This is a genomic window from Pseudoclavibacter sp. CFCC 11306, assembly GCF_008831235.1.
Taxonomy (GTDB): Bacteria; Actinomycetota; Actinomycetes; order Actinomycetales; family Microbacteriaceae; genus Pseudoclavibacter_A.
The window spans coordinates 113,753-171,423 of sequence record NZ_WBKF01000002.1 but is presented as its reverse complement, the minus strand read 5'-3'; the positions used below and the strand labels follow the sequence as shown (position 1 = coordinate 171,423).

At 66.8% G+C, this 57,671-nt stretch carries 44 protein-coding genes, 2 tRNA genes and 1 riboswitch (2 of these 47 running past the window's edge); of the genes, 17 read left to right on the top strand and 29 right to left on the bottom strand.

Going from position 1 to position 57,671, the window contains the following annotated elements; genetic code table 11:
* From F8O09_RS07580 to F8O09_RS07555, 6 genes are all read right to left on the bottom strand, one after another.
* Positions 1-5,540 carry the 5' portion of an Ig-like domain-containing protein gene (locus F8O09_RS07580; RefSeq protein WP_158054694.1) on the bottom strand. 457 nt of this gene lie to the left of the window's left edge, so only the first 5,540 of its 5,997 coding nucleotides appear in the window; its start codon is at positions 5,538-5,540; its stop codon lies beyond the left edge, outside the window.
* Entirely contained in the window at positions 5,471-6,595 is a 1,125-nt protein-coding gene (locus F8O09_RS07575) for a serine/threonine-protein kinase (RefSeq protein WP_158054693.1), read from the bottom strand. The genes F8O09_RS07580 and F8O09_RS07575 overlap by 70 nt, the downstream gene beginning before the upstream one ends.
* Before the next feature lie 64 nt (positions 6,596-6,659).
* On the bottom strand, positions 6,660-7,835 hold the full coding sequence (locus F8O09_RS07570) for a PP2C family protein-serine/threonine phosphatase (protein WP_158054691.1): 1,176 nt from the start codon (positions 7,833-7,835) through the stop codon (positions 6,660-6,662).
* 113 nt (positions 7,836-7,948) lie between these two features.
* The gene (locus F8O09_RS07565) at positions 7,949-9,952 is read right to left on the bottom strand and encodes an ABC transporter ATP-binding protein (protein ID WP_158054690.1); all 2,004 of its coding nucleotides are present in this window, start codon (positions 9,950-9,952) and stop codon (positions 7,949-7,951) included.
* The gene (locus F8O09_RS07560) at positions 9,952-11,685 is read right to left on the bottom strand and encodes an ABC transporter ATP-binding protein (protein WP_158054688.1); all 1,734 of its coding nucleotides are present in this window, start codon (positions 11,683-11,685) and stop codon (positions 9,952-9,954) included. Before F8O09_RS07560 ends, F8O09_RS07565 begins: the two co-directional genes overlap by 1 nt.
* 432 nt (positions 11,686-12,117) lie before the next feature.
* Entirely contained in the window at positions 12,118-14,223 is a 2,106-nt protein-coding gene (locus tag F8O09_RS07555; protein ID WP_158054686.1) for a trypsin-like serine protease, read from the bottom strand.
* Between the two features lie 247 nt (positions 14,224-14,470).
* Between F8O09_RS07555 and F8O09_RS07550 the strand changes: the two genes are divergently transcribed.
* The gene (locus F8O09_RS07550; protein ID WP_192497616.1) at positions 14,471-14,872 is read left to right on the top strand and encodes an META domain-containing protein; all 402 of its coding nucleotides are present in this window, start codon (positions 14,471-14,473) and stop codon (positions 14,870-14,872) included.
* Between the two features lie 4 nt (positions 14,873-14,876).
* Here F8O09_RS07550 and F8O09_RS07545 read toward each other — a convergent pair whose 3' ends face one another.
* The 3 genes from F8O09_RS07545 to F8O09_RS07535 form a co-directional block, all read right to left on the bottom strand.
* On the bottom strand, positions 14,877-17,504 hold the full coding sequence (locus F8O09_RS07545; RefSeq protein ID WP_158054682.1) for an MMPL family transporter: 2,628 nt from the start codon (positions 17,502-17,504) through the stop codon (positions 14,877-14,879).
* Between the two features lie 59 nt (positions 17,505-17,563).
* The gene (locus F8O09_RS07540; protein ID WP_158054681.1) at positions 17,564-18,277 is read right to left on the bottom strand and encodes a TetR family transcriptional regulator; all 714 of its coding nucleotides are present in this window, start codon (positions 18,275-18,277) and stop codon (positions 17,564-17,566) included.
* A 73-nt stretch (positions 18,278-18,350) separates the two neighbouring features.
* A complete protein-coding gene (locus tag F8O09_RS07535) occupies positions 18,351-19,706 on the bottom strand; it encodes an HNH endonuclease signature motif containing protein (protein WP_158054679.1) in 1,356 nt (451 codons plus the stop codon).
* Between the two features lie 116 nt (positions 19,707-19,822).
* On the opposite strand from F8O09_RS07535, the gene F8O09_RS07530 reads away from it, so the two are divergent.
* Entirely contained in the window at positions 19,823-20,167 is a 345-nt protein-coding gene (locus F8O09_RS07530) for a hypothetical protein (protein WP_158054677.1), read from the top strand.
* Here F8O09_RS07530 and F8O09_RS07525 read toward each other — a convergent pair.
* The 5 genes from F8O09_RS07525 to F8O09_RS07505 form a co-directional block, all read right to left on the bottom strand.
* Positions 20,157-20,516 (bottom strand): DMT family transporter, encoded by a 360-nt coding sequence (locus F8O09_RS07525; RefSeq protein ID WP_158054676.1) that lies wholly within the window; start codon positions 20,514-20,516, stop codon positions 20,157-20,159. The genes F8O09_RS07530 and F8O09_RS07525 overlap by 11 nt on opposite strands.
* Positions 20,516-20,830 carry a DMT family transporter gene (locus F8O09_RS07520; RefSeq protein ID WP_158054674.1) on the bottom strand — a complete coding sequence of 105 codons (315 nt, stop codon included), beginning with the start codon at positions 20,828-20,830 and terminating at the stop codon, positions 20,516-20,518. The genes F8O09_RS07525 and F8O09_RS07520 overlap by 1 nt, the downstream gene beginning before the upstream one ends.
* A 13-nt stretch (positions 20,831-20,843) precedes the next feature.
* Positions 20,844-20,908, bottom strand: a riboswitch (guanidine-III (ykkC-III) riboswitch).
* Positions 20,909-21,778: 870 nt separating this feature from the next.
* Positions 21,779-23,152, bottom strand: coding sequence for a tyrosine-type recombinase/integrase (locus tag F8O09_RS07515; protein ID WP_192497615.1), 1,374 nt, complete (start codon positions 23,150-23,152; stop codon positions 21,779-21,781).
* Between the two features lie 106 nt (positions 23,153-23,258).
* Positions 23,259-23,348, bottom strand: a tRNA-Ser gene (locus F8O09_RS07510).
* 73 nt (positions 23,349-23,421) lie between these two features.
* Positions 23,422-24,747, bottom strand: a complete 1,326-nt coding sequence (locus tag F8O09_RS07505; RefSeq protein WP_158054670.1) for an LCP family protein — start codon at positions 24,745-24,747, stop codon at positions 23,422-23,424.
* Positions 24,748-24,842: 95 nt separating this feature from the next.
* Between F8O09_RS07505 and nucS the strand changes: the two genes are divergently transcribed.
* The gene (gene nucS, locus F8O09_RS07500; protein ID WP_158030370.1) at positions 24,843-25,538 is read left to right on the top strand and encodes an endonuclease NucS; all 696 of its coding nucleotides are present in this window, start codon (positions 24,843-24,845) and stop codon (positions 25,536-25,538) included.
* Here the strand turns inward: nucS and F8O09_RS07495 are convergent.
* Positions 25,535-26,923, bottom strand: a complete 1,389-nt coding sequence (locus F8O09_RS07495) for an MATE family efflux transporter (RefSeq protein ID WP_158054668.1) — start codon at positions 26,921-26,923, stop codon at positions 25,535-25,537. The genes nucS and F8O09_RS07495 overlap by 4 nt on opposite strands.
* Positions 26,924-26,978: 55 nt before the next feature.
* Positions 26,979-27,503: a YbhB/YbcL family Raf kinase inhibitor-like protein gene (locus tag F8O09_RS07490; RefSeq protein ID WP_158037003.1), complete on the bottom strand. Its 525-nt coding sequence runs from the start codon at positions 27,501-27,503 to the stop codon at positions 26,979-26,981.
* Positions 27,504-27,601: 98 nt separating this feature from the next.
* Between F8O09_RS07490 and F8O09_RS07485 the strand changes: the two genes are divergently transcribed.
* Complete coding sequence (locus F8O09_RS07485) at positions 27,602-29,650, top strand: M13 family metallopeptidase (RefSeq protein WP_158054666.1); 2,049 nt, start codon at positions 27,602-27,604, stop codon at positions 29,648-29,650.
* 25 nt (positions 29,651-29,675) lie between these two features.
* Here the strand turns inward: F8O09_RS07485 and F8O09_RS07480 are convergent, their stop codons facing one another.
* From F8O09_RS07480 to F8O09_RS07470, 3 genes are read right to left on the bottom strand one after another with little or no spacing between them, the layout of a single operon-like run.
* Entirely contained in the window at positions 29,676-31,079 is a 1,404-nt protein-coding gene (locus F8O09_RS07480; RefSeq protein WP_158054664.1) for a D-alanyl-D-alanine carboxypeptidase family protein, read from the bottom strand.
* A complete protein-coding gene (locus F8O09_RS07475) occupies positions 31,076-31,588 on the bottom strand; it encodes a hypothetical protein (RefSeq protein ID WP_158054662.1) in 513 nt (170 codons plus the stop codon). Before F8O09_RS07475 ends, F8O09_RS07480 begins: the two co-directional genes overlap by 4 nt.
* Complete coding sequence (locus tag F8O09_RS07470; protein WP_192497614.1) at positions 31,585-32,262, bottom strand: EndoU domain-containing protein; 678 nt, start codon at positions 32,260-32,262, stop codon at positions 31,585-31,587. Before F8O09_RS07470 ends, F8O09_RS07475 begins: the two co-directional genes overlap by 4 nt.
* A 91-nt stretch (positions 32,263-32,353) precedes the next feature.
* Between F8O09_RS07470 and F8O09_RS10440 the strand changes: the two genes are divergently transcribed.
* The gene (locus F8O09_RS10440; RefSeq protein WP_192497613.1) at positions 32,354-32,959 is read left to right on the top strand and encodes a nitroreductase family protein; all 606 of its coding nucleotides are present in this window, start codon (positions 32,354-32,356) and stop codon (positions 32,957-32,959) included.
* Positions 32,960-33,025: 66 nt separating this feature from the next.
* Here the strand turns inward: F8O09_RS10440 and F8O09_RS07460 are convergent, their stop codons facing one another.
* Positions 33,026-34,123, bottom strand: coding sequence for a biotin/lipoate A/B protein ligase family protein (locus F8O09_RS07460; protein ID WP_158031728.1), 1,098 nt, complete (start codon positions 34,121-34,123; stop codon positions 33,026-33,028).
* Between the two features lie 325 nt (positions 34,124-34,448).
* On the opposite strand from F8O09_RS07460, the gene F8O09_RS07455 reads away from it, so the two are divergent.
* The gene (locus tag F8O09_RS07455) at positions 34,449-35,840 is read left to right on the top strand and encodes an NAD-dependent succinate-semialdehyde dehydrogenase (protein WP_158054659.1); all 1,392 of its coding nucleotides are present in this window, start codon (positions 34,449-34,451) and stop codon (positions 35,838-35,840) included.
* A gap of 191 nt (positions 35,841-36,031) precedes the next feature.
* On the opposite strand, the gene F8O09_RS07450 is transcribed toward F8O09_RS07455, so the two are convergent.
* From F8O09_RS07450 to F8O09_RS07430, 5 genes are all read right to left on the bottom strand, one after another.
* Positions 36,032-36,871 carry an alpha/beta fold hydrolase gene (locus F8O09_RS07450; protein WP_158054657.1) on the bottom strand — a complete coding sequence of 280 codons (840 nt, stop codon included), beginning with the start codon at positions 36,869-36,871 and terminating at the stop codon, positions 36,032-36,034.
* A 7-nt stretch (positions 36,872-36,878) separates the two neighbouring features.
* Positions 36,879-37,139, bottom strand: coding sequence for a GlsB/YeaQ/YmgE family stress response membrane protein (locus F8O09_RS07445; RefSeq protein ID WP_158030379.1), 261 nt, complete (start codon positions 37,137-37,139; stop codon positions 36,879-36,881).
* Between the two features lie 108 nt (positions 37,140-37,247).
* Positions 37,248-39,779, bottom strand: coding sequence for a bifunctional lysylphosphatidylglycerol flippase/synthetase MprF (locus F8O09_RS07440; protein ID WP_158054655.1), 2,532 nt, complete (start codon positions 39,777-39,779; stop codon positions 37,248-37,250).
* Positions 39,776-41,125, bottom strand: coding sequence for an alpha/beta hydrolase (locus F8O09_RS07435; protein WP_225732968.1), 1,350 nt, complete (start codon positions 41,123-41,125; stop codon positions 39,776-39,778). Before F8O09_RS07435 ends, F8O09_RS07440 begins: the two co-directional genes overlap by 4 nt.
* Before the next feature lie 3 nt (positions 41,126-41,128).
* Entirely contained in the window at positions 41,129-42,022 is an 894-nt protein-coding gene (locus tag F8O09_RS07430; RefSeq protein WP_158054652.1) for a rhodanese-related sulfurtransferase, read from the bottom strand.
* Positions 42,023-42,083: 61 nt separating this feature from the next.
* On the opposite strand from F8O09_RS07430, the gene F8O09_RS07425 reads away from it, so the two are divergent.
* Both F8O09_RS07425 and F8O09_RS07420 read left to right on the top strand, forming a co-directional pair.
* Complete coding sequence (locus F8O09_RS07425) at positions 42,084-43,022, top strand: alpha/beta hydrolase (protein ID WP_192497612.1); 939 nt, start codon at positions 42,084-42,086, stop codon at positions 43,020-43,022.
* The gene (locus tag F8O09_RS07420; protein ID WP_412973584.1) at positions 43,019-44,020 is read left to right on the top strand and encodes a DNA-methyltransferase; all 1,002 of its coding nucleotides are present in this window, start codon (positions 43,019-43,021) and stop codon (positions 44,018-44,020) included. The genes F8O09_RS07425 and F8O09_RS07420 overlap by 4 nt, the downstream gene beginning before the upstream one ends.
* Here F8O09_RS07420 and F8O09_RS07415 read toward each other — a convergent pair whose 3' ends face one another.
* Positions 44,021-45,106, bottom strand: a complete 1,086-nt coding sequence (locus F8O09_RS07415) for a substrate-binding domain-containing protein (protein ID WP_192497611.1) — start codon at positions 45,104-45,106, stop codon at positions 44,021-44,023.
* 145 nt (positions 45,107-45,251) lie between these two features.
* Between F8O09_RS07415 and pheA the strand changes: the two genes are divergently transcribed.
* Positions 45,252-46,184, top strand: coding sequence for a prephenate dehydratase (gene pheA / locus F8O09_RS07410; protein WP_158030385.1), 933 nt, complete (start codon positions 45,252-45,254; stop codon positions 46,182-46,184).
* Positions 46,181-47,095: a D-alanyl-D-alanine carboxypeptidase family protein gene (locus tag F8O09_RS10435; protein ID WP_158030386.1), complete on the top strand. Its 915-nt coding sequence runs from the start codon at positions 46,181-46,183 to the stop codon at positions 47,093-47,095. Before pheA ends, F8O09_RS10435 begins: the two co-directional genes overlap by 4 nt.
* Positions 47,096-47,131: 36 nt before the next feature.
* Here the strand turns inward: F8O09_RS10435 and F8O09_RS07400 are convergent, their stop codons facing one another.
* Positions 47,132-48,127, bottom strand: a complete 996-nt coding sequence (locus F8O09_RS07400) for a diacylglycerol/lipid kinase family protein (protein ID WP_158054644.1) — start codon at positions 48,125-48,127, stop codon at positions 47,132-47,134.
* 80 nt (positions 48,128-48,207) lie between these two features.
* On the opposite strand from F8O09_RS07400, the gene serS reads away from it, so the two are divergent.
* The 7 genes from serS (at position 48,208) to F8O09_RS07365 (ending at position 56,418) form a co-directional block, all read left to right on the top strand.
* Positions 48,208-49,476 (top strand): serine--tRNA ligase, encoded by a 1,269-nt coding sequence (serS, locus tag F8O09_RS07395; protein WP_158054642.1) that lies wholly within the window; start codon positions 48,208-48,210, stop codon positions 49,474-49,476.
* Positions 49,477-49,543: 67 nt separating this feature from the next.
* Positions 49,544-50,503: an HAD hydrolase family protein gene (locus F8O09_RS07390; protein ID WP_158030389.1), complete on the top strand. Its 960-nt coding sequence runs from the start codon at positions 49,544-49,546 to the stop codon at positions 50,501-50,503.
* A 133-nt stretch (positions 50,504-50,636) separates the two neighbouring features.
* Positions 50,637-50,724: transfer RNA gene (locus tag F8O09_RS07385), tRNA-Ser, on the top strand.
* A gap of 27 nt (positions 50,725-50,751) precedes the next feature.
* Entirely contained in the window at positions 50,752-51,756 is a 1,005-nt protein-coding gene (locus tag F8O09_RS07380; RefSeq protein WP_158054640.1) for a glycosyltransferase, read from the top strand.
* Between the two features lie 372 nt (positions 51,757-52,128).
* Positions 52,129-53,934: a helicase HerA-like domain-containing protein gene (locus F8O09_RS07375; RefSeq protein ID WP_158054638.1), complete on the top strand. Its 1,806-nt coding sequence runs from the start codon at positions 52,129-52,131 to the stop codon at positions 53,932-53,934.
* Positions 53,935-54,052: 118 nt separating this feature from the next.
* A complete protein-coding gene (locus F8O09_RS07370; RefSeq protein WP_158030392.1) occupies positions 54,053-54,772 on the top strand; it encodes a FadR/GntR family transcriptional regulator in 720 nt (239 codons plus the stop codon).
* On the top strand, positions 54,769-56,418 hold the full coding sequence (locus F8O09_RS07365; RefSeq protein WP_158054636.1) for an amino acid permease: 1,650 nt from the start codon (positions 54,769-54,771) through the stop codon (positions 56,416-56,418). Before F8O09_RS07370 ends, F8O09_RS07365 begins: the two co-directional genes overlap by 4 nt.
* 76 nt (positions 56,419-56,494) lie before the next feature.
* Here the strand turns inward: F8O09_RS07365 and F8O09_RS07360 are convergent, their stop codons facing one another.
* Both F8O09_RS07360 and F8O09_RS07355 read right to left on the bottom strand, forming a co-directional pair.
* Positions 56,495-57,307 carry a glycerophosphodiester phosphodiesterase gene (locus F8O09_RS07360; RefSeq protein WP_158054634.1) on the bottom strand — a complete coding sequence of 271 codons (813 nt, stop codon included), beginning with the start codon at positions 57,305-57,307 and terminating at the stop codon, positions 56,495-56,497.
* Between the two features lie 238 nt (positions 57,308-57,545).
* A protein-coding gene (locus F8O09_RS07355) for an ABC transporter substrate-binding protein (RefSeq protein WP_158030395.1) crosses the window boundary here: on the bottom strand, positions 57,546-57,671 show its final stretch. Its footprint extends 1,248 nt past the window's final position; only the last 126 of its 1,374 coding nucleotides appear in the window; the start codon falls outside the window, past its right edge; it ends in the stop codon at positions 57,546-57,548.

The following is a 57,671-nucleotide window of genomic DNA, read 5'->3' as shown; positions in this document are numbered from 1 at the left end:
TCGGAGAATCTCCATCGAATCGTGTAGCTCTGATTCGATGCGCTCGGGAGCGGGCCCTCGCCCACGGCAGTGAAGCCGTCGTCTTCGCTGTCGACCAGACCGCCGAACGTGCCGTCGTTGTTCACCCGATACTTGACTCTGCCTGCACTCGAGGGGAATGTGATCGGCGTCGCAGAGACACTGTTCGACTGCGATGTCGTGTCCCACCCGACGCTTCTGCCCTCAGCGTCGAGACCCTCAGCCTGCAGCACGAAGGTGTTCGGCATGTTCTTTTTCAGGTCACTCGGGCCGAACGTGGTCGCCGCATTGCCGCCGGACCCCTCACGTCTGCATTCTCCGTTGACGATCCAGCAGTATTTGGTCTGACCGCCTTGGGCGCTGATGTCGCCGGTGACCGAGACCGAACCGTTCTGGGCCGACGCAGAGACGCCGGAGATGCCCGGCTTGCCGACGCCGTAGGCAGAGGTCGTCGCGGTGCCTGCGGTGGTTGCGGGCGCCTGGCGGAGTCCGGTCGGCACGTCGCGGGCGGACGCGGTGACGGTGACTCCTGTCGGCGCATTGTTCACGCCGATGGTGGTGGTTCCTCCCGAGCCTCCCAGCCCGGCCGAGCTGCCGCTCTCACTGGTCAGGGTGATGGTCGAGGCGCTGTCGTCGGGCATGCTGACCTCGATCCTCGCTTGGCGGTCGCCAGAGGGTGCGACGGTGCCGATGATGGGCGTCGACGGCGCCTTGTACGCGAAGCCTGACACCGACGCCGTCTCACGCGACGACCCGACGTCGTTGACCGCAGCGACGGTGAAGGTCTGGTTCTCGAAGTTCTTGAGGCTGCCGATGGTGCAGGTGCCGCCGACGGCACAGTTCTTCGAGCCGCCGCCGTAGGTCACAGTGAAGCCGGTCACGGCCGGCACGCTCAGCGTCTCGCTCTGGGCGATCGCCAGTGTGACCGTGCCGTCGCCGACCGTGTCGAGTCTGACGCTCGGCCTGTTCGGCCGCGCCTGGTAGTTGACCTCGATGCGCCCTTGACCGGTGTTCCCCTGCACGTCTCTGACCTGGTAGGTGCCGCTCTTCACGCCGCCGGGGGAGTTCGCCGCGACCTGCACCGAGATGTTCGAGCCGCTGATCGAAGCGGTCACTCCTGCGGCGCCGGCAAAGCTCACACCGGTCAGCTCGACCGGGCGATACTTGCTGATCGAACCGTTCGGAGCCAGCGCATCGACGCTGCCCGAAGCCGCGCCGCCGTCGCCCTCCGAGACATCGATCGACAGGCCGGCCGCCGACAGCGTCTGCGGCGGCAGCGTGCCGACCTGCACGCTGAGCCGTGCACCGGGCTGCGGGGCGAACGACGGCGACACGATCTTCGCGTCGAAACCGGCCACTGCCCCCTGCTGCGCGTCGGCGGCGACCGTGATCGTCGCCGAAGAGCCGCTGCAGGTCACCGTGACACCGGGCGCGCCAGACGCCGGCCCGCACTGGAAGCCGAGTTTGCCTTTGTCGTCGGTCCACTGCACCGAATCGGTCAGCGAGACGGTCTTGGACTCGGCCGGCGCGACGACGGCGATCTGCTGCGCGCGCATCTCGGGCGGCGGGTTGTCGAGCGTGATCCTCATCGGCAGAGCGACGGTGCTGCGGGTGCCGTCGTCGCCGGCCCACTGCACCTCGACGCTGCACGTGTCGCGCTCGATCTGGCTGTCACTGCCGGCCGCATAGGTGACCGTGGTGCCGGATGACGAGCAGGTCGCCTGCGAACGTGCGCCGGATGCCCGGGCGGCGTTGACCTGCAGCGTGCGACCGCTGAGCCGGCCGATCTCATCGACGAGATTCACCGAGACCTGCTGCTGCTCGTGCACCTCGTACACCTTGGTCGGGTCTTTGAGCTGCGGCCGGAGGGCGTCTTTCTTCGGCACTCGGACGAACGCCCACGTCTGCGGGACCTGTTCGGCGTCGCCTTTGGGTGCCGTGACCGAAATCGGCACGATCTGCCGGTGGTCGCGCAGCGACCCCTGCACCCGATCGCCGTCGAGACGCATGCCGTCGGGAGATCCGCGCAGTTCGACCGAGAGGTCAGGGCCCGACCAGACCAGCTTGTTGGCGATGACGTCGGCGCCGAACGAGTCGCCGTCGATCTCTCCCGCACCGATCACGGTGTCGACCAGCACCGGGTACTGCGGCAGAGCGTCGTTGGTGACGTTCAGCACGATGCTTCCAGTGGCGGTGCTGCCGCCTGCGCTCTGCACCGTGTATGTGAAGACGGTCTTGCCGACGGACCGACCGGGGTGCAGCGTGACCGTGTTGTCAGAGACCTCGACCGGCGATCGCGCTGCGTCACCCTCTGCCGCTGCTGACACCACTTCGTCGGCCGACTGCAGTTCGAGCTTCTCGTCGCCGACGCGGGTGTCGTTGAGCGTCGGGTCGATCGTCACGGCATCGGTGCCGGGAGCGGCTTCGACGTAGTCGTTGTAGGCGATGGGAGCCAGCGTGGTGTTCGTGATGACACCGACCCGCATGTGCGCGGTGCCGGTCGCCCCGCGCGAATCGGCGACGGTGTAGTCGAACTCGATCGGCCCGGCGTCATCGGTGCTGCTGACCTGCACCCGCCCGTCCGCGAGCACCTGCGCCGACCCGCCCTGCCCCGGCTGCGTGACCGAGACCACGCTGACGCCGTCGCCGTCGGCGTCCACGCCGAAGCTCGGCACGCTGATCATCGTGCTGCTGCGTGCCTCGACACGAGCGTCGATGTTCTTGGGGGTCGGTGACTGGTTGCCGTCCTCGGTGGTCACCCGCACGTTCACCCGGCCGATCGAGCCCTCTCCCGGGTGCCCCGCGGAATACGTTCGGTAGTCGATCGTATAGCTGCCCGGTGTGTCACTCGCCAGGTAGCGCAGCACGGAGCCGGAGGGGAAGGCAAGACCAGGCAGATCGTCGGTGGTCTGCCGCGGGTCGAGCATCAGAGTGCCTCCCGCCGGAGCCACGTCGTTGTCGAGCACCGGGATGTCGATCTGATCGCCCGCCCGCACCGTCACCTGATCGGCGACGGCGACCGGCTTCGTCGACAGGCTCTCGTCCAGCTGGAAGACCGTCGCCTGACCGGTGATCGTCTGCGCCCCGTCGGTCACCGCGTAGGTGAACGTGCCGATGCGACCGGGGCGCTTGTCGGGAGTCTGCCCGCTGACCCGCAGCGAGCTTCCGCCGACGGCCGCCGCATTGAGCGACGACCTCGGGTCGGCCAACGAGTACTGCTGGCCGTCGCCGACCATCAGCACTCGCCCGCCGGGGTTGCTCACCGGCTGCAGCGGATCGACGGTGACGTCTTCGTCGGGCCGCAGGAACACGCTGATGGGCGGGGTGCTCATCTTGCTCTCGGCGGCACTGGCCGTGATCAGCAGCGTCGCGGTCGCCTGGCTCGACCCCGACTTCACCTCATACGTCACCGGGTAGACCCCGGCCTCGCTCGCCATGACGCTCACCGAGAGCGAGTCGCTGCTGGGCTGCACGCGCACCTTCGACTGCAGGCTCTCATCGACGGTGGCGCGGCTGAGCTCGACGCGGCTGCCCTCGACGCCACCACCCGAGACACCGCTGACGAACTCGCTGAGGTCGATCGACGGCGAGGTGCCGACGGTGACCGTGCGCGAGAACGAGCGCGCCTTGAGCAGCGGGGAGTCGGCGACGGTCACCGGCACGTCTCGCGTCGCGACGCCGCCGCGGCCGTCGGAGACCTCGACGGTGATCACGACGCGGCCGGCGGGCTGGTCGTCGTCGGCCTTGTAGGCGATCATGCCCGACGGCGTGGCTGCGGCGGTGCCGGCGGATGCGGTGGCCTGCGTCACGTAGACCGGATCGCCATCGGGATCGACCCATCCGTTCAGCCCGTTGAACCGCAGCGAGCCGCCGGGAGCGACCTGCAGGTTGGCCAACGACTGGTCGTTGACCGCGCGATACTCCGGTGCGCTGTTCTCGCTCATCGGGTGCACGGTGACTTTGGCCTCGGCGTTCACCCGACAGTCAGAGCCGTCGGTGATGACGAAGCCGATCGTGCCGCTGCCCTCGGTCGCCGTCGGCGAGAGCGCCACGGCCTGATCGTCATTGACCGCCGACAGATCGCCGAGACCGCCCGCATCCCACTTCGGGCTGTCGGCCGACGGCACGATCGAGATCGTGTCCTGTGGGTTCGGATCGAGTGCCGACACCAGAACGGGAACCGTGGTGAGCTGCCCGGGCCGCACCCCGAACTCGGCGTTGGCGCCGCTGGCCGGAATCGGGCACTCGTTCTGTCGGGCGTCCAGGTTCTGCTGCGCGTCGGTGGTCTCTTCTTGCTCGTCATCACGCTGCCAGGCGACCGACGACGGCACCAGCGTCCAGTCGTCGCCCGAGCGCTGCCAGATCAGCCCGGAGGCCACGTCGTTGAGCACAAAGCCGCCGTTGTTGCGTCGGAACACCGGCTGGCTCGTGCTCGCAGCCACCTGAGTCGGTACGTCGAGCGACTGCGAATCACCGCCGCAGTCTGAGACCGACATCGCGCTGCCCGACCCCCAGGCGGCATACAGACAGCCGGCCTCCCAGACCGGGGCGGCAGGCGTGCCCTGCGCATCCACGCTGACGTCGCCGTCACCGCCGTTCGCGTCGAAGGTGCGCAGCCCCGATTCGTCGGCAGTCGCAAGCTGGTCGGCTTCTGCATCGGCGACGGCAAGCCGAGCACCCGCGCCGAGCGAGGACTCCACCTGCGCGCCGTCGATCCACAGCGTCGCACCGCTGTCGCTGTGATCAAGAGCGGCCCAATGCTCGCCGAACACCGTCATCTCGACCTTGTCGCCCGACGTCGGCCCGTCAGTCGACCGTCGTGCGGCCTCTCTGCCGCTGGTGACGTCGAACTCGACGAGGTCTCCCGCACTGCTCAGCCCGAAGAGGCGCCCCCGCTCGGTGACGGCACCGGCCACGAAGCGTTCGGTCTCATCGCCCTCACGCCGATTGATCGGCGACGGCGAGACTCCCCTGGCCAGATCGCCGATCGACTCCGCGCCCAGCGCGCCGGTCTTGCGGTTCAGAAAGGCGACGTAGCCGCCGGAGGGCACGATCACATCGGCGTCGAAGGGCGCCGCGGTGACTTCCTGCGGGTCGTCGACGCTCACCGGATTCGCGGGGTCGACCGTCTTCAGCTTCTGCTGGTCGCTGTAAAGCACGACGTCGGAGCCGCTCTGCAGCACACCGCTGATTCTGAACGCGCTCGGATCACCCGCGTGAATCGCACCCAGCTCGGTGACGTCGGTGTTGACCTGCCCGTAGAGCGGGCCTCGGCCGTTGACCGACCACACTGTGGGGTTTGCCAAGTCGGCCTGCTGCGTGGGCACTCCGCGCCAGACGATGACGCCCACCGCTGCCAGCGAGACGATCACCAGCAGCGCGATCCACCGCGTCCATCGGCTGCGCAGCAGGCGCTGCAGGCCGACGCCCGCACCTGCGACGCCGGCCGGACTCACCGCCCGACCACCCAGATGGTGACGGCCACCGCGATCACGACGAGCGCAGCGGTCATGCCAGACCACAGCCACAGGCGACCCCGCCCCGAAGCACCTCGGGCCTCATCGACCACCTCAGTCTGCGTCGCCAGCTCGCGCACGCTGCGGCCGTGCCGCCGGCGGCCCGAGACCACCGGCACAGCCGCACGCTTCGGTCCGCGCAGCGCAGCGTCATCGAACCCGAGCACCGACCCGGCGCCCGCCCACTCTGACGAAGCCACTTCGAGCTGCGTGGGCACGACGCCGATCTGCTGCTGAATCTGCTGGATCGCGCGGGCGAACTCGAGCGCCGTCGCCGGGCGCTCGGCGGGATTGGTCGACAGCGATCGCTGCAGCAGCTGCTGCAGTGCGGGCGGCACGTCTTCGCGGTTGATCGGCGTGATGCGGCCTTTGACGATGCGCGCCTTGAGCCGGTCTGCCGAGTTGCGCCCAGAGCCCGGTATCTCGAACGGCGAATGCCCGGCCAGCAGGGTGTAGACGGTCGCAGCCAGCGAGTACACCTCGGTGGCGACCGTGCCTCTCGTCTGCTCGCGCACGACCTCCGGCGCGCTCCAGGGCACCGACATGGCGAACAGATCGGTCGCGTGGCGGCCGGAGAGCGAGGTCGCGATGCCGAAGTCGGCCAGCACTGGCGTGCCGAACGAGGTGAAGAGGATGTTCGAGGGCTTGATGTCGCGATGCAGCACCCCCGCCCGGTGTGCGGTCTCGAGCGCACTGCCCATGCGCACCGCGATGTCGAGCACCGTCGGCAGCGGGAGCACCCGTTCGCGATAGGCCGGGGAGACGCCCGTCGGGCAGTATTCCATGACCAGGCAGGGGCGGCCGTCGGGAGCGATGCTCGCCTGATAGACGTTGAGAATGGCGGGATGCGAGCTGAGCCGCGCCATGACGTCGGCCTCGGCGTTGAACATGCGCACGACGTCTTCGTCGACGACGTCGGAGAGCAGCACTTTCACCGCGACCGGGCGACGGGGCATGTCCTGTTCGAACAGGAAGACGTCGGCGAAGCCGCCGGTTCCCAGCGGCCGCACATAGGTGCAGCCGGAAAGCACCGGAGGAGCGGACGGCAGTCTTTTGCCCATGTCACCCTCCCGAAGTCTCTAGCGATTCTAAGGCACAGGAGGGCGAAGACACACGTCGAAATGACTATTGCGAACGGTCAGCGGATGCTCGCGCACGCCGCTCTCGACGAATCGGCCTGGTGTCGGCTCCGCCGGAGGCCCGGCCGACCGGCACTGTATCGTCGACGGGCTCGACGACGCACTCGTCTGAGGCGGCAGTCGGCCCGCGCCTGATCACGACGGTGTCGTCGTCGAGGTCGTCGTCGGAAGCCGACGCCTGGACGCCGGGCTCGGCGACCTGCGGTAGGGCGGACTCGACGACGGGTCCACTGGATGAGATCAGCACGGTCTCGTCTGCCTCAGTGAGGATGCGCGCCCGTCGGCTCGACCGAGAGACATAGCGGGTGTCTCCGGTCTCTGCGGAGTGCTCGACCTCATGATGGGCCGCGCTTCGACGCCTTTTGTGCACCAGCGCAACGTCGGCCAGCGAGGCGAGGCTTTCGCTGGGCGACTCCGGATCGCTGAGCGACCCGCCCGACACCACGTCGACCACGATCACCGTGACGTTGTCGGTGCCCCCGGCGATCAGTGCGCGCTCCACGAGCGAGTCGGCCGTCGTCTGGGGAGTGCCGCCCATCACGAGCGAGGCCCGCAGCGCCTCGGCGCTGACCAGACCGTGCAGTCCGTCAGAGCAGATCAGCAGCCGCTCGCCGGTGACGACCGGCGCCAGAAAGAAGTCGGGATCGGAGTCGTCGCCCCCGACCGCCTTCGTGATCTCGTTGCTTCGCGAGCTCTCGGCGGCCTGCTCGGGCGTGATGCGACCGGCGTCGAGCCACTGCTGCAGCTGCGAGTGGTCGTGCGTCCACTGCACCAGCGACCCGTTGCGCGACCGGTACACGCGCGAGTCGCCCACGTTGAAGACCAGCCAGTGCGGCTCACCTCCCGACTCGACCAGCGCGACGCCGCTGACGGTCGACCCTGCGCCATGCGGGCGACTCGCCGAGAGCTCGGCAACCTCGCGCTGAGCCTGCCGCAGAGCATCGGCCACCACATCCGCCGACGCCGCACCACCTGTCGAAGCCGCTGCGAGCGCACGCAGCCGCTCGATCACCAGCTCGCTCGCGATCTCGCCCGAATCGTGCCCGCCCATGCCGTCGGCGACCGCATAGACAGGTCGCTCGGCGATGCCGGCGTCTTCGTTCAGCCTGCGTCGCAGACCGACGTCAGTGGCGAGGGCGGCGTTGATCTGCAGGGCGTTCACAGTGCTGGCTCCTCATGTCGGCGGCGATGCTCGCCTCAACGTTACCCTGCGGCCTCGCCCCGAGGCGTCAGCCGAAGAGCGTCACAGCCGATCGAGAAGCGACTGACTCCCACTCACTCGGCCGCGCCGCTGAACTGACTCTCATAGAGCCGACGATAGGCACCGTGCTGTTCGAGCAGCTCGTCGTGACTGCCCTGCTCGACGATGCTGCCGTGCTCCATGACCAGAATCGTGTCGGCGTCACGAATCGTGGAGAGTCGGTGGGCGATCACGAACGAGGTGCGATCGGTGCGCAGAGCCGCCATCGCGTGCTGCACCAGCGCCTCGGTGCGGGTGTCGACCGCAGAGGTCGCCTCGTCCAGAATCAGCAGCGTCGGTCGGGCGAGGAACGCCCGCGCGATGGTGATCAGCTGACGTTCGCCGGCCGAGATGCTGCCGTTCTCTTCGTCGATGACGGTGTCGTAGCCCTCGGGCAGCTGACGTACGAAGCGATCGACGAAGGTGGCCTGTGCAGCGGCCACGACCTCGTCGTCGGTCGCATCGAGTCGCCCGTAACGGATGTTCTCGAGGATGCTGCCCTTGAACAGCCAGGTGTCCTGCAGCACCATGCCGGTCTGCGAGCGCAGGTCGGCGCGTGAGATGTCTGTGATGTCGACGCCGTCGAGCAGGATGCGCCCCGAGGTGAGTTCGTAGAAGCGCATCAGCAGATTGACCAGAGTGGTCTTGCCTGCTCCGGTCGGGCCGACGATCGCGATCGTCTGGCCCGGCTGCGCCTCGAACGAGAGGTGCTCGATGAGCGGCTCGTCCGGGTCGTAGCTGAAGCTCACGTCGTCGAAGGTGACGCGGCCGGTCGGATGCTCGGGCAGCTCCTCGGTGACGGTGTCGGGATCCTGTTCGTCGGCGTCGAGCAGCTCGAAGATGCGCTCGGCCGAGGCGACGCCCGACTGCAGCATGTTGGCCATGCCCGACATCTGTGCGAGCGGCTGAGTGAACTCGCGCGAGTACTGGATGAACGCGGTCGCGTCGCCCAGCGTCATCGTGCCCGAGGCGACCTTCAGCCCGCCGAGCACCGCGATGCCCACGTATGACAGGTACGAGACGAACTGCATCACCGGCATAATCATGCCCGACACGAACTGAGCGCCCGCCGACGCCTGGTACAGGCGGCCGTTCTGCTCGGTGAAAGCCTGCTCCATGCGATCGCTGCGCCCGAAGATGGTCACGAGATCGTGCCCTGAGAACGACTCCTCGATAGTGCCGTTGAGCTGGCCGGTCTCTTTCCACTGAGCCGCGAAGAGCTTCTGCGAGCGCACGCCGATCACGCCCGTGATCACAGCGGCGAGCGGCAGCGCGAGCAGGGCGACCAGCGCAAGCTGCCACGAGACGACGAACATCATCACCGTGACGCCGATGACGCTCAGCGCCGACTGCACCAGCTGGGCGAAGGCCTGCTGCAGGGCATTCTGCACGTTGTCGACGTCGTTGGTGACGCGCGAGAGCAGATCACCGCGTTTGCGAGTGTCGAAATAGCTCAAAGGCAGCGCGTTGAGTTTGTCTTCGACCTGGGAGCGCAGCTTGCTGACTGCCTGCATGGTGATGCGGTTGAGCACCTCGCCCTGCGCCCACATGAACGCCGACGAGATCACATACATGCCCAGCACGATGACGATGATGACGCCGAGCCGCGTGAAGTCGATGCCCATGCCGGGCACCACGTCCATGTTGGCGAGCATGTCGGCCATCTGCGTGTCGCCCTGGGCACGCATCTGCTCGACGAGCTGATCTCGGCTGACGCCCTGCGGCAGCTGGCTGCCGACGACGCCGTTGAAGATGGTGTCCATCGCCTGGCCCAGCACCTTGGGCGCCCAGACGTTCAGCACCACCGAGCAGGTGACGAACAGCAGCACCAGCACGAGCGGCAGCTTGTGCGGAGCAAGCAGGCCGAAGAGGCGTCGCACCGACGGCCAGAAGTGCTGTGCCTTGGTGACCGCTGGGGCGTCTCCGAACATGTCGCCGTCACCGGGCGCCGGCATGAAGTCCTCGTCATCGGGTTCGTGCACGTGTGAGGCCGCGGCCTTCGTCTGTGCCGCGTCTCGCTTGTCTGCGCGTTCGCTCATCACGCCGCCTCCTCTGCCGACAGCTGCGATCTGACGATCTGTTGATAGGTCTCGTTCGAGGCGAGCAGCTCATCGTGCGTGCCCTGACCGACGATGCGGCCGTCGTCGAGCACGAGGATGCGATCCGCCTCGCGAATCGTCGCGACGCGCTGCGCCACGATGATCGCCGTCGACCCGGCCAGCGCAGGCTTCAGGGCGCGCCGCAGCCGCGCATCCGTCGCCACGTCGAGGGCTGAGAACGAGTCGTCGAAGAGATAGACGTCGGGGTGTGCGACCAGCGTGCGCGCGATGCAGAGCCGCTGCCGCTGGCCGCCCGAGACGTTGGTGCCGCCCTGCGAGATGCGGCGTTCGAGGCCGTCGGGATGCTCGCGCACGAAATCGGCCGCCTGTGCGACCTCGAGCGCCTGCCAGAGCTGGTCGTCGGTTGCGTCCTCGCGCCCGAAGCGCAGGTTGCTCGCGATCGTGCCCGAGAACAGAAACGGCCGCTGCGTGACCAGACTCACCCGCTCGGCGAGCTGACGGCGCGAGAGCTCGTCGACCGGCACGCCGTCGATGCGAACCTCGCCGGCGGTCGCCTGCAGCAGTCGCGGAATCAGGCTGAGCAGCGTGGTCTTGCCCGACCCTGTCGAGCCGATGATCGCAACCGTCTCGCCGGGACGCGCGGTGAAGGTCAGGTCGGCGAGCACCGGCTGCTCGGCACCCGGGTAGCGAAAGCCCGCGCCGTCGAACTCGACCACGCCGGTGCGCGGCACCTCGCGTTCGTGCTCCGGCTCGGTCTGATCGGGCTCGGTGCTCAGCACTTCGTCGATGCGCTCGGCGCACACGACGGCGCGCGGAATCATCATGACCATGAAAGTGCCCATCATCACGGCCATCAGAATCTGCAGCAGGTACTGCAGAAATGCGGTGAGCGAGCCGACCTGCATCTCGCCTGCGTCGACCCGGTGGCCACCGAACCACAGCACTGCTGCGGTCGCGAGGTGCAGCACCATGCCGATCACGGGGAACATGAGCACGAAGATGGCGCCGACTCTGAGCGAGACGTCGGTGAGACGGTGATTCGCGCCTGCGAAGCGTGCGGTCTCATGGGGTTCGCGCACGAACGCCCGCACGACGCGGATGCCGATGATCTGTTCGCGCAGCACGCCGTTGATGTCGTCGATGCGATCCTGCATGCCGCGGAAGAGCGGCATGAGCCTGGCGACCAGAAAGCCCACGATGACCAGCAGCAGCGGCACCGACGCCCAGACCAGCCACGACAGCCCGACGTCTTCGCGCACGGCCATGACGATGCCGCCGATGCACATGATCGGGGTCGACACCATGAAGTTCAGGGTCATGAGCAGCAGCATCTGCACCTGCTGCACGTCGTTCGTGCCTCGGGTGATCAGCGTGGCGGCGCCGAGCCCGCTCACCTGCTGCGCGCTCATCGACGTGACGGTGTCGAACACACCGGCACGCAGGTCGCGACCCACTGCCATGGCGGTGCGCGCGCCGAACCAGATGCCCCCGACGGCGGTGACCACCTGGACGAAGCAGACCAGGAGCATCCTCGCGCCGATCGACCAGATCAGATCGGTGTCACCCTGGCTCACGCCGTCGTCGATGATCTCGGCGTTGAGGCTGGGCAGGTACAGCGCAGCCAGCGTCGAGACGAGCTGGAGCAGGAAGACCGCCACGACCCAGGGCCAGTAGCGCTTGGTGGATGCGGTCAGCAGTCTGAGCAGAGTCATGAGCGTCTCTCTGCTGCGGGGACACGTCAGCGGCCCGGCGAGCACATCAGCCCTGAGCCTCTGCGAGCGCTCTCGACTCGATGGTGCACGCCTCGCGATGTGTGGCCTGCCACCCCGACTGCGAAATCGGCTGGGGATGCTGGCTCAGGTGGTCGCGCAGCGCGTCGCCTTGAGCGTCGCGGTGTGGTGCGAACGGGTGTTCGCATTGTCGGAGGTGCAGGAACAGATGCGTGTCGCGTTGGGGGATGACAGCGCAGCTGCATCAGTATGCCAGACGCATGAGGTCCGGCTCAAACTCGAAGCCCCGACTCAATCACGAAGCCCCGGCGCGAACTGCAGCCCAGGTGGGGAGCAGAAGAGGGCCCCACCAATGGTGGGGCCCTCTCACCGATGCGATGTCATCGTGCTGCGACCCTCAGCCGAGGGTCGGACTCATCGCTGCGAGCTGCGACGACGAGCCAGCAGCACGCCTGCGCCTGCCAACGCGATGGCGGCCGCGCCGGCGGCGAGCAGACCGAACTGCCCGGCCTCAGCACCGGTGTGTGCGAGCGTGCCGTCTTTCACCGGCTCCTCGGCGGCAGGAGCGGCCGGCTTTTTGTCGCCGGCAGGCTGCTGGTCGCCACCGGGCTGATCCGTGCCGCCCGGCGTCGGTGCAGACTGGATGCTGAAGGCTGCCTGAGCCTCAAGCGACGCGACTCCGTCGACGGTCTGCACTGCGGTGATGCTGTGCTGACCGGCCTCGAGACCAGCGGGGACGGCGATGCTCCATTTGCCGTCTTCACCGACCTCAGTGGTGACGGTCTGCGGTTCGGAGCGCACGGTCACAGCGAGTTCGGCTCCGGCGATGCCGGTGCCGCTGATCGTGGTCGGCAGCTGGTCGTGGGCGAACTCCGTGCCGTTGATCGGGTTCTCGATGACTGGAGCTGCGGGCACCACCTTGAACTTCGAGGTGGCTGCCTGCTCGGAGACGACCTCGCCGAGCTTCTGCACGGCATTCACGGTGTACTGGTCGTTGCTGTACTCCAGGGCGTTGTCGAGCGTGACGCTCCACTTGCCGTCTGCGCCCACCGTTGCCGTCTGCGCGACGTCGCCGGTCAGGGTGACGGTGGCTCCGGCGACGCCGGTGCCCTCGATCACGCTCAGCGGCCCGGCGACGGTGGAGCCGTCAGCCGGGGTCGTGATGGCCGGTGCGGGCACGACGGCCTCGACCGAGGTCTCGACCGTGGCCGACTTGTTGAAGCCCTTGTCTTTGTCGGTGACATGCAGAGTGAAGCTCTGCTTTCCTGCCGGAGCCTGGACCGGGAACGACCAGTTGCCGTTGCCGTCGACATCCACGCTCGTGGTCTTGCCGCCGTTCGCGACGACGAGCTTGGTGTTTGCCGGGGCGGTGCCGGTGATCGGCGACCCGAGCTCGACCTTCGCACCCGCCGGAGTCGTCACCTTCGGTGCGTCGAGATGCAGCGCGATGCTGTATCCACCGGTCGCAGGCAGCGAGTCGACGAGAGATGCACCCCAGACGATGGTCTTCTTGGTCCCGTCGGTATATTCGACATCGCCTCCGCCTGAGACCACGCCGACTGCCTTGGTGCCTTGGACGATCGACCCGCCTGAGTCACCGTGATCAGCCGATGCATCCATCATGAAGCCGTGCACAAACTTCTTATCGACCTGCATCCATCCGTCGACTGCTGAGACGGCACCCGTGCTCGGCTTCGTCGTACGCCCTGAGCGCGTCGCCGACTGTCCGAGCTGAGGTGCGCCCACTGAGGTCACGACTGACGTGCTGCCCGAGAGATCGCCAGTGGATGCGGTGCTCCAATCGGTGACCTCGGGGAGCGTCCGTGCAGAGGGATCAGTCACATCGACAGCGGCGATGTCGATCGAGTTCTTGTCGCCTTCTGCCCCGGCAGTCCCATTCGGACCGCCGAACTGGGCAAACTTCTTGGTTCCGAGAGGCACACCGGCAAAGTCTGCGGACGCTGTGCTGCCTGCACCGGCGAATGCCTCGTCATGCCGAGGATCAGTCCGGTAGACCGTGTCGCCATATGCGTCGGGGAAGCAGTGACCAGCAGTGATGAAGGCCGGGTCACCCTTCGGGGACCACGCTGAGAACCCGACTGAGCAGAGGCCGTACGGCAGCCCTTCGGACGTCGGAGTGCCCGGTGTGGCGAAGCCAGCGCCGCCGACCAGGTCGTTGCCCGCGAGCGCAGAGAGGCCCTTCTCTGAGGTCAGGACCTCGACGCCTTTGTCTTCCAGCTGCGTCTTGAGCTCGACGGCCTGATTCAGCTTCTGGTCGTCGCCCGTGTTCACGATCGCGATGAGTTTGCCGTCGGCCTTGGTTGCCGCACCCTGGAGCAGCTCGGCTTTCTCAGGCCCTTGGTTCTGCACCTCGGAGATGAGCGCCTCTGCGCTCACCGGAGTGTCAGATGTGGTGTTCTCTTGAGCGGCCACAGACGTGGCGAACACGCCTGTGACAGTCAGGGCCGCCAACGGCGCCCCGACTGCGGCCACCGACTTCTTCAGCCAGCTCGACTTCATTGGTTCCTCTCGTCAGCCTCATTGCGACGCGGGAGCGAACACTGCCCGAGGACAGCGTCTCTGCGTTCCCCCCAGGCAGCGCAAAGCATGTCGTTGTCTTCACAGCCGTCTACTTCAACAGCCGTCGCGAGACTATCAGATGGCTGTGAATTTCTCGTCGACTGTGTGCAACAATCACAGCAAGACCCAGCTTCTTCGACTGAGAGGGTTCATCATGCGACTGCATCATCTCGCCACCGTCACACTCATGACCGCCATCGCATTCTCAGCCGCAGGCTGCGGCGCCTCGGGGTCCGATTCCGCACCCGCCTCGTCAGGTTCTGCTGCTGACGAACCTGTCACCCCGTCTGCGACTCCCGACCTCCAGACCTCCCTCATCGGCTCGTGGAAAGACGACCCGACGGGTGCCTATCTGACGTTCTCCGACGACGGAACGTTCATCGGATCGGACAACTGCAACAGTCTCTCTGGCAGCTTCTCTCCAAACGGCGAGGGCCGCACGACGATCCGCTTTGACATGCACACGCTGCGCGGATGCAGCGTCATTCTCGACTGGCTTGACAAGACCCGCGAAGTCAGCGTCGAGGGCGACAGTATGACGGCCTTCGACGGCGCCGGCGACGTACTGGGCACGCTGGAGCGCGGCTGACGATTCACCGCGTCGGCTTCGACGACTTCAGCGCATCGAGTTTCGCACCCTCCACATCGACGTCGGGCAGAATGCGGTCGAGCCACTTGGGAATCCACCAGGCCGAGCGCCGCAGCAGGTACAGCGCGGCGGGCACGATCGTCATGCGCACCAGGAACGCGTCGATCAGCACGCCGAACGCGAGCGCGAAGCCGATCGGGCGAATCATCGTCAGCTCCGAGAAGACGAACCCGGCGAAGACGCTGATCATGATGATGGCCGCAGCCGCGACCACGCGACCACCGACTTTGTAGCCGTGCAACACGGCCTGGCGCGGGGTCGCCCCGTGTGCGAAGCTCTCGCGCATGCCTGAGCCCAGGAACATCTGGTAGTCCATGGCCAGGCCGAAGAGCACGCCGATCAGGATGATCGGCAGGAAGCTCAGCACCGCAGCCGGGTCGTGCACCCCGAAGACAGAGCCCAGCCATCCCCACTGGTAGATCGCCACGACCGCTCCGAGGCTGGCCGCCAGCGAGAGCAGGAATCCCAGCGTCGCGAGCACCGGCAGCAGCACCGACCTGAACACCAGAATCATCAGCACAAGCGAGAGACCGACCACGATCGCGAGATACGGAGGCAGGGCGTCACCGAGCTTCTTCGACACGTCGATGTTCGCAGCGGTGAGCCCGGTCACCCCGACCTGCGCGCCGGTCTGCTGCTCGATCTCGGCGGCATCGGCGCGAATGCGCTCGACGAGCTGCTCGGTCTGCTCCGTCGACGGGCCGTCGTTCGAGACGACCTGCAGCACAGCGGTGCGATGATCGTCGCTCGCTCCGCCGGGCACCGCGGCAGCGACCCCGTCGATCGAACGCAGACGATCGGCCAGGTCGAGTGAGGCATCCTCCTGCTGCTCGGCCGTGGTGACGCTCTCGGGCAGCTCGGCCACGACGACCAGCGGCCCGTTCGAGCCGGCCCCGAAGTTCTCACTGATCAGCTGGTACGACTTGTACGCCGTGCTGCTGGGCTCTTCGGAGCTGCCGTCGGGCAGCCCGAGCCGCAGCTGGCCGGCGGGCAGCGCGAGCACCCCGGCGATGATGACTCCGACGAGAAGTGCCAGCCACGGATGCGCGGTCACGATGCGTCCCCAGCGCGGGCCCGCCTTGGACGAGCGTTTCGAGGCGGACTGTGCGGCAGCCTGCGACGAGGCCTGCGGCGCCTGCTCTGCCGCTGCGTCTGCCGTCTCAGCGGCAGGATCGACGCCGGAGCTCTGCAGCGCACGCCGCTCCCGGCGGCTCAGGATGCGCATCCCCACGAAGCCGAGCATGGCCGGCGTCAGCGTGAGCGCGACGAGCACGGCGACGATGATCGTGCCGGCACCGGCGAGACCCATCACGGTCAGGAACGGCAGCCCGGGAACGGCCAGCGCGGCGAGCGCGATGACTACGGTGAGCCCGGCGAAGAGCACGGCGTTGCCCGACGTGCCCGAGGCATGTGCGATGGACTCGTGCATCGGCATGCCCTGTTTCAGCTGGATGCGATGGCGATTGACGATGAAGAGGGAGTAGTCGATGCCGACGGCGAGGCCGAGCATCAGCGCGAGCATCGGCGAGACCGAGGTCATCTCGATCACACCGGTGAGGGCGAAGGTCGTGCCGACGCCGACGACCACGCCGACGATCGCCATGAGCAACGGCAGACCGGCACCGATCAGCGTGCCGAGCATGATGACGAGCACGATCGCGGCGACCAGGATTCCGATCGCCTCGCCTGGGCCGAAGAGGCCTGAGATGCTCGACGCGATCTCGGTGCTGTACTGAGGCGTCACGCCGGAGCCGTCGAGAGCCTGGTTGACGGCTTCGACGACGGCGTCTTTGTCTTCGGCCGAGACGTTGTCGGACGAAGTCGTGAAGGTCACCTGCGCCTGTGCGATGCGGCCGTTGTCTGAGACCAGCTGCACCCCGGATGCGGCGTCGAGAGAGCGCTCGGCACGAGTGAGTTCGGCCTGCTGTCGGTCGAGTTCGGCGCGACCGGCGTCGAGCTTCTCCTGCTGGGGCGCCAGCTGCTGCTGCGCGGCCTCGAGCTGCGCAGTCAGGGCGTCGGCCTGCGCGGTGGCCTGCGCGGATGCGGCGGACTGCCCGGCGTCAGCAGCCTGCTGAGCCGCCTGCTGCGCGGCGTCGCGGGCCTGCTCGAGCTGAGTGAGGGGGCTCTTCGCCGCATCCAGCTGCTGCTGACCGGCATCGAGCTGCGCCTTTGCGGCGTCGAGCTGGGGTTTGCCCTGATCGATCTGCTGACGGCCGGACTCAAGCTGCTGCTGCGTCTCGAACGGGTCGATCACAGTGGCGACGGCGTCCTGCTGCTTCACGTCGGCGAGCGCACGCCCGATGGCGGCCTTCTGCTCGTCGGTGAACTGCTTTCCCTCGCCCGCATCGAAGACGATGCTGCCGGTGCCGCCCGATGCCGCGGGGATGCGATCGGAGAGTCGGTCGATCAGCGTCTGTGACTGGGTGCCCGGGATCGTGAAGTTGTTGCTGGTCGTGCCGGCGAAGGCGGCGACCGCCCCACCGACCGCGATCATGATGATCAGCCAGATCGACGCGACCATGCGCCGGTGCGCCGCGCTGAAGCGCCCGAGTCGGTAGAGCAGTGAGGCCATGGAGAGGTTCCTTCGTGTGGGAGCGGGCTAGAGCGCGGTCTGCGGGTAGGGGGTCGGCATCAGAGATCCTGATACCCATCGCGCACGGTCTTGACTGCTTCGAGCAGCTGGTCTTTGAGGTTGATGAGGTCGGCATCGGTGAGCGCAGCGCCTGCGACAGCGGCGTGCGTACGAGACGGGTCTGCGGCACCGATTGTGGCTGTGCCCTGATGCCGCTCGCCGAGCCAGACGTTGATGGTCGCACGGCAGCTCGCCAGCACCGACGCGACGAACACCACCAGGCGTATGCGTGGCATCCCCTCTGGCGCGCGCTGCTGCAGCGCGGTGACGAATCGAGATTCCGCCTCATCCCACGCCATCAGTTCGTACTGCAGGAATTCGGCGTGCCCATCGAGGGCCGCAGCGAGTTCGAGGCACTGCTGCAGATAGCTGGACGTGACGCTGCTGGTGAAGACCTGCATCACGACATCGATGACGGATTCGTCAGCGGGACGATTCTCGATCTGCTGTCGGGCCTTGACCAGCAGGTCTTCTGTGGGCGCATTGAGCGCTGCGTCGATGCCGGGAAAGTAGTTGAAGAAGGTGCGTCGTGAGACCCCTGCATGCTCGGCGATCTGCTCGACGTTCACGTGATCGCGCCCGTGCTCGAGCACCAGGCTGATGGCGGCATCGATGATTGCCGCTCGAGTGGCCGCGCGATTGAGCTCGCGTCGGCCAGGCTCACGCACAGCGTCTGCACGCGACGCTGATTGTGGTACAGAAGAGACGGGCATGAAATTACCCTACGTGCAAGTTTGCCCGGTGTGCAATGACTCGAGCTGAGCAGACGCTGTGAACACGCCCCCCTCATCGCCTCCGCCGTGCGGTCTGATGCAGCAGCGAACGAATCTGCGGCGGCCGGATCTGCGGTCTGCCTTCGCACATCGTGATCTGCCAGGCTCCGTTGTCGATGTGACGGTGGCGCCACCAGCACAGCAGCACGCCATTGCCGACATGCGTCTTACCGCCCTGCTGCCAGGGCACGACATGGTGCGCCTCACACGCATGAGCAGGGATGCGACAGCCTGGAATCGCGCACTGGTGACCGTCTCGAGCCGCGATCGCCCGCCGCTGGTGCGTGCTGAACACCCGTTGCGTCGTCGTGAGCGAGACGAGGGCTCCCTGAGTGTCGAGCCGAGCAAGCTGGGTGCCGCCGTCACAGGCCATTCGACCGATCGTCTGCGCGGGGACCGGGTCGTCGACGCCAGAGATGCTGCCGGTCTCAGCGACCGGTCCGATGCCACAGCATCTGCCGGCCAGAGCAGCCTCTGCAGAACCGAAACCAGCGAAACCAGCGCCAACCGAAGCCGCACCGGCGGAAGCAGCACCGGCCAGAGCAGACCCGCCCAGGCGAGATGAAATCCAGAAGTCGCGCCGATTGACCGCCTCGTCTTCTCGTGGCTGCACCCCATCGGGGTCGAGCGCCTCTCGCCAAGCTCGCGCCTGCACCCGAACCAGATCTGCGGAGAGGCCGGGCACACGCCGCAGGTATCCCGATTCACCATGATCGTCGTCGCCTGCAGCACTCGGCGAACCGACATTCGTCTGCTCAGACTCGCGCTGCGGGCACGCCCCGTCGACGAGCGCGCACTCGGCTGCATCCAGCAGCTCAATATCAGCCCAGGTAGCCGCTTTGCCGAGTTCGCTCACGATGACCTCGGCCGCTTCGACGCCGAGGTCGCCGGCGGCAAGCGCCGCACCAACCTGAGCGAAGAGCGGAGGCAACGGTAGGCCGGTGTCACTCGTTCGCCCGAGCAGCTGCTCACTGAGCCGCACCCGACGGCGTGCCTCCCGAGCCGAGACTCCGGCCACGTACTCGATGAGTTCTGCCGCAGTGCGCTGTCCGTACTTCGTCGACAGACGCTCGTCGCTGTCACACGCCGCGCACCGCTGAGCCACCTCACCGGCCACCTGCACACGCAGCGAATCTATGGCGCGCCCTGCGTGCTCGACGAGTTCGACGGCCGCGACCAAGGCATCCCCGGTCAGGTCGCCCCAGCGCGAGCCGGGCTCGCTCGTACCAGCACGCTCAGCCCCAGACGCAGACGCCGACACAGGCGCGCCGGCTTGCGCACCGACCGCGCCGGCCACGCGACCGAGCGCGATCAAGGCCTGCAGCGGGTCTGGCTGCGAGCGCTGCGCGAGGTGCGTTGTGGCTTCCATGTCCTGATTCAACACGCACCCTCTGACATTCGACGACTGCAGTCACCCCCCCGCGAGCCCCGGAACGACGGCGAAGTACGCCTCATATGGATGCTGCCCGATAGACTCGACTGAAGATGACTGCTGAGAACCCCGCCAGACCCCGGCTCAACCGCAGAGAGCAGTGGGCACGCCGCCTGAGCATCGCACTGCCACTCGTACCGCTGGCAGTCGCGTCGATCTGGTACGCCCTGGTGGCCGTCACCTCTCCCGGCCCATATGCCCCGCTGATCTTCTTGGTGGTGCTCGTCTACGGCTTTCCGGTCGTGCTCGTGCTCGGCATCGCGCTGCACATTGTCGTCGGGGCCGGGTCGTGGAGCTCCCGCTCGACCAAGGTGTTCGTCTCGTGGGCGCTGGGCATCCTGCTCTATCTGCCCGCGGTGATCTTCGCCGCGCTCTACGCGCTGACCTTCACTCTTTAGGCGACGACTCCGCGTCTTTCGCGACCACCGCATCCGACCGCACCAGCTTCAGCCCGATCACCGCCACGACGACACCGCCGATGCAGGCCACCTTGGGCCATGAGAACGACTCGGCGCCCGTCGCCATCGCGAAGACCACCGTTAGCACCGCACCGATGCCCACCCAGACCGAGTAGGCGGTGCCGATCGGGATCGTACGAGCCGCACGGCTCAGACCAGCCATGCTGATCACCAGCGCGACGACGAAGACGACGACCGCGACCGGCTGCGTGAGCCCCTGAGAGCTTCCGAGCGCGGTCGCCCAGACGGCTTCGAGCACGCCGCTCACGACGAGGATGACCCACGGCATCAGCTCACCACCTTCAGACCGATGACGGATGCGACGAGCAGCACGAGCAGCAGCACGCGCGCGATCGAGGCGCGTTCTCGACCGCTCACCATCGACCAGACCACAGTGAGACATGCGCCGATGCCCACCCAGACGGCATAGGCCGTGCCGGTCGGGATCACCGACATCGCATATGCGAGGCCGGCCATGCTCGCGCCGAACGCGACGACGAAGAGGATGCTGGGCCAGAGTCTGCGAAACCCTCGCGACGCCGCGAGCGCTGCCGCCCAGACGGTCTCAAGCAGACCTGATGCGATGAGTATGATCCATGCCACGACGTGACCCTCCTACGAGTCAGTCTTGTCGTCTGCGGGTACTGCTCCCTCGTCCGCAGGCCTGCATTCAGGCCTCGAAGACAGGTTAGCAGCGGGAGCGATCATGTGGCCATCACTGTGCCGACGACGAGACGGCAAAGGCCCCGCATCCCAGTGATTCTGCGGGATGCGGGGCCTTCGGCTCAGCGCGGAGACGGAGGGATTTATAACAGGCCTGTGTTTGTGCGGGTATTTGGGTTTGGCCTGAAATAATAAGTCATGTAATAAGTCATTGGGCTTGTCGCTTTGTGTGTGATCTTGTATTTCTATCGGACGTTGATCTGAACGCGCATGGCGGGGTTTCTTGGCGCTCTCTGTCCATTTTCAGGCGATTCTAGCCCGTTGTGGGCTTTTCGCAGGTATTCACCTTAACGAGTATGTAAATGTCTTAGAGGGGCATTTACGGGCTTCTGAGCGTCATATGCCTGCTTGGGCTGTGTTTGTCTTTGGCCTGTTGTCGGGTCTGGCTCTTAGCCGTAGGAGTGCGGGACGTTGTGCTGTCCCTGGGTGTGGTTTGCTGAGCGTGTGTGCCGTGTGTGTGCTTACCGTAGGCCTGAGGCATGCTGTAGGCCACGGCCCCGTAGCGGCAGCGGAGTGGGTCTGGTCGGAGGCTGCCGGTGGCCGAGGGTGAGCGGAGCGCAGCGGAGTGAACTGGGGGGTATAGTCTTACCCCCCCTTGTGACAATGTGACAGAAGCCCCTTGTGCCCATACATTTACTGGGGAGTAGTTGTCACAGCAACAGCGTCACTTGTGACAGAAAATATGCCCTTGTAACAGGGTTTTGTGACACCTCTGTGGGGGACGTTGTTGTGCCGCCGGGGCGCTTGCGCCCTTGGGAGCGGTGAGCCGTGGGCGGCGAACTCGACGGAGTTGATAGCTCCTGATAGGCGGCAGGTTGTGGTCCCTGTTTAGTCGAGCCAGATGCCAGGGGTGTCCCATTTCTCTGCGTTGGTGGGGAGTGCAGCGACCATGGCCGCTTCTTTGGGGTCGATGTGGTGGACTTTCTGCGGGTGGGCTTGTGTGGGTTCGGCGGGCTGGTGGCCGAACTTGTCGAAGTCGACGTCAGCGTTTTTGAAGAGGTCTTCGATGGCCTCTGTTTGGTCTTCTTGTCGTGTGTGGGTGTAGTAGGCGGTCATTGCTTTGGTGTCACCGAGTAGTGCTTTCGCGACGTGTGGTTTGACTCCGTATTTGGCGAGGGCGGTGGCGAAGAGGTGTCGCGCTCCGTGGCCTTTGAGTTCTGAGACGTTGAGGGTCTTGCAGAGGTCGCGCCATGCTTCGTTGTCTGTGGCTTGTCGGATGGGCTTGCCGGTCTTGGTGGTGAAGACGAGGTCGGGGATGGTGGGTGTGATGCCGTGTTTTGTGAAGTAGTGGTGTTGGTTGGATTTGTGCTCTTCGAACATGGTGGCGACGTTCTTGGGAAGTGGGATGAGTCGGGTGCCTCGCCGGTTTTTGGTGACGGGTCTGATGTAGAGGCGGTGTTCGACTGCGTCGTTGTAGAGCTGTTGGTGGATGGAGAGGTAGACCTGATCGGCTGAGAAGTCGCTGAAGCAGTCCCAGGTCAGGCCGAGGCGTTCTGATTGTCTGAGGCCGAGCAGTGCGAAGACCCAGCGGATATAGCCGGTGATGTAGCCCTCGGTGAGGTAGTCGTCTTGGTAGTAGATGCCTCCGAATGCTTCTTCTGCGAGGGTGTCGAAGATGTGTTTCCAGTCTTCGAGTCGGGTGCCGAGTATCTGATTGTCTTGTTGAACGGTGCGCTGGGGTGCTTTCATCCAGCGCATTGGATGTGTGCCGGATTTGCGTTTGCCGTCTCGTTCGGCCTGTGTGAATGTGCTGCGCAGGAGGTAGAAGAGGGTGCGCCGTCCGGTGCTTCCGAGTGGTTGGCCGGTTCGGGTGTTGGTGGTTCTGATGCTTTCGAGCACGTCGAAGATCTTGGCTTCGGTCGCGGTTTCGAGCCAGACCTCGACCAGTCTTGGAGCGAGGTAGTTCTTGATGAGTCCGGCTTCGCGTGCTTTGGCGTTTGGGCTGAGCTGGTGGGTGTTGTGATAGTTCCAGACGGCTTTGATCAGGGGCGTGTGGCGTTTGCGGTTCGTGCCGTCGTGGTAGTTCCTGATGTTGGTTTCCAGCCGTTGCGTTGCGGCTTGCGGGCTGCTGCCTGATCCGGTGAGGTATTTGCGTCCCTGTGGCGTGTTGATGCTCTTCTGCGCCCGCCAGACGGGTTTGCCGTTGCTGGTTGTCTGAAAGAGACTGCCGGTTCCGTAGGGGTTTCTGCGCTCGGAGGCCATGCCAGAATAATAAGTCTTCTGATAAGTCATTCAGAAGCTTTTGGTGAGGTTTGGGGAGAAGAGTGCCCCGGTATTCCGGGGTTTTTCACTCATTCAGTCAGTAGCGCGGAGACGGAGGGATTTGAACCCTCGGTCCCGAAATTCGGGACTCCACCTTAGCAGGGTGGTGCACTAGGCCAGACTATGCGACGTCTCCAGATGTGCCCGCGAAAGGCACCATGTCATCATAGCGGATTCGCACGGGCGCGCCACACCGCTCAAGCGCAGACCTACCGGTTGGCCACCGCACAGGTCTGGTCTCGGGCAGTCTGCCCGACGATGCCCTCTGGGAGCACCGTCGCCGGCTGCGAGGCATCCGGCGCAGGCGACCCCGAGGCGGGCGAAGGCTGCGCAGATGTCGACGGCGCGGCATCTGCCGGCTGCGAGGCGGCGGCGTCAGGTGCCTCACCCACCGTCTCTGATCCGATGCCCGTCTTGCTGTTCTCGTTCAGCCGCACGCCTTCGCCCGAGGCGATCGCCTGGAAGAGCGGCGTCGACAGCGTCGGATCGAGCACGACGCGGTTGCGGTCGCGAGGGTCTTCGGTCACTGGGGCCTGGACGAAAGCGACGTTGTCGAGCGAGATGCCAGCCGCCGTCGCGCCCAATGAGACCAGCATGCCGGTGTCTTTCAGGTTCGACGAGAACTCCATGTTGCGGGCTGCGGCAGAGGCGAGGTCGTAGAGCCGCACCGGGTTCGTGAGCGCACCCTGTGTCTGAATCGTGCGCACCAGCGACGAGAGATAGACCTGCTGCGAGCTGATGCGCCCGAGGTCGCTGCCGTCGCCCACGCCGTGGCGGTTGCGCAGGAACGCCAGAGCGTCCGACCCCTGGATCGTGTGCTCGCCGGCCGTCAGGTGCAGACCGGAGTCGTTGTCGTTGATGTCGTTCGTCACGCAGACGGGCACGCCGCCGATCGCGTTCGACATCTCGATGACGCCCTTGAAGTCGATCTTGCCGACGAAGCCGATGTCGACGCCGGTGAGCTTCTCGATGGTGAGCGCTGTGCAGCTCGGCCCACCGTACGAGATGGTCGAGTTGATCTGCACTCGGCTCTGCGCCGGGTAGGTGCCGCCGGTGCCGTCGGTCTTGGGACACGCGGGCATCGAGACCATCAGATCTCGCGGAAAGCTCACTGCGGTCGCCGTCTGGTGGTCGGCCGAGACGTGCAGCAGCATGATGACGTCGGCCAGGTCGGCGTCTTTGTCTTCCGCCGTGAAGCCCTCACCCTGGTCTTTGCGGGTGTCAGAGCCGATCAGCAGAAAGTTGACCGGGCCGTCGACGGTGGCGACCTGCGGGCTGCCGTCCACGTTCGTGAAGTCGAAGTAGCCGATGTCTTTCTGCACCGACCAGACCATGAGCCCGGCGAGTGCGATGCCTCCGACGATGACCATCGTCACGCAGAGGGCGAGCCACTTGAAGATCGCCTTGGGGCCGCCTCCGGCCGGCGCGAGCGCACCGTGGCGTGCGACCGCGGTGAAGCGGTTGTCGTTCGCAGCGGAGGACGCCTTCGCCAGGCGACGTTCAACCTCACGTCGCTCTCGTCGCGACTGCGCCATCAAGGCCCCTTTCGCCAGGTCAGTCTGATCTACAAACTCTACTAGTGTGCCGATGTTTCATGTGAAACGCCTGTCTGCCCGTCTACAATGCCGATGTGCGTCTCGTCATTGCTCGCTGCACGGTGGATTACGCCGGGCGGCTCACGTCCCACCTGCCTCTCGGCACCCGTGTGCTCATGCTCAAAGCCGACGGCTCGCTGCTCGTGCACGCCGACGGCGGCTCGTACAAGCCGCTGAACTGGATGTCACCGCCCTGCAGCCTGACCGTCGACGAGCCCGACGACGACCAGCGCAAGGTCGGCGTCACCGAAGTCTGGCGCGTCACCCAGCGCAAGACGTCAGACCAGCTGATCGTGGGCATCCACGAGATTCTCAGCGACACCTCGCACGAGCTCGGCACCGACCCCGGACTGATCAAAGACGGGGTCGAGGCGCACCTGCAAGAGCTGCTCGCGGCACAGATCGAGCTGCTGGGCGAGGGATGCGAACTCGTGCGCCGAGAGTACGCCACCGCGATCGGGCCGGTCGACATCATGGCCCGCGGGGTGAACGGGGAGCACATCGCGGTCGAGCTCAAACGTCGAGGTGACATCGACGGGGTGGAGCAGCTCACCCGCTACCTCGAACTGCTGAACCGCGACCCGCTGCTCTCCCCCGTGCAGGGCGTCTTCGCCGCACAGGAGATCAAGCCTCAGGCGCGCACTCTGGCCGAGGACCGCGGCATCCGCTGCCTCGTGCTCGACTACGAGGCCATGCGCGGCACCGACGACGCCGACGAGCGGCTGTTCTAGGCGCGCTGCACCCAGCGGTCGCCGCGCAGACGCAGCCCGAGAGTGAGGGCTCGCATGATCATCAGCCCGCCGCCGAAGCACGACCACACCGCGACGAGCTTCCACTGATCCGCGACCATGTCGCCGTCGAGCAGCCAGAGCACCGCCGCCATCCACACAGCCATGCCGGCCAAGTTGAGCAGCCCGGCCAGCGCCAGATAGCGTCCGTCGCCGGCGCCGATCAGGATGCCGTCGAGCACGAACACGTACCCGGCGAGCGGCAGCGTCACCCCCATCGCGATCAGCCCCGGGGTCAGCATCGACAGCACACCCGGGTCGCTGGTGAACGCTCGCCCGGCCCACGGCGAGGCAGCCACGAAGACGACGGTCAGCGCTGCCCCGACCAGAACGCCCCACTGCTGCAGCCGTCGGCTCACGACGCGCACGCCGAAGGGGGCCGTCGGAGAGCCCTCCGGGGCTCTGGCGTCTGCCGACTCTCGTCGCTGCCGCTCGCGCTCCCCGAGTTCGAGCCCGACCAGCGCCTGACCGGCGACGGCGAGCGCGTCGAAGGCCATGCCCAACGCACTGAACAGCGAGAAGAGCACCTGGTAGCCGGCGAGGGTGTCGGTGCCGAGACGCGCGGCGAGCCAGACCGTCGCGAGCAATGCCACACGCAGCGTCGCCGTGCGCAGAAACAGCCAGCCGCCTTCGCGCATCGAGCGGCCCACGCCCGCCCACTCGGGCCGCAGGCCCGCACCGACGGCACGGGCGCGCCGCACGACGATGCCGGCCAGCACGAAGCCCATGCCGCACTGGACGACGACGGTGCCCAGCGCCGAGCCTGCGACGCCCCAGCCCAGCCCGTAGATGAAGAACGCGTTCAGTCCGACGTTCGCCCCCATGCCCGCTGCGACCACCACCAGCGGCGTCTTGGTGTCTTGCAGGCCGCGCAGCACGCCGGTCGCCGCGAGCACGACGAGCATCGCCGGCAGGCCGAACAGCGAGACGCGCAGATACGCATGTGCGTGGGAGGCCACCTCGGCGTCAGGGGTGAGCATCGCCACAAGCGGGTCGGCGACCCACCACCCCACGACCGCGAGCGCGACGCCGGTGAGGAGTGCGAGCCAGAGCCCGTCTATGCCGGCTACGAGCGCTTCGGTGGGCCGCCCCTGACCCAGGCGGCGTGCGACGAGGGGCGTGGCCGCATAGGCGAGAAAGACCATCAGGCCGACCGCCGTCTGCAGGATGCTCGCTGCGGCCGCGAGCCCGGCCAGCGGAGCAGCGCCCAGGTGACCGATCATCGCCGAGTCGATCAGCGTGAACACCGGCTCGGCGACGAGCGCGCCGAGCGCCGGAACCGCGAGGGCCGTGATGCGCCGGTCGAGGCTGTGCCGCGGTTCGGTCATATAGGCACTCTAGCGGCGACGCCTGACACGTCGCCGGGTCAGCGCCTCGATCCCGCTAGCGCTGGTAGACGCCGACCAGCGTCGCGCGCGCGAGCGTGTGCGAGAAGAGGTTGAACCCCAGCACGGCCGGCGTCGCGTTCTCTGGCAGATCGAGATGGTCGACGTCGACGGCGTGCACTACGAAGTAGTAGTGGTGCGGCTTGTGCCCGACAGGCGGTGCGGCGCCGACGAAGTCGCGACCGAGCGAATCGTTCGTCAGGGCGATCGCACCCGCTGGCAGCGATCCGCCGCCGGTCGAGGCATTGCCGGCGCCGGCATCCAGCGAGGTCACCGAGGCGGGAACGTCATAGACCGCCCAATGCCAGTAGCCGCTCGCGGTGGGGGCGTCAGGGTCGTAGGCCGTGATCGCGAAGCTCTTCGTTCCGGCTGGGAAGCCCGACCACGACAGCTGCGGAGACCGGCCTTCGCCGCCGGCGCCGACCCCGACTTGGGCCGACTTCAGCGTCTGACCGTCGACGACGTCGTCGCTGGTGAGCGTGAATGAGGGAACCTGTGGCAGTTCATCGTAAGGATTGACCATGTTCCATGCTAGGCACACTCTGCGGCCGCATGCGAGGGAAATCGACCAGGTGCGGGCAGACAGGCGGACACCGCCACGTCGACAACTATGCTGTGGGCATGACTTCTGCTGCCTCTCGCGACTCTCAGCCCGCCGATCTCTCATCTGGCATCCGCGTCACCGACCTCGACCCTGAGGTGCGCCCGCAGGACGACCTCTATCTGCACGTCGACGGACGCTGGCTCGAACGCACCGAGATTCCGGCCGACAAGTCGCGCTATGGTGCATTCCTGCAGCTCGCCGAGGCGGCCGAAGACGCGATTCGCACGATCATCGAGGCCGACGCCGAGGCCGACGCGAACGCAGACGACGCCTCGACCGCCGACCGCCGCAAGATCGGCGATCTCTACGCGAGCTTCATGGACGAAGACCGCGCCGAGCAGCTGGGCGCCGCTCCAATCGCCGACGACATCGCCGCCGCGCTGGCACCGCAGACCGTCACCGAGCTCGTGACCGCGGTCGGCCGCGCCGAGGAGCGCGGCTCGAGCGGATTCTTCGGGCTCTACGTCGACAACGACCCGGGGCAGCCTGATCGTTATGTGCCCTTCGTCATGCAGGGCGGCATCGGTCTGCCCGACGAGTCGTACTACCGCGAAGAGCAGTTCGCCGACGTGCGAGGCAAGTACCTGATCTACCTGCAGGTGCTGCTCGAGCTCGCCGGCGTCGACGCCGCCGCCGAGCGAGCCCGCGACGTGCTGCAGCTCGAGACCGACATCGCGGCCGCACACTGGGACGTCGTCGCAAGTCGCGAGATCGAGAAGACCTACAATCTGCGCACGTTCGACCAGCTCGTCGCCGCGACGCCGAACATCGACTGGAGCGCCTACCTCGAGGCCGCGCAGGTCGACCCGAAGGTGCTCGCCGAGGTCGTCGTCGCACAGCCGTCGGCACTCGAGGGTCTTGCCGCCCTGCTCACCGAAGACCGGCTGCCGGCATGGCGATCATGGCTCGCCGTCAACGTCATCCGCGGTGCCGCCCCCTATCTCTCGCACGACTTCGTCGAGATTAACTTCGACTTCTACGGCCGCACGCTGAGCGGCACCCCCGAGCTGCGCCCCCGCTGGAAGCGCGGCGTCTCGCTCGTGCAGGGAGGCCTGGGCGAGGCCGTCGGGCGCGAGTACGTCGCGCAGCACTTCCCCCCGGCGGCGAAGCACCGCATGGACGAGCTCGTCGCGAACCTCATCGAGGCCTACCGCCGCTCGGTCGACTCGCTGACCTGGCTCGGCGACGACACCAAGCGTCTGGCCCTCGAGAAGCTCGCGAAGTTCACCCCGAAGATCGGCTACCCCGTGAAGTGGCGCGACTACTCCACGCTCGAGATCGACCGCGACGACCTGGTCGGCAACGTGCGTGCGATCGGGCGCTACGAGCAGGCGCGGGAGCTGGGCAAGATCGGTCGCCCGATCGACCGCGACGAGTGGTTCATGACCCCGCAGACCGTGAACGCCTACTACAACCCGGGCTTCAACGAGATCGTGTTCCCAGCCGCGATTCTGCAGCCGCCCTTTTTCAACGCCGAGGCCGACGACGCCGCGAACTATGGCGGCATCGGCGCCGTGATCGGCCACGAGATCAGCCACGGCTTCGACGACCAGGGGTCGAAGTACGACGGCGACGGTCGACTGGTCGACTGGTGGAGCACGACCGACCGCGAGGCCTTCGAGAAGCTCACCGCCGCGCTCGTCGCGCAGTACAACGCGCTCGAGCCGCTCGACGCCCCCGGGCACAAAGTCAACGGCGCCCTCACACTGGGTGAGAACATCGCCGACCTCAGCGGCCTCTCGATCGCCTGGCAGGCATACCTGCTGTCGCTGGGCGTCGATCCGGCGCAGTCAGCGGCGGATGCCGTGGCCGAGGCCGCCCGTCAGGCGCCGGTCATCGACGATCTCACCGGCCCGCAGCGGTTCTTTCTGTCATGGGCGCAGGTCTGGGCCGAGAAGCGTCGCCCGGAAGAGGCGGTGCGTCTGCTCACCATCGACCCGCACTCGCCCAACGATCTGCGCGCGAATCAGATTCCACGCAACCTGGACGCCTTTCACGAGGTGTTCTCGGTCGCCGCAGACGATCGGCTCTGGCTCGGCAGCGACGAGCGCGTTCGCATCTGGTGATTCTCGCCGAATGAACTCCGCCGAGCTATGACCCGGTCTGGCCGGTGATCATCGACCAGGCCGGCCCCGGCAGCAGCCCGATGTTGGCGATGCGCCAGTCGAGCCCCGGGTCGTCGATCGACTGAGAGATCAGCAGCGGCGCAGAGCCGACCTGTTCGCCCGCTCGCTCGATCAGCACCGTGCCCACCTGCGATCCGGCCCGTGCCCCAGCCTGCACCGAGGCGCCGACGAACCGTCCCGTGACCGGCGTGCCCCGCCAGCTCAGCACGTGCACCGTGGCCGCAGACTGCGCATCAGTCGACGCACCCCACGACGTGGTCAGGGTGCCTGCCGACTCCCCAGCGACGAGCACGTCACGCGAGATGATCGACTGCCTGATCGACTGAATGAGCTGCCCGATCTCAGGCTGCAGCTTCGCATGGTCTTCGGTACTGCCGAGAGCAGCGCCGATCAGCTCGAACGGAACCCCGTCAACGGTGAAATGGGCGGAGTAGGCGAGGTTGAACACATTGGCCAGGCTGCCGGTCTTCAGCCCGTCGACACCCTGTTGACCGAGCAGGGAGTTGTGGTTCTTGATCTCGCCGACCCCAGGGATGTCAGCTGTCGACGTCGAGACGATCTGACGCACCACCGGGTTCGCCAGCGCCAGCTCGCCCAAGTGCACGATCTGCTCTGGAGTCGCCTGGTTGCGCTCGTCGATTCCGGTCGGGTCGGCGATCGTCATACCGCCCAAGCCGTTCGCCTCCAGCCAGGCCGGGGTGCTCTCCAGATAGTCGTCGACGCTGCCAAACGCCCAGGTCGCCAAGGTGGTGGTGTAGTTATTGCTCGACGGCAGCAGCGACAGCTCGAGCACTTGGAACTGGCTGAGCGACGCACCCACGGTCACCGGCTCGACCGAACCGTTCTGCTCCACGTAGCTCTTCATGAGGTCTTCGTCGGCCTGCGTCATCGTGATCGACGGCCCTTGGTCGCCGACCTGCAGCGGCCGACGATCGAGCACGCGCAGCGCGGTGACGAGCTTCGTCACGCTCGCGATCGAATAGGCCTTCTGCTCGCCGTGCGTCAGCGAGACGCTCACCTGGCTCGCCGCAGGCTGATCGCCGAGGCTGCGCAGCACGAACGCTCCGGCTCCGGTCGACGGCCAGGCCAGCTGAGCGGCGGCAGGCTGAGCATCGTCGGCGGCTGCGACCGCACCGCCGCCGGCCGCCGCTGTGTCTGCGGTCTCTGCGCCGGCATCCGTCTGCTGCAGCGAAGTGTCGGCGAAGGCGATGCTCGCCGACTGCACCGGCAGCGGCCCCCACGCCACCCACGCCGAGAGTGCCAGCAGAATCGAGGCGACGACGACCGTGATGGGCCACCCGATGCCGCGCGCGGGCCTCAGCGCTGCGGCACCCCCTTGTGCGAGCAGCTCACTGCGTCGACGAGTCATGCTCCGTGCTCTTCCCCTGCTTCGTGATCGCACGAGGGCCGACCGCGAGACGCCGAACCGTCTGCGCGATCGTATTCGGTCTCGTCTGACTCGAAGGCCTGTGCGTACCGCGCGCGTGTGCGGGCGGCGTACCCGAACCACTCTACGATGATCGCACGCAAAGACCGGGTAGCGACGTCTGTCTGCAGCCGATTGGCCTCGTCGGCCGGGCTCCCGATGTCATCGATCAGTCGAGTCGTCTGCGGCCCGACCACGGCACGAGTCGTGTTTCCCGCGATCTCGGCCACCGGCAGCCTGCCGGCCAGCACCCGGTCGATCAGGTCGAGCGCTCCCTGTGCGTCGCGCCCCTGCAGGTCGTTCATCAGCAGACGCCCGACCAGTCGGGCCCGTGGGTCGTCGAAGCGGATCTCAGGCACCACTGTGCCGTCGTCGAAGCGGATATCGGCGAATTCATGGCGCAGATCGCACTGCTGCGGCGCATCGTTCACTGACTCGTCGTCGCGACTCATCGCTGCACCGGGTACGCCGTAATGATGCGCCCTCGGTCGTCGAGCGCCATCTGTATCGTGAGCCCGCCGCCGCGCCCGACGAACGCGTCACCCTGCGGGCGACGGCTGTTATAGGCCTCATTGATCGCGTCGACCACCTGCTGTGCGCTCATCGAGGTCGGGTAGAACGTCGAGAAACCGCGGTTGCCCGCTTTGGCCCGCCCGTCGACCGTCACCTGGGCGGTGTAGACCCCCTGCGCATCAGGAGGGGTCTCGGTGCCGCCGACCACCGCGCCCTTCGTGCCGGTGAACGCCTGCGAGTGATAGCCGACCGCTTTACCTGCACGGCTGATCTCACCAGCGAAAATATGGGTGAGCGCGTTGCGGGTGAAATGGTCGGTGCCCTGCAGGCGACTGAGCCCGCTGATGTCGCCCGAACTGCCTGCGTGCGCCCCCGGGGCGTCAAGCGAGGTGTCTTTCGGGGCAGCCTCGCTCGGCTTTGCGCGCGACGCTCCGTTCTCGTTCGGCGCGGCGGATGCCGAGGTGTGCGCTCCGGCATCGTGCGCAGCAGGGTGGGTGGCTTCGTTCGCGTCGAGACCGCGCTGCACGAACACCCAGATCGCGAGCACCGCCACAAGGGCCAGCAGGATCAGATTGCGCGTGAGGCGCTGTCTGCTGCCTCGTCGTGACGTCATGATAGGAGTATATGGAGCCGACCAGCCGCAGGGCCTACACTGCGCTGTGCAGGCACATTCCTTCCCGACCACGCACACACGCAGGAGCCGCATGTCTTCGACCACAGCGTCCACCGCTCGCCTCGCCGTCACCGACGCCGATCTCGCCCCGGCCATCGCCGCCCGCTGGAGCCCGCGCTCCTTCGACGAACACGCCACCGTCGACAAGTCGGCGATCGCCGCAGCGATCGAAGCGGCACGCTGGGCGCCCTCCGCGTTCAACAGCCAGCCCTGGCGCTTCGTCATCGGGCGTCGCGGCGAAGACGGCCGACGCGGTGCGATCTTCGACCGCGTGCTGCCGCACCTGACCGCTTTCAACCAGGCCTGGGTGCACCGTGCGGGGCTCGTCATCGTGAACGCGGCGTACATCGAGGCCGACGGGCACACGCTGCCGACCGCAGCGTACGATCTGGGCCTCGCCGTCGCGAACCAGACCCTGCAGCTGCAGTACGACGGCTATGACACCCACCAGATCTCGGGCATCGACGCCAGCGGCCTGCACGACGAGTTCGAGCTGCCAGACGAGATGCAGGTCTTCACCGTGACCGTCGCCGGTCGGCACGCCTCTCCAGACCAGCTCGACGAGGGCGCCCGTGAGCGCGAGGTCGCCCCCCGCGTGCGTCGCGGCAGCGACGAGCTGGTGCTGCTGAGCGACTGAGCAGCTGGCTGAGTGCGCGGCTCGGGGCCGGTAGTAGCTCAGGGCCGGCGGCTGAGCGCAGTCAGCTCAGGGCACGCGGTAGAGCCACTCGTCGCTCGAGAACTTCGTCGCGGCGAGCTCTTCGGCCGCCGCCAGGTGCTCGGGCGACAGCGTGCCTGCGGTGAGTCCGTGCTCTTTGGCGAACACCTCGCACATGTGGTCGATGATCGCCTCGCGGGGCAGACCGGTCTGCGACTTCAGCGGGTCGACGCGCTTGTTGGCCGAGCGGATGCCCTTGTCGCTGAGCTTCTCTCGACCGATGCGCAGCACCTGCACCATGCGGTCGGCGTCGATGTCGTAGCTCATGGTCACATGGTGCAGCACGCCGCCGCTGGTGCGGCCGCGCCCGGAAATGCGCTTCTGGGCGGCGCCGCCGATCTTGCCTGCGGTGCTCGCGATGTCGTTGAGCGGTTTGTAATAGGCGTCGATGCCGAGCTCACGCAGCGCCGTGACCACCCACGAGTCGAGAAAGGCGTAGGAGTCTTCGAAGCTCAGGCCGGCGACCAGACTGGCCGGCGCATACAGCGAGTAGGTGACCACGTTGCCGCCCTCCATGAACATCGCACCGCCGCCTGAGATGCGGCGCACCACCGGCACGTCGAAGCGGGCTGCCGCCTCGAGGTCGACCTCATTGCGCACCGATTGGAACGAGCCGATGACGATCGCGGGCTGGTTCCAGTTCCAGATGCGCAGAGTCGGTTTGAGCTCGCCTGCGGCGACCGCCTCGGTGAGCACCTGGTCGAGGGCGAGATGCACCCGCGGAGGCAGCGGATCAGTGCGCACCAGCTGCCACTCATGGTCGCGCCAGGTCGTGGCATGCGTGATCGCACGGCGCAGGGCCGTGACGATGCCCGGCACGGTGACGCCGACAAGGTGCACCTCTGGGCTCAGTGCCGACTCGATGCGCTGCTGCAGCGCACGGGCGGATGCGTCTGCAGGCATGCCTTCGACCGCCGCGTTGATCGCGTCGAGGGCGTGGTCGGGCTCGAGGAAGAAGTCTCCGGAGAGCTGAAACCCACGAATGAAGCCGTCGACGTCCTGCAGATCGACGACGACCAACTTGCCGCCGGGAAGCTTGTACTCGCCGTGTCGGTGCCGGCTCTGGTCGTCGGGCTGGCCGGGCAGATTGGGCTGATCGGGCTGCTGTGCTGTTCCGTTATGCGCGCTCACGTTCGGCAGTCTACTGACTGCCCTGCCTGCAGATCGGTGTGCTCGGGTTGCAGAGCGTTGCAATTGGCATTCTCCCCGCATCGGAATACAATCCGCTCTTCGACGTTGATGACTATCGCAACCGGATCGTGTGGCCTGACCACTAAAATGATTCGGACATCCTGGCGGCCGTTCCCGACCGCCACACGACGGCGGCGACGAAACCGGGTCTGCACCCGGCCGATCTCGTGCCCGCAAGGCCTCCGAGGTCTTCGTCGTCGCATCGAGAAAGAAGAGGTTCATGGCATACGCAACCACCAACCCGTTCACGGGTGAGGTCGTCAAGCAGTTCCCGAACGCCACCGAGCAAGAGGTCGACGCCGCACTCGAGCAGGCACACAAGACGTTCCTCGACTGGCGCGAGACCAGCTTCGAGCACCGTGCCGAGATTCTGGCCAGCGCGGCACAGATTCTGCGCGACAACAAACGCGAATACGCAGAGATTCTGACCCTTGAGATGGGCAAGCTCATCGGCGAGGCCGAGCTCGAGGTCGAGCTCTGCGCGCAGATGCTCGACTACTACGTGAAGTTCGGAGCCGAGGCGCTCAAGCCTCGCTTCCTGCCCGCCGCCGGCTTCGGCGACACCGACGTGCAGCTGGTCAGCGACCCGCTGGGCGTCATCTTCGCCGTCGAGCCCTGGAACTTCCCCTACTACCAGGTCATCCGCATCACGGCCCCGCAGGTCACAGCCGGCAACGTCATCGTGCTCAAGCACGCGTCGAACGTTCCGCAGTCGGCGCTGGCCATGGTCGACCTGTTCGCCAAGGCGGGCGCCCCTGAAGGCCTGCTGACCAACCTGTTCCTGCCGCACGATCAGACCGAGCGTGTGATCGCCGACCCGCGCGTGCGCGGCGTCGCTCTGACGGGCAGCGAGAAGGCCGGCTCAATCGTGGCCGGGCTGGCCGCGAAGCATCTCAAGAAGAGCACTCTGGAGCTCGGCGGCGCCGACGCATTCATCGTCCTCGAGGATGCAGACGTCGAGAAGGCCGCAGACTGGGCCGTCTTCGGCCGCCACTGGAACGGCGGCCAGGTCTGCGTTTCGTCGAAGCGTCTCATCGTGGTCGACGCGGTCTACGACAAGTTCGTCGCCCGCTACCGCGAGGGCGTCGCCAAGCTCGTCGCCGGCGATCCCATGGATCCCAAGAGCACTCTGGCCCCGCTGTCGTCGCAGAAGGCCGCTGACGATCTCAAGGCGCAGGTCGAGCAGGCCGTCGCAGACGGAGCCAAGGCCGAGACCCTCGCCGCCGACGTGCCGGCTCAGGGCGCGTTCTTCCAGCCGACCATCCTCACCGAGATCGACGAAGACACCGATGCGTTCCACACCGAGTTCTTCGGCCCGGTGACGCAGCTCTACCGTGCCAAGGACGAAGACGACGCCGTGCGCATCGCCAACGACTCGCCGTTCGGCCTGGGAGGTTCGGTGTTCAGCCAGGACATCCACCGTGCTCAGGATGTCGCTCGTCGTCTCGACACCGGCATGGTCTACATCAACCAGCCCACCGGCGTGAAGGCCGACATCCCCTTCGGCGGCGTCAAGAACTCGGGCTACGGCCATGAGCTCATCGACCTCGGCATCAAGGAGTTCGTGAACGAGAAGGTCGTCGTCGTCACCGACATCGACGGATCGTTCTGATCGGTCTCGCCCGACGTTCTCATTGAGAGAACCCGGCTGGCCAGCACAGACTGACCAGCCGACCGCAGAAGCACCCCCGCACAGCATCCGCTGTGCGGGGGTGCTTCTGTCTGAACCCGGATTCGCGGCTCACCACAGGGCGATCAGTCCGACGGGGCTGGACACAGCGCCAGGCACAGCAGCACCTGGCCTCAGGTGAGACGCGACGCCTGCGCGTTGCCACGCCTCTGCGCGGCCTCCGCCCGATCGGCATCGCAGGCACGCAGGAACGCCAGGATGGCCTCGGCAGCCGGGTCGGCATCCGCGATCATCGTCTCGTGCCCCACGCCGGGCAGCTGCACGAACGTCGCTCCGGGAGTCAGCTGCGCACAGTGCCGCACCCAGGGCTCGGGGCAGACTTTGTCATCGCCGCCGCGCAGCACCAGCGTCGGAACACGGATTTGGGGCAGCACCTGCTCGATACGATGGTCAAGCATGATGCCGAGCTTGTCGGCGAACCACTTCGGGCCCACTTTGACATAGTTCGCCAGACCGAGGCCCAGCACGCGCAGGCTGTCGTCGCGCAGATCGTCGGCCATGCGCAGCGCCTGTGTCGCCGCAGATCGCGCCGAGGCGTCGACCGTCGGCGCCATCAGCACCAGACGGTCGACGAGCTCAGGGTGACGCACACAGATCTCGGCGGCCACCTGCGTGCCCATCGAGTGCCCGACCAGCGTGACCGGGGTGGGCACGCCGGCCACCCGCATCCATTGGGCGAGCAGGTCGGCGGTCTGCGGAATGTTCAACGGGGTCGGACGCTCCGGCGAGTCGCCGAAGCCGGGCATGTCGGGTGCCCAGACCTCTCCTGCGGAGCTGAGCCGCTCGGCGAGACCGCTGAATGTGTTGCCCGCCATGCCGATGCCGTGCAGCACGACGAAGCGCCGAGACGCGCTCACACCGGTCACGGCGGCGAGATGCAGCATCGAGATCTCGCCGCCGTCGACCGTCACACGGCTGCAGGCGACATGTTCCGAGCGCCGAGTCTCTGCCACGGCAGGCTCAGCTGCGTTTGCGAGTGATCGCGCCCCAGATCAGCAGCACGATCAATGAGCCGCCGATGGCGAGAGCCCAGGAGCCGATCGAGAAGAAGCGGTTCATCTCGGCGCCGAAGAGCACGTTGCCCAGCCAGCCGCCGAGCATGGCACCGATGATGCCGAGCACCAAGGTCGAGATCCAGCCGCCCTCAGACTTGCCGGGCAGAATGGCTTTGGCGATGGCGCCGGCGATGAGGCCGAGCAGAAGGAATCCGAGAAAGCTCATGATGTCGTTCCTCTCTGTCGAGAGGTCAGCCGTCTTCGGTGTCGCGGGGCACGGCACCGCTGTGCATGACCTCGTGTGGTTATGGTAGCCGTTCCTGTGAAGAGATGTCTAACTGGGTGAGACGTCGCTCGTCGCCTCGCTGCGCCGAAGCGAGGTCACCAGCTGATCGAGACGCATGCCCGGAACGTACGCCTCGGTGACGGCGAGCGCGATCGACGACAGCGCCGAGGCATCCGGATAGACCACCGAGATCTGCTGCTCTTCGGGCTGGAACTTGCGCTTGAAGAAGAAGAGCGAGCGAAAGCCGTAGACCGGCTCCAGAGCGCCGCTGATCGCCGCCAGCAGGCGGGAGAGCGCCGAGCCGTCGTCTTCGTCGAGACCGGCGAGCGGTGCCGCTGAGAGACTCATGCTCTCGGCCTCGCCCTCCTCTTGCAGCCGCTCGGCCATGCGCGCGATCAGAAACTCCATCACGCCGTTCGAGCTGTCGGGGTGGCGGCGCATGAAGTCGAGCGTCCATCCGACGACCCGACCGTCTCGCCAGAACGGCAGCCAGCTGGTCACGGCGAGCACCTGGCCGTCTTCGTTCTCGGCCAGCAGCAGGCGCACCCGGCGGTCGCGCAGCTGTTCGACGCCGCCGAGCGTGAAGCCCATCTCGGGCAGCGCCTTCTCGCTGACCCATTCCTCGCTGATGGCCTTGATCTGCAGCTGGGTGGCCAGCGAGAGGTCGGCGAACACCGACAGGCGGTCGGTCACTCCCTCACGCTTGGCGCGGTTGATCGCCGTGCGCACATCCTGCCAGCGCTTGCCCTTCGTCTGCCAGTGCACCGGGTCGATGACCGACTCCAGACCGACCGGCTGAGAGCTCCACCCGTGCGCGGCCAGCAGGTCGCGGCAGTGATCATGCACACTGTAGAACACCGGCACCAGCGCGTGATCGTCACAGAAGCGCACGAACTCCAGCGTGGCCGCATCGATCTCGTTCTCGGCGCCGAACGGCTCCCCCACAGTGAGCGCGACGCCGTGCGACGCACGATAGGCGATGCCGACTCGTCCGGTCGACGAGAACCAGTACGTGTTGTGCGGCCAGGTGGCCATGAACGAGAGAGAGTGGCCGCCTTTGAGCAGCAGATCGTCGACCTTCGCCCGTGCCGCGCGCTCCGAACGCGGCGGCACCACCTGCAGCAGCGAGATCGAGCTGATGACGACCACCAGCCAGGTCACCGGGCCCATCCAGTGATAGATCGTGCTGGCGAGCGCCTCCACAGGCAGGAACCCGGGTTTCGTGAGGCCCAAGAACCCGGCGGGCAGAAACCGCTCGGGCAGGTCGGCCAGCAGCCCGCCGAACGACACCTGCGGCGTGAAGTCTCCGGGACGCGCGACGCCGACGACGAGATACAGCGCCGAAAGCAGCACGAAGGTGCCGAGGCTGGCGGTGATCGCACCGATCAGACGTCGGCGCGACGGGCGCAGCTGCAGGTGCCTGAGCCCGCCCACCAGCATCGCCGAGACGACGAGCGGGGCCAGCGCCGAGGCCAGCAGCACGAAGGTGATCTCGCCGACCCCGTGATGATGGTTGAGCGACAGCCCGCCGATCAGGAACGGCCCGATCAGGAAGTACCAGAGCGAGAGCAGCGAGTAGGCGAGGTTGATGCCGATGGCCATCCAGGCCGCCACGCGACGGCCGCGCAGGATGCCATACGCGCTCACGAGCAGCAGCAGAGTCGGCAGAATGGTCACCACGATGCCGCTGATCGTCGAGACGCGCGCCACTGAGAACTCGTGCAGACATCCCGTGAGCTGGTCGCTGGCGAGGCACCGCGCCAGGTGGTCGGAGTTCGGCCCCGATCCGCTGATGTCGATGTCGCCCTCGCTGAGCAGCAGACCGAGGGGGGCGAGCGGGCCGATCGGCATCGCCGAGAACACTGTGAGCACCGGGCCGACGCCCAGTACCGCGACCATCGTCGCCAGCAGCACACGAGCCTCGTGGTGCGAGCTGCGGCCGACCACGTGCACGTGACGGTCTCTGCCCCACCACATGCCCAACAGCTGCCCGATGACCGCGGCCAGCAGCGCATAGAGATGGCCCGGAGTCGCGCCGAAGAGCAGCAGCGCGATCAGAACGGAGTAGCCGACCATACGCACCCGACGACGCCAGAACACGTTCATGACGCCGGTCGCGGCCAGCAGCACACCGGTCAGCGGCGCCCACACCGTGCTGCTCGACTGCGCGACCAGGCTCAGCGACCACAGCTCGTTGATGTGCAGCCCCGCGAGCAGCAGCAGCATGCCGATCACCGTGCCGCCGAGGCCGGCGACGACGAGTCCGACCAGCGCGCGCAGCCAGCCCAGCCGGCGCTCCGCGACGCCCAACAGCACCAGGGTGAGCAGAACGTGCACCGCCACCAGCATCCACCGCTCGCTGATCAGCATCGAGACCGGAACGAACAGCGCACGCCCGGCCACCGTCTGCATGACGCTGACGCTTGACAGGTCGGTGCGCAGCGACGTGCCCAGCACCTGGTCGAGCACCCGCACCAGCACGTTGGCGGCGATCAGCAGGATCACCACCGTCACGGTGAGCGGTCGGGCGCGCAGCCAGCGCGGCACGGCAGCGAGGAGGCGTCTCATCTCGTCGATCATGGCGTCGTCCTCACGACGTTGGGCCAGGTCTGGGCGGGCTCCTCCTGATCGGCCAGGCCGAGCCGGTTCCCGAGCGCATCGATGATCGGCGGCAGCACCGCGCGCACCGTGTACCAGTCATGGCCGGTGCCCTGCGAGATGAAGGTCTGCACCTCACGGCCCGACTGCTTCGCGACCGGGACGAACTTGGCGATAGCGGCCTGCGCGTCGGCGTCGTTGCTGCCGGCGGCCAGAAGAACGTCCTGACCTTGGGCCGGATGCTGTGCGAGCGCCCCGAGCGGAGTCTTCGCGACGAATGCGCTGCGGTCGCCCCCGAAGTACTGATCGATCATCTCGGCCTCGGGTGCGTTGTTGGGCTGCATCTCGCTCGAGATCGCGAAGAGGTGCCCGAAGCGCGCCGTGTTCGCGGGCCCCATCTGCATCGTGCAGGTGGCGCCCTGGCTGAATCCGCCGAGCGTCCACTGGCTCGACTCGGTGCTCACCGGCAGGTGGTGCGAAATCCAGTCGGGCACATCGCGCATGAGGTAGGTCTCGACCTGTCCCATCTGCTGCGAATCGACGCAGATGGGATTCTGGTAGGCGTCGCCGAGCTGATCGGGCACGACGACGATGGGGGCGATGCCGTCGTGTTTGGCGGCGTAGGCATCGAGCACCGGCTGCAGCTGGCCGGCGGTGAACATGTCGTCAGGCGCCCCGGGCTGCCCGGTCATCGCCACGATCACCGGAAGCTGCGGCGGGTCGTCGGCGACGGCGGCGGGCGGCAGGTAGACCACACCGTCGCGAGGGCGGAAGTTCGAAGCCTGCGTCGGAATGTGCACCGAGACGACGGTGCCGTGATCGGGCAGGTCATGGTGCCGACCGCGCCAGTCGCCGAGTGAGAGATCAGAGGTGCGCAGCAGCGAGTCGTTCGCCGGGCCGAACTTCGAGATGCCCAGTGCGGCGTGCAGCGTCGGGTACTGCCCGAAGGTCGAGTTCACCTGCAGGGCGGTGAAGCACAGCGAGGCGACCGCCACCAGCAGAGCGACCCAACGCCGCCAGCTGCGCCAGCTGCCTGCGACGACGATCACAGAGATCAGCAGCCCGAGCTCGGCGAACCCCAGCCCGACCCGACGCATGGCGACCCCGCCGATGCTGACGCCGAACACGTTGAACACGTCTGAGACGAGCCAGGCGCCCAGCCACCCCAGGCCGCCGCTCGCCACGGCGATGCCGAGCACCACGAGCACCGTTCGCCAGCGGCGCCACATCGACCCGAGCAGCGCGACGATGCCGGCGAACACCACGATGCGCAGAGTCGAGACGAGCGTGCCGTCGACCAGGTTGACGTCAGGCAGCCAGTTCAGCATCACCTACCGAGCTTTCGCATAGCGGGTGACGACGTCATCGCACAGCAGCACCTGACCCGCGTCGCCGGGCGCATGCCCGAGAGCGGTGACGAGGTCGTCTGGCAGACGGTCGAGGTCGTAGTAGGTCGTGGTGGGGGCGCCGGTCAGCGCACAGCGGCCCACCTGCGCTGCGTGGTCGCTGAATGTGATCGTCTTGCGGTCGTCGAAGACATACAGCGACCCCTGCCAGAGGCCGTCGTCGCCACGCTGCTCGCCGTACCGGACGATGCCGCCGTCGATCTGGTAGACCTCGTCGAACCCACGAGCGCGCATCAGCGCCGAGAGCACTTCACAGCGGATGCCACCGGTGCAGTAGGTCACGATCGGCCGGTGCTTAAGGTCGTCGTAGTCACCGCGGTCGAGCACCTCGACGAAGTCTCGGGTGTGCTCGACCGGCGGCACGACGGCGCCAGCGAAGTGTCCGACCTCGGCTTCGAAGGCGTTGCGCCCGTCGAAGAACACCACCTCGTCGCCGCGTTCGGCGACCAGCTGATCGACCTGTGCCGGGCTGAGATGCCGCCCGCCGCCCACGACGCCGTGTTCGTCGACACGGAGCTCTCCGGGAGCGCCGAACGAGACCAGCTCGGCGCGAACCTTGACCCGGAGGCGCGGAAAGACCTGTTCTTCGGTCGATGACCACTTCACTTCGAGGTCGTGGAACGGCTGATACTCGCGTGTTCGCCGAACGTAGGCGCGGCACGACTCGATGTCGCCGCAGACCGTGCCGTTGATGCCGTGCTCCGAGACGATGATGCGCCCGCGCAGATCGAGCCCCTCGCACAGCGCGATCTGCCAGAGCCGCACGGCCTCGGGGTCGGCGACCGGAGTGAAAAGGTAATAGAGCAGGACCTTGCGCATGATTTCACAGCCTATCTGTTTCAGGTCGGCGCAGAACAGTGATGCGGCTACAGTGAACCTCATGACAGCGACTGCACAGGTGCTCGAACAGTACCTCGATCGCCTGCGGCGATCGGGTGCCGAGGTGCACACCATGATCGACCGCTGGGGCGTTGCGAACTACCACTATGTGTGGCGCGCAGAGACCGAGCGGTCGCGCGGCGTGGTGCAGCTGGTGCACGGCATCGGCGAGCACGCCGGCCGCTACATCGCGATCGCAGGTCGGCTCACTGCGGCAGGGTTCGACGTCATAGCCGACGATCATCGCGGCCACGGTGCGACCGGGGCGGCGGCGCTGGACGTGCCGGAGGACGACCCCGCGGGGGCCGCACAGACCGACACGCTCAGAGCGATGGGGCGGCTGGGAAAGGGCGGCCTCGAGGCCACCATCCTCGCCGTGCGCGCCGTCTCGCGAGCCGCTGCAGAGCTCGGCGACGGCCGGCCACCGGTCATCTTCGGGCACAGCTGGGGCTCGTTCCTCACCCAGCACCTGCTGAACATCCGCTCGCAGACGTACTCTGCCGCAGTGCTCACAGGAACCGCCTACTGCCAGCCCGGGTGGGTGACTCCCAGCCGTTTCAACCGGCGATGGGACGCTCCGGGCGCCAGCGGCTACGAATGGCTCAGCAGTCGTCCCGAAGTCGGCCGAGCCTACGCGGCAGACCCTCTGACCACCGACCGCACCGTGCTCTCCAGCCATGGCTTCTGGGACGCTCTACGGCTGTTCACCCGGCCCACGCCGCGCATCCGCAGCGACATCCCGCTGCTGATCGCCAACGGCACCGATGACCCGGTCGGCAGCCCGAAGTCGGTCGAACGACTCGCGCAGGCCTATCGAGACGTCGGTCTGCAGCATGTCGACGTGCGGCTCTACGAGGGCATGCGGCATGAGATCTTCAACGAGGTCGACGGTGATCAGGTGATCAGCGACATCATCGCCTGGATCGAGCAGCAGCTGTGACCCACAGCACGACTGACACGACGGCCGCCGAACTGACCGAGCTGACGCGCGGTCTGGCTTCGGGGCACGGGCTGCTCATCGAGGGCGAGAGCGGCCACGTGCTGCCCATGCTCGACGACGGCTGCTGCCAGCTCATCTACATCGACCCGCCGTTCAACACCGGCCGGCGGCAGACATCGCAGCGCATGTCCGCTCGACGAGTGACCGACGAGTCAGAGGGCCAGGAGTCGGCTGGTGGTGACACCTCCGAGCCGAGCACATTCGGGGCCGCGGCCTCCCACACCGGCGCGACCGCCGCATCCACGGCACAGCCGGCCGGACGGCTGCGCACCGGCTTTCAGGGCGCCTCGTATCGCGCCGTGCGCGGGCGACTGCGCGAGTACGACGACCGCTTCGACGACTACTGGGGGTTTCTCGAGCCGCTGCTGATCGAGGCCTGGCGGCTTCTCGACGAGACCGGCACGCTCTATGTGCACCTCGACTATCGCGAGGCTCACTATGCCAAGGTGATGCTCGACGCCGTCTTCGGGCGCGACTGCTTTCTCAACGAGCTGATCTGGGCCTACGACTTCGGAGGCAAGTCGCGGCGACGCTGGCCGGCGAAGCACGACACGATTCTGGTCTACGTGAAACGCCCGGATCGCTATTTCTTCGACTCGACCGGCGTCGACCGCGAGCCGTACATGGCGCCGGGGCTGGTCACCCCTGAGAAGGCCGCGCGGGGCAAGCTGCCCACAGATGTCTGGTGGCACACGATCGTGCCCACCAGCGGGTCGGAGCGCACCGGCTACCCCACGCAGAAGCCCGAAGGCGTGCTGCGTCGCATCGTGCAGGCCTCGAGTCGGCCGGGCGACCTCGTGCTCGACTTCTTCTGCGGATCGGGCACCACCGGAGCAGTCGCGGCCCAGCTCGATCGGCGCTTCGTGCTGATAGACCGCAACCCCGACGCCGTCGAAGTGACCGCAGCGCGCTTGGGCGACCGGATCACCACGATCTGATCAGCGAGGTCTGACCGCCGGGGCCTGCTGCTGCCACGCGTCGAGCAGCGCGGGCAGCTGCTGCTGCAGCACTGCGAGATCGGTGCCGGATGCCGTGGCCGCGTAGCCGTCGACGAAGCGCTGATACTGCTGCGGCACCGATGCGTTGCGCTGCACCGGCAGTGCGCTCCACGAGCGCGCGATGTCGCTCTGCACCCCATCGTCGAGCAGCAGATCGACGAGCTTGCGCGACTCGTTGACGTGAGCGGAGCCCGCCACGATCGCGGCGTAGCGCACCCGCGGCGTGCATGTCGAGGTCACCGCATCAATATTCCCCTGAGGGAATATATCGACGGCGCGCATCGCCGAGGCGAACACCACCGGGCGATCGCCACCACCCATTGACGAGGCCTGGAGCGCCTGTGTCTCGGTGGGTTCGATCTGCGCCTGACCGAGCTGACGCAGGGAGTCGGTGAGCTGGTCAGTGCCGCTGCTCTGCCGGTCGACGGCTGCGAGCGCCACCAGACCCGAGCTGTCGGTGGCCGGGTCGGGCATCACCAGACGGTCGGCCTGAGCGACGACGTCGTGCAGCGATGTGGGCGACGGCCTTCCGCCAGCAGCAGCCGCAGAGCCATCGACCAGCGCACAGACCAAGTCGTAGCTGACCGCGGTGAGGCGGTCGCTGCGATCCAGCGCGAAATCTGCGGCTCCGTCGCCGGCACGAGGCGAGACGTACGAGACCAGACCGGCGTCGCCGTCGATGCCAGAAGAGTTCGCGGCGCTCACCCCCAGAACGAGATCGGCGTCGGCATCATGCAGATGTGCCGCCAGATCGCCGGCGCTGTGCGAGTCGTCGACCGACAGCGACATGCCGGTCTGCTGCTCGAATCGTTCGGCGACGCCGTCCGGCAGCGACAGCCCGGCGGCGATGCGCACCGCGAGCGGCCCGGTCGTGGTCTGCGGAACGGTGGGCGTCGTGCACCCGCTGGCGGCGACGCTCAGCGTCAGAGCGAATGCACCTGTGACGACAGCGCAGGGCACACGGCGGACACGACCACCAGCACGACCGCGGGCACGAGGATGTCGGGAGAGCAGCGGTAAGAGCACACCGAGGAGTCTACCGGCGACGCTCAGTCGGAGCCTGCCAGACCTCGTAGACTGAGTTGCGCTGACGATCGGGCTGCTGCACAGCCGCCCGACGGCGCGATTCAGCCTCAGATGGGCTGAAGTCACAGGTGAAAGCGATGAGTGCATGACCGATTCCACGACGCAGGCCGTCTACAGCTACCTGGGCCCGGCGGGCACCTTCACCGAAGACGCACTGCGCCAGGTCGACCCCGAGCACCTGGGTCGGTGGCGGCCGGTGACCTCGGTGGTTCAGGCCATCGACGACGTCGCCACGGGCCGGTCGACCCACGCGGTGATCCCCATCGAGAACTCGATCGAGGGCGGCGTCAGCGCCACGCTCGACGCCCTGGCCACGATGCCGGGCGTGCGCATCCTCGGCGAACGCCTGGTGCCCATCACCTTCCATCTGCTGGCCCGACCAGGCACGACCCTGAGCGATGTGCGCCACCTCACCACGCATCCGATGTCGTACCCGCAGTGCCGCACCTGGCTGGCCGACCATCTGCCCGAACACGATTTTCTGCCGGCGCCGTCGAACGCCGCAGCCGCCGCGAGCGCGCTGCACGATCAGAACATCGACGCCGCCATCGCCGGAGAGCGGGTGCTCGACCACTATGATCTCGAGGTGCTCGCCCGTGACATCGGCGACAATCGCAACGCCGTGACCCGGTTCGTGCTGCTCGGCCCCGACCGCGGTCTGCCTGCACCGACCGGAGCAGACAAGACGAGCCTGATCGCCGAGCTGCCGGTCGACGAGGCCGGTGCGCTGCTGAGACTGCTCGAGCAGTTCAGCACCCGCGGCATCAACATGACTCGCATCGAGTCGCGGCCCATCGGAGACGAACTCGGCCGGTACCGGTTCAACATCGATCTCGAGGGGCACGCCCTCGACGCCCGAGTCGCCGAGGCACTGCGCGGTGTGCACCGTTTCAGCCCGAACGTCGTGTTCCTGGGCTCCTACCCACGAGCGACGCGCGAAGCCTGCGAGCCCATGCCGCATCAGACCAACGACGACTATGAAGACGCCGCCCAGTGGTACGAGGCGCTTCTGCAGTGATCGACCGACGCCTCCCCACTCCGCCCGGTCGTCGCGCCCAGCTGCGCCCGGGGCGACATCCGCACCAGATCGCCGAACATCGCCGTCAGCTGCGCATTCGTGTGGCGACCATCGCCATGACGCTGCTGGCCGTGCTGATGATCGCGCTGGTGCCGCTGCTCGAACGCGGCGAAGGCGACCCCGCCACCGAGGCCCAGAGCGACGAGGCCACCACCGAGCCGTCATCCGCGGCCGAGCCGCACGAGCAGATCGAGTGGTCTGACACATCGGCGCTCCCCCCGCTCGACACCGATCTCGACCTCACACAGCACTCCACCGACGATCCGTCCTCGATCTGGGTCGTGACGAACAAGGCGCGCCCGCTCTCTCCGATCGACTGGCAGCCTGACGATCTCGACACCGTCGACGTCTCAGTGAACCGTGACGGCGAGCGCATGCGTCACGACGCGGCTGCCGCGCTGCACGACATGGACGCCGCCGCACAGCGCGAGGTCGGCCAGGGCATCCAGATCATCAGCGGGTTCCGCAGCTATCAGCGTCAGCAGGCCCTCTACGGAACGTACGAACGACGCGACGGGCAGGCAGCCGCAGACCGCTACTCGTCGCGTCCCGGCCACAGCGAGCACCAGACGGGCCTGGCCTGCGACATCAACGAGACCCAGCCTCCGTGCGAGCTGTGCAACGAGTTCGCTCACACCGGGCTCGGCACCTGGCTGCAGCAGAACTCTTGGCGTTTCGGCTTTGTGCAGCGCTACGAGACCGGCCAGGAGCAGACCACCGGATACATGGAAGAGGCCTGGCACTACCGCTACGTCGGCGTGCCCCTGGCCAGCTGGATGCGACAGCACGACGTGCACACGCTCGAGAAGGTGTTCGGGCTGCCCGATGCGCCGGACTATCTCAGGCCCTGATGCGACGCAGCAGGAGTGGCCGCCTGCCGGCTCCGGTCAGTCGGCGAGCCCGGCAGGCACCTGCACCAACAGCGCCCCGCGTCTGATCCGCGCTTCGAGGCCGATCGCCTCGCCGAAGACGTCGCCGTCCAGCTCGCACGGCACCACCCGTTCGACGCTCACATCGATGGTCTTGCCCACCGTGTGCGAGAGCGTGGTGAGCCGGTGGGTTCCGCCGAGCTCGACCAGACGCTGGCCGGTGCGCGAGCGTGTCAGCTGATGCTCGACCACGATGCGCCGCCAGAGTCCGAACCAGTCGCTGAGCCTCCGCGGAGAGATCGCGAGCACGTCGAGCTCGCCGTCGTCGATCGAGGCGTCGGGCACCAAGAGCAGATTGCCGGGCAGCATGCCGCAGTTGCAGATCAGCACCGTGTGCGAGCGCGTGCGCATGTCGCGGCGCCGGTCGGCGGTGATGCGGGCGCGAAAGCGTTCGGCCCGGTTGACCGCGCGCAGCGCACCGGTCACGTACGCGACCCAGCCGAAGAGCCGCTTGCCGCGTGAGCTGGTGCTGACCATGATCTCGGCGTCGAGGCCGAGGCCGGCCATCACGACGAACGCCTTGGTCTCGATCTGGCCGTCGACACGGCGGATGCGGGCCTCGCCGACGTCGACGGCTCTCGGCTGGCCGGTGAAAGCGACTTCGATCGCGTCTTCGACGTTCGCGAGGCGAAGCTCGAGGTTGCGCGCGAGGACGTTGCCGGTGCCTGCGGGGATCAGCGCGACGGGTACGCCTGAATCGGCGACCTCTTCGGCCACCACACGCACAGTGCCGTCGCCGCCGGCGACGAGAATGAGCTGCACGGCCTGTTCGAGCGCAGCACGGGCCGCAGCGGCGCCCGAGTCGTCGGCCGAGGTCTCGAGCCAGAGCGTCGAGCCCCAGCCGTGGCGTTCGGCCTGACGCTCGACGATCGGATTCAGGCGCACGCGGTCGAGTTTCACCGGGTTGTAGACCACGGCGGCTCGACGACGTTTCGCGCCCGGGGATCTGACCATGCCCTCAATCGTAGCCGCGCATTCTGAATGCCTGCTGTGCCTGCCCTGCGTGTGCTGCGCGGGTGGTTTACGCTGGTGGGGTGATTGACGTCGAACTGCTGCGTACCAACCCAGATCTCTTCCGCGAGAGCCAGCGCGCCCGTGGAGGCGATGTCAGTGCTGTCGACCAGGCCCTTGAGGCCGACGCCTCGCGCCGGGTGTCGCTGACCGAGTTCGAGACGCTGCGCGCCCAGCAGAACGCCTTCGGCAAACAGGTCGCCAAGGCGCCGAAAGAGGAGAAGGCCGCTCTGGTGGCTCAGGTCAGAGAGCTGGCCGACCAGGTCAAGCAGGCCGAGGGGCGCGCACGCAAGGCCGAAGAGCAGTTCTCGGTCGCGGTGCGCGGCATCCAGAACCTCGTGCTCGAGGGGGTGCCCGAAGGCGGCGAAGACGACTTCACCGTCGAACGCGAAGTCGGCGAGCACCCTCAGTTCGACTTCGAGCCGAAAGACCACGTGGCGATCGGCGAGCACCTCGGGCTGTTCGATCTGGAGCGCGGCGCGAAAGTCTCCGGCGCACGCTTCTACTACCTCACCGGCTGGGGCGCTCGGCTGGAGCTCGCCCTGCTGAACCTCGCTCTCGACCAGGCGATCGAGAACGGCTTCACCCCGATGATCACGCCGACGATCGTGAACCCCGAGATCATGCAGGGCACCGGCTTCCTCGATCAGCACTCCGACGAGATCTACCACCTCGACGCAGACGACCAGTACCTCACCGGCACCAGCGAGGTCGCGCTGGCCGGGTATCACTCCGATGAGATCATCGACCTCACGGCCGGGCCGAAGCGCTACGCCGGCTGGTCGACCTGCTACCGACGCGAGGCCGGCTCGCATGGCAAAGACACCCGGGGCATCCTGCGTGTGCACCAGTTCAACAAGCTCGAGATGTTCGTCTACACGACGCCTGATCAAGCTCTCGCCGAGCATCAGCGACTGCTGAGCTGGGAGGAGCAGATGCTGCAGAAAGTCGAGCTGCCGTACCGAGTGATCAACACCGCCGCCGGCGATCTGGGCTCATCCGCCGCACAGAAGTTCGACACCGAAGCCTGGATCCCGACGCAGCACACCTACCGCGAGCTGACCAGCACATCGAACTGCACCACCTATCAGGCACGCCGCCTGGGCATCAGGTACCGCCCCGAAGAGGGCGGCAAGACCGCCCCGGTCGCCACCCTGAACGGCACTCTCGCGACCACGCGCTGGCTCGTGGCGATTCTCGAGAACCACCAGCAGGCCGACGGATCGGTGCGCGTACCGGCAGCACTGCGCCCGTACCTGGGCGGCATCGAGGCGATCACGCCGGGCGCCTGACGCCCCGCTCCGTTCGCCACAGTGTCACCGGCATGGGCTACTGTGCGGGTGAACGAAGAGGAGCAACATGGTTGGCAACGCACTGCCTTGGCACGCCCCGGGCAAGGGTTCGTTTCCCGAGACCGGCAGCATCCCGCTGCCGCCTGTGCATGATGAGGGCCGCTGGCTGATCGCACTCGACCTCGACGGCACCACGGTTGACGCAGACAACCGTGCCAGCTCCGCCGTACAGCGCGCGATCGACATGGCACAGGCCGCTGGCCACGTCGTGATGATCGCCACAGGGCGCCCCATTCAGGGCGTCACAGGCATTTACCGCGAACTGGGCCTCACCGCCGAATACAGCGTGTGCTCGAACGGTGCGCTCGTCTGCGGTATGCGCGAGCCGACAGGTCAGGCCGCGCAGGGCATCCGCACTCGCGCGGTCGACGACAGCGGCGTCGAGCCGCACGAAGAGTGCACCGGACACTGGCGTGTCGTCGACATGACGCTCTTCGACCCGGCACCGGTCATCGACGCCTTGGTTCCCTCGCTGCCCGACGCCCGATATGCCGTCGAAGACGCCGACCAGGGCTGGCGGTTCTTCCGCCCGTTCAACGCGGGCACCTTCAGCGCTCCCGCCGAGCTGGTGTCGCTCGACGACCTGCGCTCACACCCTGTGACACGCGTCGTCGTGTTCTCTCCGGCACATGACACCGCCGAGTTTCAGCGCATCGTCGAGGGCATCGGCCTGCACCAGGTGAGCTACTCGGTGGGCTGGTCGGCCTGGCTCGACATCGCCCCCTTCGGCGTGAACAAAGGCACGGCGCTCGAGAAGGTGCGGCGCCGGCTCGGCATCCCGCGCAACCGCGTCGCGGTCGTCGGCGACGGGCTCAACGACATCGAGATGATCACCTGGGCGGCAGAAGAGGGCATCGGTGCGGCCATGGGGCACGCACTGCCCGAGGTCAAAGCGATGGCCAACCGAGTCGTCGCCGATCTCGAAGGCGACGGTGTCGCCGATCTGATTCATTCGATCATCGGCTGACGGGCGCTCTCGTCACCACAGAGTCAGAAGACGCATCCACGCGGGGCCTGCCCTTGTCTTGTATGATGGTCTGGTTGTCTCTTGCTCTCGCATCCCGATCTCGACTGATCAGGCCGCGCGGCGAGAACGACATGGTGGGCTGTCCGAGCGGCCGAAGGAGCTTGTCTTGAAAACAAGTGAGGGGCAACTCTCCCTGGGTTCGAATCCCAGGCCCACCGCCATGAACTGTGAACGGGAGTCGGGTCGACGTGAGCGCTGAGTCGCAGCCGCAAGCCGAGGGCACTCCCGCGCCACGGCATCCGCTCGACGTCGCCATCGTCGTCGTCACGTACAAGCGCACCAAGCTGCTGCGCGTGCTGCTCGACAGCTTCACTGAACTCAAGACCGCGCCCTCATGGATCGTGATCGTCGACAACGCCTCGCACGACGACACCGGCGAGATCGTCGAGTCGTACCGGGAGCGCTTGGGCAAGCGCGCCGACGGCCGCGATCGCCTCGTCTACGCGCCCCAAGAAGAGAACACCGGCGGGGCCGGAGGCTTCAGCGCAGGTACGAAGATCGCCTACGACCTGGGCGCCGAGTGGCTGTGGCTGATGGACGACGACGTGGCCGTGCTGCCCGAGGCGATCGAGCGGCTGACCCCGTGGACCGACCGCTTCAAGGTCATTCAGGGCCGCCGGTACAACTACGACGGGTCGCCGTTCTACTGGCAGTTCGACTTCAACGTGCCGCTGGGCATTCCGAACCCAGTGGCCAAAGACGACTTCAGCGCCCAAGACTGGCTACCGATGAACACGGTCTGCTTCGAGGGCGGGCTCTTTCATCGCGACGTCGTGCGGCAGGTCGGGCTGCCCGATCCCCGCTTCTTCATCTACTGGGACGACACCGTCTATGGTTACCTGACCTCCAAGGTCACGACGCCGGCGCTGGTCAACACCTTCATTCTGCGGCGCACCCGCGAGATCAAACGGCTCGATCTCGGCACCCGCAAGCTCAACGGCACCAGCGACATGGTGCGCTTTCACATCATGCGCAACCGCGGCTACATGGCGCGGTACTTTCGCCTGCACGGCGACTACAACCGGTTCGTCTTCGGCTTCGGCACGCTGCTGACGCTCGCGAAAGAGGTCATCCGCATCGTCACGGTCGATCATTCGTTCAAGTCGGGGCTGTCGGCGCTGTTCAGGGGGATGCGCGGGGCGCGAAAGATCTACCGCGATCGCTCCTGGAAACCGATGCCGCCGCTGGACTAGGGCCTGGCTCTGCAGCACTTTTTGTGGGTAAAGCGCACGTTCGCCACAAAAACTGCTACACGGTCGCACGGTCGCGGCTACTGACCGGCCACGGCACGGTTACCGCACGACTGCGGCAACGCGACGCAGCTCCCCTCACAGTCTGCAGCAGACACACCATTTTCCCGCATCACTTGCCGCCTCCAGCAGCTTCGGCGCCGCGTCCACCACCACCGTTTGCTCGACATGCACCGCATTCGCTCCACATCTCCCGATTTGTGCCAATCCGTGGCGGCGAAGTGCAATCCGTGACGGCGGCTCCTCTGCCACTGGCCGCAGATGGCAAGAGTGTCTGCAGCGGCAACAGCTGAGCCCCAGCCGTAGACTTACTGCATGGCCGAGAAGAGCACGGAGCAGCCCGCAGGCGCTGCAGCACCAGAACCCGCACCCGCATCCACTGAGGAGGCAGCGCCGGTTCCAGCGCCTCAGCCCGATGCACCTCAGCCCGATGCTGAGCAGACCAACGCAGCACAGCCCGCGGCTCAGCCCAGCGCGACCACGGCATCCGGCCCGCTCTCGCAGCAGGCCGTCGACGCCGTCAGGGCCGGCTACACCTTCGAAGGCACGACGCTCGACATCGGGGCGCTCGTCAACGGCGAGCCCCTCAAAGACGTGCAGGTGCGCATCCCGCTCGGCATGCTGAACCGCCACGGCCTCATCGCAGGCGCCACCGGCACCGGCAAGACCAAGACCCTGCAGGGCCTGGCCGAGCAGATCGCCGCCAACGGCGTGCCCGTCTTCGCCGCAGACATCAAAGGCGATCTCTCCGGCCTCGCCGTCGCCGGCACCCCCAGTGACAAGCTCACCGCACGCACGCAGGGCATCGGCCAGGACTGGCACCCCGTCGCGACGCCCACAGAGTTCTTCTCACTGGGCGGCGTCGGCCAGGGCGTGCCACTGCGCGCGACGGTCGACGGCTTCGGCCCGACGCTGCTCGCCCGTGTGCTCGACCTCAACGAGACGCAGGAGTCGAGCCTGGGCCTCGTCTTCCACTACGCGAAGCAGAACGACCTGCCCCTGATCACCCTGGACGACCTGCGCACTCTGCTCAGCTGGCTCACCGGCGACGAAGGCAAGGCCGAGCTCAAGGGCATCGGCGGTCTCTCGCCGCAGACCGCCGGCGTGATCCTGCGCGAAATCGTGAACTTCGCCGGTCAGGGCGCAGACGTGTTCTTCGGCCAGCCCGCCGTCGAGGTCACCGACTTTCTGCGCACCGCCTCTGCGACCGGCGCAGACGGCGCGACGACCGAGTTCGGCGTGGTCAGCATGCTCGAAGTGCCCGGTGTGCAGGATCGCCCCGCGGTGTTCTCGACCTTCCTCATGTATCTGCTCACCGAGCTCTTCCGCGCGCTGCCCGAGGTCGGCGACCAGGACAAGCCCAAACTCGTGTTCTTCTTCGACGAGGCGCACCTGCTCTTCAAGGGAGCCTCGAAGAGCTTCGTCGAGACGATCACGCAGACCGTGCGCCTGATCCGTTCGAAGGGCGTCGGCATCTTCTTCGTCACACAGACACCGAAAGACGTGCCCGGCGACGTGCTGGGCCAGCTCGGCAGCCGCATCCAGCATGCCCTGCGCGCGCACACCCCCGACGACGCGAAGGCGCTCAAGGCCACCGTCTCGACCTACCCGACCAGCGAGTATCAGCTCGGCGAGGTGCTCACGCAGCTGGGCACCGGCGAGGCGATCGTGACCGTCATCAACGACAAGGGCGCGCCGACCCCGGTCGCCTGGACGCGTGTTCGCGCCCCGCAGGGCTCGATGGATCCGATGCCCGCAGACGCCATGTCCCAGGCCATCGCGTCCTCGCCGCTGCAGGCCAAGTACGGCACGCCTGCGCAGACCGAGGGCGCCGCCGCGAAGCTGCAGGGCCGCATCGACGCAGCCTCGCAGGCTGCGTCTGACGCGGCCGCCGCCAAGCAGGCCGATGCGGATGCCAAGGCCGCCGACCGAGCAGAGCGCGAGCGCCAGCGCGATGAGGCCGCCCGCGAGCGCGAGTCTCGGTCGACATCGCGCTCAGGCTCCCGAACCGCCAAAGAGCACGGTGTTGCCGACGTGATCGACGACGTGGTCAAGTCGCGCACGTTCCAGACCGTGGTGCGCGAGGTCATCCGCGGCATCTTCGGCGGCAAGAAGCGCTGACTCGCGCAACCGAGTCGGTCTGCCGGCGGCACCCCTTCTCCTGCGTGGTCTGGCCACGCAACCAAGTCGATGCACCTGTGTAACACCCGGGAAACGCAGACCTCTCAAGCTTGTTCTCATGAACCTGTCCGACAGCCAGACTGCAGGAGTGCCACCGGTCAACCGCCTCGGTGCCACCGAGTATGTTCGCCAGAACCTCGAACACGCCATCAGTGCCGGGGTGGTGAAGGTCGGCCAGCGCCTGCCCTCAGAAGCCGCACTCGCCGCACGGTTCGGCGTCAGCCGTTCGGTCGTGCGCGAAGCACTGCGCGTACTCGAGGTGCGCGGCACGACGGCCACGAGAGTCGGGGTCGGCACTTTCGTGATCGCGACCGAACCCGTCTCACAAGTCGACTTCGCCGGGTTCGGCGCGACTGACCTCGTCGAAGCCAGGCCGCACATCGAGATTCCGGCCGCCGGTCTCGCCGCCGTGCGCCGCTCTGAGCACGACCTCGAGCACCTGCAGGGGCTCATCGAGAGCATGCAGCGCACTGATGATCCCGACGAATGGGTCAGGCAGGACACCGAGCTGCATCTCGCGATCGCCGAGGCCTCGGGCAACCGCGTCTTCACCACGGTGCTGCGCAGCATCAAAGCGGCTCTAGCCCTGCAGTCCGGCCAGCTGAACGACGGCTCCAACCGCCGTCTTCCCTCTGAGCACGAGCATCGCAGCATCGTCGCCGCGATCGCCCAAGGGTCGATCACCGAGGCAGAAGACGCCATGCGCTTCCATCTCGATCAGGTCAAAGACGTCGTTCTCACAGAACGATCGAACACACACGAGGGAGAGAACCGATGACACAACAGCACTCGAAGCCCGACGGCCTCTCGCCAGACACGGGCATCGTCACCACCGCTGCATCCGAAGAGAACATCTTCATCGAAGAGGAGGCCGGCTTTCACAAGAGTCTCGGGGCACGCCAGCTCCAGATGATCGCGATCGGCGGCGCGATCGGCACGGGTCTCTTTCTCGGCGCCGGAGGCCGTCTCGCACAGGCCGGCCCGTCTCTGCTGATCATCTACGCCTTCTGCGGCGTGTTCGCCTACCTGATTCTGCGAGCGCTCGGCGAGTTGGTCGTTCACCGTCCCTCTTCGGGATCGTTCGTCTCGTACGCACGCGAGTTCTTCGGTGAGAAGGCGGCATTCGTCAGCGGGTGGATGTACTGGGTCAACTGGGCCACCACATCGATCGTCGACGTCACCGCGATCGCGATCTACGTCAAGTGGTTCGGTCAGTACTCGGCGTTCATCCAGTCGATTCCCCAGTGGACGATCGCCCTGCTGGCGCTCGTCATCGTGGTCGGCATGAACCTCATCTCGGTCAAAGTGTTCGGCGAGATGGAGTTCTGGTTCGCTCTGATCAAGGTCGGCGCGCTGGTCATCTTCCTGGTGCTCGGCGTCATCTTCGTGATCTTCGGCACACCGACCGGCGACCCGCGAGGCTTCACCCTGATCTTCGACAACGGCGGGATGTTCCCGAACGGCATCCTGCCCGCTCTGGTGATCATGCAGGGTGTCGTGTTCGCCTATGCGGGCATCGAGCTCGTCGGCACCACCTCGGGCGAGACGAAAGACGCCCGCAAGGTCATCCCGAAGGCGATCAACACCGTCATCGTGCGTATCGCCGTCTTCTACGTCGGTTCGGTGCTGCTGCTGGTGCTGCTGCTTCCCTACACCGCGTACAGTGCAGGCGAGAGCCCGTTCGTGACGTTCTTCAGCCACATCGGCATCGACGCGGCGGCGCCGATCATGGAGCTCGTGGTTCTCACGGCCGCACTGTCGTCGCTGAACGCGGGCATGTACTCCACCGGACGCATCCTGCACTCCATGTCGATGGCCGGCTCCGCGCCCAAGTTCGCGCAGAAGATCTCGCCTCAGGGCGTTCCCTACGGCGGCATTCTGCTCACCGCGATCGTGACTCTCATGGGCGTCGTGCTCAACATGTTCGTTCCCGAGCAGGCCTTCGAGATCGTGCTGAACCTCGCCTCGATCGGCATCATCTCAGGCTGGGCCACGATCACTCTCGCGCATCTGCGGTACTACCAGCTCGCGAAACAGGGTCTCTACCGACGTCCGAAGTTTCGTATGCCGGGTGCGCCATATACGAACTACGCCACGCTCGCGTTCCTGCTGCTGGTCATCGTGCTCATCGGCCTCGACTACCCGACCGGCACCTACACGCTGGCGTCGATGCTCATCGTGATCCCGCTTCTGGTGATCGGCTGGTACGCCTGCCGCTCCGAGGTCAAGCGCATCGCCACTGAGCGCATCGGCTTCACCGGCGCCTTCCCCGTGGTGGCCAGCCGGCCTATGGCCGACGAGCTCGCCGAGGCAGAGGGCGGCGAGGCTCCGGAGGTCACGATCGCCCGCGAGGTGCACGAGGCCAACATCGCCTCGGGCAACCCGAACCCGCTCGACAGCGACAACGACGGCGACAAGCACTGACTCGCTGGCGCCGGCTCGAGGCCAGCCACGGTCTCGAGCCGGCGCAGGCCGAAAGCTGTCGCTGCACGCGACCGTTTCAGCCGAGGTGCGAGCGAGCCTCGCGCGGACGATTCGTGATGATCGCATCCACGCCGGCCGCGGCCAGCGCATCCCAGTCGACAGGCTCGTCCGGCGTCCACACCGCCATCCGGGCGCCCAGTCGCTCGTGCACCGCCCGCACCAGGTCGGGTTCGGCAAGCGCACGCCTCCAGTGCGGGTTCACCGCAGAGACGCCCAGAAGTTCGGCGATCTCAAGCTCGGGATAGTGCACGGTCTCATCGATCAGCAGTCCGAGAGCGTAGTCGCCGGCGCGCAGCTGCAGCGAACGCACCGTCGTCGGGTCGAAGCTCTGCAGCACCAGACGCTCCCCCACTCCAGCCGCCTCGAAACTCGCGACCGTCGGCGTGATCTGCTGCGGCGACCACGCCCCCTTGTACTCGACCAGTACGTGGGCGGTCGGGTTGGCCGCGATCCACTCGGCCAACTCGGCGAGCGTGGGGATGCGCTGGCCGGCGAACGTCGCATCGAACCAGGTGCCGGCGTCCAGCGTGCGCAGCTCGGCCGAGGTGCGTGCCGAGACGGCTCCCTGCCCCGACGTCGTGCGATCGAGTTCGTCGTCGTGGATCACCACCACCTCGCCGTCAGCGGTGTGCTGCAGATCGAGCTCGATCCAGGCGGGCGCGCCCGGCCCCGATTCGCGTGCGGCAGCATCCACCGCCGCATCGAACGCCGCAAGCGTGTTCTCTGGCGCCTCGCTGCTCGCGCCGCGGTGCCCGATGATCGTCGGTGCCGCATGGCTCTCGGCTCGACCGCTGTCGAGGTGCTCACCCCACCTGATATGTCTTGTCATCTGTCTCCCAGCTCTCTCAGTCGTCTCGCGTGCCGCATCTCACGCAGTACCTCATCCAGCACCAGCACGCCGCACCGCACACAGCACCAACACCACCAGCCGGCGCCGTTCGGTCACGTGCAGCACGATTCCGTCAGACTCACCGTAGTGCTGACAAACCCATGCCCGCTCTGACCGAACGGTGCCATGCCGTTGAGACCAAGCACTCGTCAGCGCAGCCAGACGCTCATCGTGCTCGTCAGTTCTTCAGGTACGGCTTCACGTTCTCGTCATAGGCCTGCTGCAGCTGCGGTGTGATGGCCCCGAACGCCTCAGCGGCCGCGGTGTTGTTCACCATGATCTGCTCGATGCCGTCGGTGAGAAT

What these genes read in the sequence shown, in the direction of transcription:
- F8O09_RS07475 (WP_158054662.1), bottom strand. Translation starts at nt 31,588, where the DNA reads ATGAGTCGCGACGACGAGTCAGTGAACGATGCGCCGCAGCAGTGCGAT.
- F8O09_RS07360 (WP_158054634.1), bottom strand. Translation starts at nt 57,307, where the DNA reads ATGACAAGACATATCAGGTGGGGTGAGCACCTCGACAGCGGTCGAGCC.
- F8O09_RS07480 (WP_158054664.1), bottom strand. Translation starts at nt 31,079, where the DNA reads ATGACTCGTCGACGCAGTGAGCTGCTCGCACAAGGGGGTGCCGCAGCG.
- F8O09_RS07505 (WP_158054670.1), bottom strand. Translation starts at nt 24,747, where the DNA reads ATGGCGCAGTCGCGACGAGAGCGACGTGAGGTTGAACGTCGCCTGGCG.
- F8O09_RS07485 (WP_158054666.1), top strand. Translation starts at nt 27,602, where the DNA reads ATGACTTCTGCTGCCTCTCGCGACTCTCAGCCCGCCGATCTCTCATCT.
- F8O09_RS07455 (WP_158054659.1), top strand. Translation starts at nt 34,449, where the DNA reads ATGGCATACGCAACCACCAACCCGTTCACGGGTGAGGTCGTCAAGCAG.
- F8O09_RS07440 (WP_158054655.1), bottom strand. Translation starts at nt 39,779, where the DNA reads ATGATCGACGAGATGAGACGCCTCCTCGCTGCCGTGCCGCGCTGGCTG.
- F8O09_RS07435 (WP_225732968.1), bottom strand. Translation starts at nt 41,125, where the DNA reads ATGCTGAACTGGCTGCCTGACGTCAACCTGGTCGACGGCACGCTCGTC.
- F8O09_RS07555 (WP_158054686.1), bottom strand. Translation starts at nt 14,223, where the DNA reads ATGAAGTCGAGCTGGCTGAAGAAGTCGGTGGCCGCAGTCGGGGCGCCG.
- F8O09_RS07545 (WP_158054682.1), bottom strand. Translation starts at nt 17,504, where the DNA reads ATGGCCTCACTGCTCTACCGACTCGGGCGCTTCAGCGCGGCGCACCGG.
- F8O09_RS07495 (WP_158054668.1), bottom strand. Translation starts at nt 26,923, where the DNA reads ATGACCGAACCGCGGCACAGCCTCGACCGGCGCATCACGGCCCTCGCG.
- F8O09_RS07445 (WP_158030379.1), bottom strand. Translation starts at nt 37,139, where the DNA reads ATGAGCTTTCTCGGATTCCTTCTGCTCGGCCTCATCGCCGGCGCCATC.
- F8O09_RS07430 (WP_158054652.1), bottom strand. Translation starts at nt 42,022, where the DNA reads ATGCGCAAGGTCCTGCTCTATTACCTTTTCACTCCGGTCGCCGACCCC.
- F8O09_RS07400 (WP_158054644.1), bottom strand. Translation starts at nt 48,127, where the DNA reads ATGGTCAGATCCCCGGGCGCGAAACGTCGTCGAGCCGCCGTGGTCTAC.
- F8O09_RS07370 (WP_158030392.1), top strand. Translation starts at nt 54,053, where the DNA reads ATGAACCTGTCCGACAGCCAGACTGCAGGAGTGCCACCGGTCAACCGC.
- F8O09_RS07490 (WP_158037003.1), bottom strand. Translation starts at nt 27,503, where the DNA reads ATGGTCAATCCTTACGATGAACTGCCACAGGTTCCCTCATTCACGCTC.
- F8O09_RS07375 (WP_158054638.1), top strand. Translation starts at nt 52,129, where the DNA reads ATGGCCGAGAAGAGCACGGAGCAGCCCGCAGGCGCTGCAGCACCAGAA.
- F8O09_RS07560 (WP_158054688.1), bottom strand. Translation starts at nt 11,685, where the DNA reads ATGACTCTGCTCAGACTGCTGACCGCATCCACCAAGCGCTACTGGCCC.
- F8O09_RS07565 (WP_158054690.1), bottom strand. Translation starts at nt 9,952, where the DNA reads ATGAGCGAACGCGCAGACAAGCGAGACGCGGCACAGACGAAGGCCGCG.
- F8O09_RS07470 (WP_192497614.1), bottom strand. Translation starts at nt 32,262, where the DNA reads ATGACGTCACGACGAGGCAGCAGACAGCGCCTCACGCGCAATCTGATC.
- F8O09_RS07535 (WP_158054679.1), bottom strand. Translation starts at nt 19,706, where the DNA reads ATGGAAGCCACAACGCACCTCGCGCAGCGCTCGCAGCCAGACCCGCTG.
- F8O09_RS07390 (WP_158030389.1), top strand. Translation starts at nt 49,544, where the DNA reads ATGGTTGGCAACGCACTGCCTTGGCACGCCCCGGGCAAGGGTTCGTTT.
- F8O09_RS07425 (WP_192497612.1), top strand. Translation starts at nt 42,084, where the DNA reads ATGACAGCGACTGCACAGGTGCTCGAACAGTACCTCGATCGCCTGCGG.
- pheA (WP_158030385.1), top strand. Translation starts at nt 45,252, where the DNA reads ATGACCGATTCCACGACGCAGGCCGTCTACAGCTACCTGGGCCCGGCG.
- F8O09_RS07365 (WP_158054636.1), top strand. Translation starts at nt 54,769, where the DNA reads ATGACACAACAGCACTCGAAGCCCGACGGCCTCTCGCCAGACACGGGC.
- F8O09_RS07515 (WP_192497615.1), bottom strand. Translation starts at nt 23,152, where the DNA reads ATGGCCTCCGAGCGCAGAAACCCCTACGGAACCGGCAGTCTCTTTCAG.
- F8O09_RS07530 (WP_158054677.1), top strand. Translation starts at nt 19,823, where the DNA reads ATGACTGCTGAGAACCCCGCCAGACCCCGGCTCAACCGCAGAGAGCAG.
- F8O09_RS07525 (WP_158054676.1), bottom strand. Translation starts at nt 20,516, where the DNA reads ATGCCGTGGGTCATCCTCGTCGTGAGCGGCGTGCTCGAAGCCGTCTGG.
- F8O09_RS07575 (WP_158054693.1), bottom strand. Translation starts at nt 6,595, where the DNA reads ATGGGCAAAAGACTGCCGTCCGCTCCTCCGGTGCTTTCCGGCTGCACC.
- F8O09_RS07550 (WP_192497616.1), top strand. Translation starts at nt 14,471, where the DNA reads ATGACCGCCATCGCATTCTCAGCCGCAGGCTGCGGCGCCTCGGGGTCC.
- F8O09_RS07540 (WP_158054681.1), bottom strand. Translation starts at nt 18,277, where the DNA reads ATGCCCGTCTCTTCTGTACCACAATCAGCGTCGCGTGCAGACGCTGTG.
- F8O09_RS10440 (WP_192497613.1), top strand. Translation starts at nt 32,354, where the DNA reads ATGTCTTCGACCACAGCGTCCACCGCTCGCCTCGCCGTCACCGACGCC.